The sequence below is a fragment of the Streptomyces sp. NPDC029674 genome, from assembly GCF_044903205.1.
Lineage (GTDB): Bacteria > Actinomycetota > Actinomycetes > Streptomycetales > Streptomycetaceae > Streptomyces.
The window spans coordinates 1-55607 of sequence record NZ_JBJDPY010000016.1 but is presented as its reverse complement, the minus strand read 5'-3'; the positions used below and the strand labels follow the sequence as shown (position 1 = coordinate 55607).

Genomic DNA, 55607 nt, shown 5'->3' with positions numbered 1-55607 from the left:
ACCGTCGAACGCGGCCACATCGCCCCGCACACCCTGCGCTCCACACTGACCGGCGTGTACGTCGGCGCCACCGGGCACGACTACGCGACGCGCCTGGAGACCGCACCCGACGAGCTCCTGCCCTACCTGGGCGGCGGCACCTCCGGCAGCCTCGTCTCCGGCCGCATCGCCTACGCCCTCGGTCTCGAAGGCCCCGCCATCAGCGTGGACACGGCCTGCTCGTCCTCCCTGGTCGCCCTCCACCTGGCCTGCCAGGCGCTGCGCCGCGGGGAGTGCGGGCTCGCCCTCGCCGGCGGCGGCACCGTCATGTCGACGCCGCACACCTTCCACGCCTTCGCCCACCAGAAGTCCCTTGCGCAGGACGGCCGTTGCAAGCCGTTCGCCGCCGCGGCCGACGGCATGGGCCTTGGCGAGGGCGTCGGCCTGGTCCTGCTGGAGCGGCTCAGCGACGCGAGGAAGAACGGCCATCCGGTGCTCGCCGTCATCCGCGGCTCCGCGGTGAACCAGGACGGTGCAGGCTACGGCCTGGCCGCCCCCAACGGCCCCTCCCAGCAGCACGTGATCCGCGCCGCCCTCGCCGACGCGCGGCTCACCCCGGACCGGATCGACGCCGTCGAGGCACACGGGACGGGCACCCCCATCGGCGACGCCATCGAGGTCCAGGCCCTCCTCGCCACGTACGGCGCCGACCGCTCCCCCGACCGCCCCCTGTGGCTCGGCTCCGTCAAGTCCAACACGGGGCACACGCAGGGGGCCGCCGGTACCGCGGCGCTCATCAAGATGGTCCAGGCCCTCCGCCACGGCACCCTGCCGCCGACCCTCCACGTCGACCGCCCGACTCCGCTCGCCGCCTGGAAGAAGGGCGCGGTACGGCTGCTCACCGAGGCGGTCGACTGGCCGCGCCGCGAAGAGCCCCGCCGTGTCGGCATCTCCGCGTTCGCCACGTCCGGCACCAACGCCCACCTCATCCTCGAAGAGGCTCCGGCGCCGCATGCCGCCGCTGACGGGGCGACGGCCGTCGCCGCGTCACCCGAACTCCCGGTGGCCTGGGCCCTGTCGGCCCGTACTCCCGAAGCCCTGCAAGCGCAGGCGAAGGCCCTGGTCGCACACTTGGCGGCCGCCGACCCCGCGCCCTCCCCCGCCGAGGTCGCCTACTCACTCGCCGCCACCCGCAGCCCCCTGGAACACCGTGCCGTCCTCACCGGCACGGACCACACCGAACTGCTCACCGCCGCCCGCGCCCTGGCCGCCGGGGAGGACCACCCGGACCTCGTCCGGAGCGTCCCCGGGGACACTCCCAAGAAGATCGCGTGGCACTTCGACGCCGAGGCCGCCGACCCCCACTCCGCCGACGCCGGTGACACCACTCCCCTGAGCCTCGCGGGTGCCGACTTCCGCGCGGCCTTCCCGCTCTTCGCGACCGCCTTCGACGAAGCGCGCGCACGCCTCGACCTCCACCTCGCGACTTCCCTGCGCTTCGCGGTGCAGACCGCGCTCGCGCGCCTGCTCCTCGAATCCGGGGTCCGCCCGCACACCCTCACCGGACACGGCGTCGGCCACATCGCCGCCGCGCACGCCGCCGGGATCCTCACCCTCGACGACGCGTGCCGACTGGCCGCCGCCCACGCCGCGGCCACCGCCGAGGGTGCGCAACCGCCCCCACCGGACGCCTACGAGCCCGTGCTGAAGCAGCTGACGTTCCAGCGCCCCACGCTCGGGCTCACCAGCACCGCTCCGGCCGACACCCCCATCGCCTCCCCCGAGTACTGGCACCACCACCTCACCTCGCCCGCCGCCGCACCCCCCGCCCCCGACACCCACACGCCTCTCCACCTGGGCACGTTCTCCCCCGGCACACCCGCCGTACGCGCCCTGCTGACCGCCCTCGCGCGGCTGCACACCACGGGCGGCACCGTCGACTGGACCCCGCTCGTCCGGCGCACGCCGCACCCCCGGACCGTCGACCTGCCGACGTACCCCTTCCAGGCCAAGCGCTACTGGCTGCACGACCACACCACGCACGCCACGGTGTGACCCGCCAACACCACGCACCAACATCCCACCCACACAGGAGCATTCATGACCAGCACCGACAACACCCCCGGCCAGGACGCCACCGAGCTGGAGAAGCAGCTCGCCGCGGCCACCCCCGAGGAGCGCGAGAAGCTCCTCACCGACACCATCCGCACGCAGGCCGGCACCCTCCTGAACACGACCCTCGCCGACGACAGCAACTTCCTCGAGAACGGTCTCAACTCCCTCACCGCTCTCGAACTCACCAAGACGCTGATGACGCTGACCGGCATGGAGATCGCCATGGTCGCCATCGTCGAGAACCCCACACCCGCCCAGCTCGCCCACCACCTCAGCCAGGAGCTGGCACACACCACCGCGTAACCCCTGGACCACCCGGGCATGACGCCCAACCCCGCCCCCGGACGCACAGCCCGGGGGCACAAAAACGAAGGCCGCGGTCAGGCCGCGGGGCAAAGCGCCGCGGGGCCGGCCGGGGCCGAGGCGGCGCGGGCCACGGTCGCGCGCACGGGACGGGCGGTACGTACGGTGGCCGCGGCCTGCGAACGGTTCCGCGCGAAGACGACGAGGCGCAGTACCGCGAACCGCGCGACACCGGCGAGTGCGGAGGCCGACAGGTACACGACCTGCTCGAGCACCGCGCCGGGTGCCACCACCAGCTGCTGCAGGACGAGCATCGCCACACAGGTCACCGCGTACGCGGCCGCCGCGGACCCGGCCGACTGCGCGTGCTGCCGCCCGGTCGCGCGCCCGCCCGCGCCGAAGGTGAAGCGGGCGTGGAGCTCGGTGGCGAGGAGCGTGGAGACCACGGTGACCAGGGCGTTGGCCGCCGCCCAGGGCAGCCAGGAGGCGAGGGCCACCACGGCGAAGCTGGAGGCGAGGCCCACCCCGCCACCGCAGAGCACGAAGCGGGCGAAGGCGGCACAGGCGCCGGGTACGGCGGCCTGCTCCTGGCTCTGTGCTGTCCCCATGACGTGACCCCTCCGACGCCGACTCCCCGAATCGCGCGTCTCGTGCCCCGTGGGACGAGGCGACGCGCTCCCTATGACGCCATCATGGCACACATATGGCACCACGCGATGCCATTTTCTCCACTCGCGTGGCCATCAGGGCAGACACAGCAGAGAGGCGCAGCCGTGAAGCCGCGCCTCAAATGGGGATGAACGTCTATATCCAGGCCGACACTCCACTCCGGCACACGCGTGGCACCAATGCGGAGCCAAGCCGCGACGCGGCCTCACGGCACAGACGCCGCAGCCGAGCCGGCGGTCGGCCGGACGGCTTCCGTCCTAACTCTGCGGAGGATCCTGCCGGTCCGAGCCGAGCTGCCCCCTGAGCTTGTCCTGGGCCGTATCGACCTGACTGCTGTACTTGCTCTGCGTCCTGTCGTCGACGAAGTCGCCCGCCTTGTCGATTCCCTGGCCGGCCTTGTTCTCGTGCCCCTTGAGCATCTGCTTGAGCTTGTCCATGACGGTCATGGGCGCACCTGCCTCTCTGCGTGTCTCCCCTCATCCAGGTTCAGGGCACAGCCGGGGATCCGCATCTTTCCGGCGCAAGCGCTTCGCTCGTTCGAGGGCAGGAGACCGTGCCGCGCTTTCGGGCGGTGCGGAGCGGGCCATGATCACGAAAGGCCCGCGGTGGCGGGCCTTTCGCCTGTTCAGGAGGGATTGCCGTGATCCTCGTCATCGTCGTCGCCGTAGTGGCTCTGTGCGCGGGGCTGGCCGCGAACCGGTTCCTGCGGCCGCGGCTCATGAGCGACGACGACGCCGGTATGGCCGTCAAGGACCTCGTCGGCCCGTTGCTGACACTGACCGTCCTCCTGCTGGCCTTCGTGCTTGTCACCGCCTCCGGCTCCTACAGCAAGGCGGAGATCGCCTCGCGCGGCGAGGCCCGCGCGCTCGACCAGCTCACCGAGGTCGCCGAATACGCGCCCCCGGCCGAGCGGGAGCGGGTCCAGGCGGACACCGTCTGCTACGCACGTGCCGTACGCAGCCAGGAGTGGCCCGCCATGGCCGACGGAAAGGGGTCGGCGGCACCCAGCGTGTGGTCGACGGACGTCCGCCGCTCCTTCCGCGGCCTGGAGGGCAAGCCCGTGTTCGGCATGCTGATCGCCGCCGACAACAAGCGGTCCGACGAACGCGAGGAACGCCTCACACAGGCCACCGCCAGCATTCCCAGCGCCATCTTCTGGTTCCTGCTCGCCACCCTCACCATCACGGTCGTGGCGCTCGCCATCTGTCTGCCCCGCAGGAACAAGCGCGGCCAGGTCATCGTACTCACCGTGATCACCGCGCTCCTGACGGCGACGCTGTGCATCATCCGCGACGTCGACCGGCCCTTCGGCGGAATCATCAACGTCGAATCCACCGCGATCACGGAGGTGGAACGGCAGGCGACCCGCGACTTCCTCACCCACCACAAGGCCGCCGACCTGCCGTGCGACAACAAGGGCGACCGGCGCGCCACCTGACGCCGCCCGCCCTGACGCAGGTCCGGCGATGACCGGTGCGGTCGGTCAGAGAGGTTCGTCCCGTGCATCGGTGGCTTTCCGAACGACGCCGGTCGGCGGTGAGCCTGGCTCTCGCGGGATGCGCGGAGGTGATCCTCTCCATCGACGGCGTGGCGCGCATTTCGGCGGCGGACGTCGGCGTATTCGTCTGCTTCGCCTATCTGCTCCCGTACCTTGCCCTCACCTTGACCGCCTTCTTGAGCGCAGGTCCGGAGCACGTCCGCTCCTGGGCTCATCGCGAAGCTCGCGGCACCTTCCTGCAGCGCTACGTCCTCGGGACCGCGCCCGGCCCCGGGGGGTCGCTCTTCATCGCGGCTGCCGCGCTGGTGGTGGCGGTGCTGTGGCTGCCCGGCCACCTCAGCACGGCGTTCGCCGCCCTCCCCCGCACGCTGGTGGCTCTCGCCCTGGTCGTCGTCGCCTGGATCTGCGTGGTCGTGGCCTTCGCCGTCACCTTCCAGGCGGACAACCTCGTGGAGAACGAGCGGGCACTGGACTTCCCCGGCGAGCAGGCCCCGGCCTGGTCCGACCACGTCTATTTCGCCTTGGCCGCGATGACGACGTTCGGCACCACCGACGTCGTCGTGACCTCACGGGACATGCGGAGGACCGTGGCGGCGAACACGGTCATCGCCTTCGTCTTCAACACCGTCACGGTCGCGATCCTGGTGTCGGCACTGGGCGGCCGATCTCCGTGACGGACTGAGGCGCGCACTTCTGCTGGACCCTCAGCGCCTCCTCCTCGCCCAACGGCACCGGCAGCCGCTCGGTGTCCTTCGGGATGAGCGTCTCGGCCTCGGCGGGCAGGATCCTGACCTGTTCCGAGGAGACGGAGACCTCGTGGGCCTGCAACCAGGCGTTCACCGCGGGGGTTTCCGTGCATTCCAGGGCGCCGACGGCAGCGAGGGCCGCTCCCAGTCGGGGGTGTCGGTCAGGGAGGAGGAACAGGTACGCGTCATCGGCCATCGCGGATCATCGCCTTCTCATTCGAACAGCAGGACAGCGGGACAGCGGGACGTCAGGCGTCCGGCCGACCCCGGATCGCAGGGTCCAGACACCACACGTGCCCGCAGTCGGCCGGTTCACTCAGCCTCCGCCCCGGCCTTGTGGGTGCGTCATGCGCTCGACCGCCACCGTCGCCGCGGCCACGAAGGCGGCGATCGCCGGATGGGCGCCGCCGCCCGCCCGGAACGCGACCTTCGAGCGGCGGAACAACGGCAGCTCCGTGAGCACCACGCGCACGGGGCTCGGCACCGCGGCCATCTCCGGCACGAACCCGGCGCCCTGACCGGCGGCGACCAGGGCCAGCACGGTACGGAAGTCGTTGACCTGGTGGCGGATCCTGGGCTGGAACCCGGCGGCCTGGCAGGCGCGTACGGCCATCGCGTGGCCGGTGGTGCCGTCCCGCGCGGTGATCCACGGCATCTCGGCGCAGGGCCCGAGCAGCGCTGCCAGCGTGCTTCCGGAGCCGGAGCCGGAGTCCACAGTCGCGTCCGGGCCCGCGGACCCGCTCCCGGCATGGGTGACGAGGTACATCGGCTCTTCGAGCAGCGGCACCTCGTCCACGGTCGTGTCGGGGGTCGCGGGGACGAAGTCGTAGTCATGGACGAGAGCCACGTCCAGCTCGCCGGCGCGCAGACCGTCGGAGACGCGCGCGGAGTCGATCTCCCGCACCATCGGTTCCAACGCGGGGTGCCGCTCCGCCAGTTCGGCCAGCGCGCCGGGAACGATGGTGTGGCCGCCGGAAGGGAACGTCCCGATGCGCAGCGGTCCGCCGATGCCCTCCCGCGCGCCCGCCAGCTCGGCCACCGCCTGTTCGAGGCGGTTCAGCACCGCGTCGGCGTGGGCGACCAGGGAGCGGCCGGCGGGCGTGAGGACCACGCGTCTGCCGCTGCGTTCCAGCAGCGGCACGCCCGCTTCCCTCTCCAGCACCCCGAGCTGCTGGGAGACGGCGGACGCGGTGAAGGTCAGCGCTTCGGCCACGGCGGCGATGGTGCCCCGCCGGTCCAGTTCGCGGAGCAGATGGAGGCGACGGACATCGAGCATAAGTTCAGCTTAGGTGTGAGGGCGGAAATCTGAAATGGATCTACCGAGTGGTGTGGGCCAGGGTGGGAGCCATGAACCGCGAACCGCTCTTCACCGGCCTGTACGTTCCCCTGATCACTCCGTTCACCGCCGATCTGCGCCTGGCCCCCGACGCGCTGGCCCGACTCGCCGACGAGGCGCTGTCGGCCGGTGCCTCCGGTCTTGTCGCCCTCGGGACGACCGCCGAGACCGCCACGTTGACCGCCGAGGAGAGAGAAACGGTGGTCCGTATCTGCTCGGCCGCCTGCCGGGCACACGGCGCACCGCTCATCGTCGGGGTCGGCACCAACGACACGGCCGCCGCCATCACGTCCCTGCGGGAGCTGGCGGCCAAGGGCGACGTCGCCGCGGCGCTGGTCCCCGCGCCGCCCTACATCCGCCCCGGGGAGGCGGGGACCCTGGCGCACTTCACCGAGCTGTCCGAGCACGGCGGCCTGCCGTTGATCGTGTACGACATCCCGTATCGCACCGGCCAGACGCTCGGCGCCGGCACGATCGCCGCGCTCGGCCGCCTGCCGGAGGTCGTCGGCATCAAGCACGCGACCGGCGCGATCGACGCGACGACCATGGAGTTGCTCGACTCGCCCTTGCCCGGTTTCGCGGTGCTCGGCGGTGACGACATCGTCCTCTCGCCGCTCGTCGCGGCGGGCGCCCACGGCGGAATCGTCGCGTCCGCCAATCTGCGGACAGCCGACTTCGCCGAGATGATCGCGCTGTGGCGAAGAGGCTCCGCCGCACCCGCCCGCAGCCTCGGAGCCGAACTGGCCCGGCTGTCCGCCGCCCTCTTCACCGAACCGAACCCCACGGTGGTCAAGGGAGTGCTGCACGCCCAAAACCGCATTCCCAGCCCGGCCGTCCGCATGCCGCTGCTGGCCGCCTCCGCCGATTCGGTCCGCCGGGCGGCGCCCCTGGCACGGCCGGGTCTCGCATAGTGGTCACTCTCTGGACCCGACGCCCGGTCGCCGTGTTTCCATGCGCGTAACACTTGCGGCTTGAACGTCCTCGCGCACTGAAAGGGCCCCTTTGACCACGCGACCCGATACGAAGACAGCGCAGCCGGTGCTCTCGCAGCTGCTCACGGAGATCGAACACCGCAACCCGGCGCAGCCGGAGTTCCACCAGGCCGCCCGCGAGGTCCTCGAGACCCTGGCACCGGTCATCGCGGCTCGCCCCGAGTACGCCGAAGCCGGCCTGATCGAGCGCCTGTGCGAGCCGGAGCGGCAGATCGTCTTCCGGGTGCCGTGGCAGGACGACCGCGGTCGCGTGCGGGTCAACCGCGGCTTCCGGGTGGAGTTCAACAGCGCACTCGGCCCGTACAAGGGCGGCCTGCGCTTCCACCCCTCGGTGAACCTCGGCGTCATCAAGTTCCTGGGCTTCGAGCAGATCTTCAAGAACGCGCTGACGGGCCTCGGCATCGGCGGCGGCAAGGGCGGCAGCGACTTCGACCCGCGCGGCCGCAGCGACGCGGAAGTCATGCGTTTCTGCCAGTCGTTCATGACGGAGCTGTACCGGCACATCGGCGAGCACACGGACGTCCCCGCGGGTGACATCGGCGTCGGCGGCCGGGAGATCGGCTACCTGTTCGGTCAGTACCGGCGCATCACCAACCGCTGGGAGGGCGGCGTCCTCACCGGCAAGGGCCGGAACTGGGGCGGTTCCCTGATCCGTCCGGAGGCGACCGGATACGGCAACGTCCTCTTCACGGCGGCGATGCTGCGTGAGCGCGGCGAGACCCTGGAAGGCCGGACGGCGGTCGTGTCGGGCTCCGGGAACGTCGCCATCTACACCATTGAGAAGCTGGCGGCCCTGGGCGCCAACGCCGTGACGTGTTCGGACTCCTCCGGCTACGTGGTCGACGAGAAGGGCATCGACCTCGACCTGCTCAAGCAGGTGAAGGAGGTCGAACGCGCCCGGGTGGACACCTACGCCCAACGCCGCGGCGCCTCGGCCCGGTTCGTGCCGGGCCGGCGGGTCTGGGAGGTGCCTGCCGACATCGCACTGCCGTCCGCCACGCAGAACGAGCTGGACGCCGACGACGCCACCGCTCTGATCCGAGGCGGTGTGAAGGCGGTCTCGGAGGGCGCCAACATGCCGACGACCCCCGAGGCCGTCCGCCTGTTCCGGCAGGAGGGTGTCTCCTTCGGTCCCGGCAAGGCGGCCAACGCCGGGGGCGTCGCGGTCAGCGCGCTGGAGATGGCCCAGAACCACGCCCGTACGTCGTGGCCGGCGGAGCGCGTCGAGGAGGAGCTGGCGCGCATCATGAACGACATCCACAGCACGTGCCACGAGACCGCCGAGCGCTACGGCGCCCCCGGCGACTACGTGACGGGCGCGAACATCGCCGGCTTCGAGCGGGTGGCGGACGCGATGTCCGCCCAGGGCGTCATCTGACCCGCGGTGCGACACTGGCGGATGTGACGGACAGCGAACGGCGGACGGACCGGCGCCTGGAGCGGGCCATCCTCGAACTCCTCGAGCGGCGCCGCCCGTCCGCGACGATCTGCCCCTCCGACGCCGCACGGGCGGTGTACGAAGGGGACGACGACGGCTGGCGCGCCCTCATGGAACCGGCGCGCCGGGCCGCCCGCCGGCTGGTCGCGGCCGGCGAGGTGGAGATCACCCAGGGGGGCCGCCCCGTGCGGCCCGCGGACGCGCGCGGCCCGATCCGGATCCGCCGCGTCCGCTGACCCGCGTCCGACGCCGGAGCGTGCTCAGACGGTGGTGCGGAAGGGTCCTGCGACCTCGTAGGTGATGCCGCCGGAGGAGCTGCCGGACGTACCGCGCTGGCTGGAGAAGTACAGCCGCTTGCCGTCGGGGGAGAAGGCCGGGCCGGTGATCTCGGAGCCGGACTGGCCCGTGATGCGCAGGAAGGGGGCCACGACGTCGGCGGGGGTGATGACGCAGATCTCCATGTTGCCGCCGTCCTCGGCGACGAACAGGTCTCCCGAGGAGCTGCCGGTGACGTTGTCGACGCCGGTCAGGGGCGCGGTGCCGCTGGTGACGAGGCTGTCGTCGTAGGCGAGTTCGTAGGTGTTGGCGCGCAGGTCGAGCCGCCAGAGGCGGTTGTCGCCCTTGGTGGTGAACCAGACGGTGTCGGCGGCGTAGTGGCAGCCCTCGCCGCCGTTGAAGATCTTGGCCCCGGAGACCTGGTCGCGGGTGTAGGTGGGCGAGCCGTCCGGGTCGGGCACGTTGGCCCAGGTGAAGGAGCCCGAGGTGCCGGAGCCCGCGACCAGTACCTGGAGGGTGCCGGAGGAGAGGTCGCCCCAGGTGGCCGGGGTGAACCGGTAGAAGCAGCCGTCCGACTCGTCCTCGGTCAGGTAGATCACCTTGCGCACCGGGTCGGCGGCGGCAGCCTCGTGCTTGAACTGGCCCATCGCGCTGCGGCGGACGGCGGCCTTCGCGCCCCACGGGTCGGTCTCGTAGACGTAGCCGCGGCTGACCTCCTCGCAGGACAGCCAGGTGTTCCACGGGGTGGCCCCGCCCGCGCAGTTGTTCCGGGTGTTGGACAGGACCCGGTAGGCGCCCGTGACGGAACCGGACGAGCTGAACTTGACGGCGCTCGCCCCGCCGCCGGTGGCGAGCTCGGAGTTGGAGACGTATATCCAGCCCGTGCCGTCGGCGAAACAGGCGCCGCCGTCCGGGGCGCCGTGCCAGGTGTACGAGGTGCCGGAGACGGTCCGGCCCGAGCGGGCTATGACGCGGCTGGTGAAGCCGGCCGGCAGCATGATGCCGTTGGCGTCGGCGGCCAGCAGCCCGCCGTAGGGGCTGGTGCCGGGCTGGGCCGGGGCCGCGTAGGCGGCGCCGTGCATGAGGGTGCCTCCGAAGACGGCGGCAGAGGTGCCGAACACCGCACCACGCAGGAAGTTGCGACGGTCCACAGATACTCCTACACCGGGAAACGAACGATGAGTTGACGGGCGTCGCCGACTGGTCACAGGGACCGTAGGGGCTGTGACCGGACCGGGGCAGGGACGAGTGAGCCAACTTTGTCCGGCGAAGGGGTGCGCGAACGCGGTGCGGAGGTTACCGGCCCCGCACCGAATGAACTGTGCGGAAACCTTTGTGGTGCGAGTGCCGCGCGACGTCCCCGGGGAAAGGGCCGACAGGCGCGGGCAGGTTCTAACGTCCGTCGGTGAACCCGAGATGCTGATCGCGGCCCGCGCCCTGCTCGGCCTCGGCGGCGCCACGCTGATGCCCTCCACGCTCAGCCTGGTGCGGCGCATCTTCCGGGACGACAGGCAGCGGTCGGCCGCGATCGCGATCTGGTCCGGCGCGATGGCCGGCGGCGTGGCGCTCGGCTCGGTGCTCAGCGGCGTGCTGCTCGAACACTTCTGGTGGGGCTCGGTCTTCCTGGCCAACCTGCCTGCCATGGTCCTGCTGCTGGTGGCGATGCCACTCCTTGTGCCCGAGTTCCGGCAGGCGAGCCCGGGCAAGTTCGACCTGGTCAGCGTTCCGCTGTCGATGGCGGCCGTACTGCCAATCGTCTACGCCCTCAAGGAGTTCGCCGCGGAGGGGTTCGCGATCACCTATCTGGTGAGCATGGTCGTCGGCGTCGGCTTCGCCGCCCTCTTCGTCCACCGCCAACGCACGTACCGCAGCCCGATGGTCGACCCCGCGCTGTTCCGGAACGCCGGCTTCAGCGCGGTCATGATGCTCAACACGCTGATCATGTTCGCCATGATGGGCTCGGCGTACTTCATCGCCCAGTACCTCCAGTCGGTACTCGGCAAGACCGCCCTGGAGGCCGCCCTCTGGAACCTGCTGCCCTCGGTCGCCGTCCTGATCAGCGCTCCCGCCGCGGCCGCCGCGGCCCGGGCCTTCGGACGCAGGCCCGTCATCGTCACCGGCTTCACCGTCGCCACCGGCGGGTTCGCCGTGCTGACGCAGGTCGGCACCGACTCCCTGTGGATGCTGATCGCGGGCGCCGGCGTCCTCGGTGCCGGCGCCGTCAGCGTCCTCTCGCAGGTCGTCGACATCGCACTGGGCATCTCGCCCGGCCACCAGGCCGGGGCGGTCTCGGCGCTCTCCGAGACCTCCACCGAATTCGGCGGCGCGCTGGGCATGGCGGTCCTGGGCAGCATCGGCACCGCGGTATTTCGGGACGGCATGCGGGACAAGCTGCCCGACGGCATCCCGGCCGAGGCCGCCGACGCCGCCGGGCAGACCATGGCCGGCGCCGCCCACGTGGCCGCCACGCTCGAAGGCCGGATGTCCCAGGACCTGCTACGTGCCGCACGCGAGGCCTACACCAACGGCTTCACCCTCGCCGCCGGTGTCGGCGCGACGCTCCTCCTCGGCGCCACGATCCTCGCCGCCCTGGCGCTGCGCGGCGTCCCGGCGGCGGAGAAGGGCGAGGTCCCGGTCGACCGCGTGTCGGACGAGGACGCGGCTCAGTGAGCCTGACCGTCCCCACCGGTACCCTCGCCTTCACCGGCGCCTTCGCCTTTGCCTTCGCCCGCCCCCTCGTCGGCGGTGTCCCCCGCCGACCTTGCGGGGGCCGCCGCCGCACGCGTGTTGACGTATGTGGTCAGCTGCCGCACCTGCCGTTCCAGGTTCTTGATGCGGTCCAGGATGTCCTCGGGAAGATTCGGCATCAGGAGCCCTCCATGCCTTCGACGCCTTCGACGCCTTCGAGGTAGAGTTCCGCCGTTTCGGCGCGGCCCCGCTCGGGGGCGGTGACCTTGACTCCGATGACGCGGTACGTCGCGTCGAGGCCCTCGCTGAACCAGACGTCGTGAATGCGCAGCCGCACGGTCGTCCCGAGGAGCGAGGGCGTGGTGTCCCCGTCGAGGCGGACCCGGACGGCGGGGATGACGACCGGGCCGCCGAGCGCCGCGAGTGCGGTGCGGGCCAGGGAGTCGAGTGCGGCCTTGTTGGTGACGTTGCTGTGGTCGGACGTGGTGTCCAGGCGCGGGAACCCGGCGCCGATCAGCGTGTGCGCCACGTGTTCGTCCGAGATGACGGGGCGGTCCGCGCCCTCGGGGGTGCCCCCGCGGGCGCGGGCGGTGGTGCCGCCGCGGGTGGCGTCGCGGGGGAAGGAGTACGTGAGGATGTCGCCCGGCAGGTCGAGGACCGTGGTGCCCTCGCCGACGTGGATGCGCGGGACGCCGAACAGCAGCCGCTTGGCGCGCTGACCGGTCGCCGGGTCGCGGTACACGCTCACCAGGTACTCGAAACCCGGTTCCATGGTGGCCAGTTGGGAGATCGCCTCCTCCACCGGCGTCTCGTCGCCGTCGAGGTACGTCACCGTGCGCGGCGTGCCCGGTGGCGCGGGCGCGAAGCCGACGCCGATGTCGCCGCCGGGCATGCTCTGGATGTGCTCCCACAGCCGGCGCACGATGGTGAGGTCGTCGGTATTGGTGTACGTGAGGTTCTGCCGGATGTGGCGGTGGGCCGCGTACGAGTCGAAGGTGGCGGCCTGGAGCGCGACGGTGACCATGCCCTGCTCGTCCATGGCCGGGGTGAGCGTCCAGACGATGCCGCCCCAGCACACCTGGTCGCCGCGTTCGAGGTAGACGGCGGTACGGCCCTCCAGGATCTCCCTGACCCGCCGCGCCATCCGCCGGTTGGGCACCGGCAGGGTGGCGCTGAGCGATCCCGGCTTGCCGATGTAGTCGTCGAACTCCAGGCCCTGCAAGGGAAGGACGTCGATGGGGGTGCCTGTACGCAGGTCGGTGAAGTACGCGAGGTAGGGGCTGTCCACGGGTCAGGCGACCGGGTCGACGCGGATGAAGCGGCTGTCGTACCAGGTCTTGGGAGACCCGGCCTTGTGGGCGGCGGTCGCGATGTACTTGACGCCCGGAGTGAGGCGTCCCAGCGGGAAGTTGGTGAACACGGAGGCCGAGCCCGCCCCGGTGTAGACCGCGGCCACGTCGTCGGAGGCGGTGACGAGGAGTGCGCCGCCCGCCAGCGGCCGGACGTTCACCGAGAAGAAGCCGCCGCCTCCGCCCTCGCCCGCGATGCGCGCCCCGACCGATATGTGCACCCAGGTCGACGGCGGTGCGGTGAACTCGACGGTGAGCGGGCCCGCGTCGGTGAGGGCCTCGGTGTACGTGGTGGAAGCGGTGTGCCCCAGGGCCGAGCTGCGTTTGAGCATGGCGTCGGGGATGTACTGCCGCCACTGGCCGCCGTCCCAGCGCTCCAGGCGTCCGCCCGCGTCCCGGTACTGCCCCGCGTACGCGCCCTGGGCGCCGTGTCCGCCGCCTGCGGGCAGGATGCCGCCGAGCGCCGCGGTGTAGCGGCGCCGGTCGGCGACCGCCGTCGCCCAGGTGATGCCCCGCGCGGCCGAGGCACCCGCAGCGACCGACACCTCGTACAACAGCTCGGCGCTCTTCGGCAGCGCGGGCGGCACCGGCGCGCTCGCCGGAGTTCCCTGGACGATCTCCAGAACGGCCTCGTAGCGCCCCGAGGCGTCGTAGTCCGCGTCGTACACCCGCACCACGAGCGCGTCGATGCGCGGCAGTGTGGCGTGGCCGTCGGCGAAGGTGAGCTGTGTGTCGGCGTCCACGGTGACCGGGTAGCCGCCCTGGGCCGCAGCGGAGCCGCCGGGCACCCACAGCCGGCCGGGCGAGAGCCGGGCCTGCATGCTGCTGGCGGCGCTGCCGGTCAGCTGGAGTCCGCCCACGGCACAGCCGCCGCGGGCGGTCAGCGGGCCTGAGGACGCCATCCCGAGGCTCATGGCGAGCCGGGTGTCCTCCCGGGTCTGGCCGGTGGGCAGATGCCATGCGGAACGTGTCGTCATGGAACTCTCCAAAGTCGCCGGGATTGCCGGTCGTTGCGGGTGGGCGCCGTCGCGCGCTCGGACACGGGCCGGACCCCGCGGTGCGGCCTCACCACTCGGCCGACCGCCAGGCGACGGTTGCCGACGCCCGCTCCGCGTCGCCGGACTCGGCCCGGAAGGACAGCCGGGACGCGCCCGGGGCCAGGGTGAACAGTTCCTCGGGGACGCTGCCGACGACCGCGGTGTGGCGGCGCGAGGCCGTCCCGTTGAACAGCACGGAGCCTTCGGCGGTGTCGACCTCCAGCACGTCGCCGAGCAGCAGGGGCAGGTCGTACTCCAGCCAGGTGCCGCTGTCGTGGTTGGCCAGGCGCGGACCGGCACACGGCCCGGTGAAGGTGATCAGCGGGTGGGCGGGGGCGCTGCCCGTGTTCTCCACCGTCGCCCCGCCGACGGACCCCGGGGTGCCCCAGTCCAAGGGCCACGCCAACGGCCAGGTCAGGCCCGGCTCCCGGCGCGGCAGACCGATCTCGACCCGGCGCGCGACGCTCTCGTACCGCCGTGGGTCCATGGCCTTCCACTGGAGCGTCACCTTGGCCAGGCGGCCGGCGAGGAACTGCCGGTCCGTGGGCACGACGCGCTGGGTGACGCGCGCCTTCACGGCCAGCGTCTCGCCGTACAGCCGCACCGCGAGCCACTCCTCCTCGTCCCGTACCCCGGTGGCGGAGCGCAGCGCGCGCAGGGCGTCCAGGGCCGCTTCGGGGCCGCCGTCCGGGTCCGGGGCGAGCCACAGCTGTGCGGTGACGGTGCGGGGCTGGGCCCATTGGGTGCCCGGCCAGCCGCCGTGCCCGGCCGGACGGTTCGCGTCGGACGACTCCAGGCCGGGCAGTTCCTCCCAGCCGGTGAGGCCCTCGGCCGCCACCCAGTAGGGGGTGCCTGGACCGATCAGGAGGCCCGCCCACTGCACCTGCCCGTCCCTGTCGATCAGCGCCCCGGGCCCGGCGTCGGCAACCTCTGCCGCACCGGCCGCACCGGATCCGTACCGTGTCCGCGTCCGCGCGTTCATCCGCTCACCACCACGCCACTCCTGGTCTGCTGCACGGTTTCAGCCCCGGGCCTTCATCAGGAACATCAGATCCTCGGCGGTCTGCCGGGCACTGCCGCCGCGCGCCTCGTAGTAGTTCTCGATCACCACACCGCCGCCGCGCTGCTGCGGCCCCAGCGCACGGACCTGCCCCACACCCGGCCGCGGGCCCCGCGCGAGCAGTGCCTCCAGCCTGTTCAGCGGCAGCACGGCCTCGGACTGCCCCGCCTCGCCGAGCAGGGCGAGCGTGCCGCCGGCGCGCGGCAGCACGATGCCGCCCTGAGCGAGGGCCGGGATCGTCGGGAGACTGACGCCGAAGGTCTTGCCACCGACGCCCGGCACCCAGCCCGGGATGGACACCTTGACCTTGTTGAGCGCCTTGATCGCCGAGTTGACCAGGCCGATCACCGCGTTGATCGGCCCCTTCACGGCGCCGAGCACGCTGTTGAACACGCCCTTGGTGAAGTTCGCCAGGCCGTTCCAGGCCCGGTGCAGACCGTCGCGTACGGCACGGAAAGCGGCCGGGATGCGCTCACGGAGGAAGTTCAGCGCCGGTCTGATCACCGCGAGGACCGCGCGGATCACGGTCGTGATGATGGTCTTGTAGATCGTGAAGTACGTCTTCAGGACGGTCCAGATCACCCTCAGGACGACCTGGAAGGCGACCTTGATGGCGTTCCAGGTCGCCTGCACGACCTGCCGTGCCGCCCGCATCGTCGTGCCGATCACCTGCCCGATGATCCGGAACGCCGTCCGCACGATCCGCTGCACGGTCTTGGACTGCATCGCCATGTCGATGAGCTTGGTGATCAGCGGGAGCAGCAGCGCCATGATGGCGCCGAAGACGTTCGCCTTCATGGCGGTGTTCAGGCCGCGCTGCGCGGTGGTGACCCCCTGGAGGCCCGACTTCATCCGCCCCATGAGCCCGCCGCCGCGCGTGGCCGACTTCCCGGCTCCGTCCATGGCCCGGTCGGCCTGCCGGACGCTGCGGGCGGTGGCGTCCGCCTGCGTCTTGACCCCGCGGAGGGAACTCGCCGTACGGTCGAGCCCACCCTTGATCCGGCCGACGGCCCGGTCCGCCTGCTGCACGCTCGCCCGCAGCTTGCCGACCCCGGTCTCGGCCTGCGTCGCGCCGGTCCGCAGACCACGGAATCCGGTGGCCGAGCGGTTGAGGGCTGCTACGAGTGACATGGGCTGCCTCCTTGCGGTGTTCCGGCCCTTGCGGGTGGTCTCAGCTCAGTGCGCGGGCGAGTCCGTCGACCCGACGCTCCAGTTCCCGTAGAGCACGCGCGGTCTGCTGGATGTTGCCCACGTCCATGCGCCGTGCGGGCTGCGCACCACCCCCGGCGGGGGTGCGCGGCGCGGCACGCTGCCGCCGCAGCGCGGCCTCCGCTTTGCGTACGCCGTCTCGCGCCGTGCGCAGTGCCCGTTCGGCCGTCGACTTGACCTGGACGACCGTCTGCCGGTCCTGGCGGGCTCGCACGGTGCTCTGGGTGAGGGATCTGCGGAGCAGAGTGGTGCGGTTCTTGAGATCGGCGATCTGGCGGCCGACCTGCTGTTCCAGCGCGTTGATGGACTGTCTGAGGTCTTCGGGCCGCATGCGTGCGGCAGCGAGCCGGCTCTGCTCCTGGCGCTGCTCGCGTTCCTCGCGCATCCGCTCCAGGTCGAAGAGGGAACGCTCGGCGTTGAAGAGCTTGAAGCCGGCGGAGGCACCGGTGACCTCGGCCTTGGCCCACGTGGCCGAGGCCTCCAGTCCTTTGACCGACCCGGTCAAGGCCGTGACCTCGGCTTTGAGCCCGTTGACTTCGGCGTTGACGCCGGTGAGGCTCGTCTTGCGCCAGTCGGCCTCGACCTTGCCCAGCCATTCCTTGAGCCACTTCGGTACTTCTGTCTCGGACATGGTCCCTCTCCAGGCGCGGGGTCAGCCGAAGAAGCGGGCCAGCTCGGTTGCGCTGGGTTCCGCGGAAGGAGGCGAATCGTCGGGCTGGGCACCGGGCCGGGGCACCGGCTGCGGCGCCTCCGGCGCCGGCTCGTCCTCGTCCCGGTTGACCGAGGCGAACATCCAGTTGGCGATGGCCAGGTGGTCGACCACGGCGGCGAGCAGGTGGTCGGTCAGTGACCACTGCGCCACCTCACCCTCGTGCGCGAGCCGGAACGCACTGTCCCCCGGCAGATGCCGCACGAGCACGGCGAGCCGCCGCGACGACAGTTCACCGCGGTACCAGCCGAGCAGGTCGACACCGTAGTGGCGCAGCAGATCCGCCTCCAGCGCCTCGGCGTGCTCCTCCACGAGCGCACCGAGGCTCAGTCTTCCCCCACGCTCAGCCCTGTCGCCTCGCCGTAGGCGTTCAGGACGGCGGCCACGTCCTGGACGCTGACGTCGTGCTCGGCGAACCGCTTGTACTGCTCCTCGCCGAGCAACAGCGCGAGCAGCCCGTCCAGGTCGTTGTCGTCCAGGGAGGAGAGGCTCTGGGCCGAGCGGCGCGGGATCTCGGTGGGAAGCGAGAACGTCTCGCCGTCCACCTCGAACTCCCAGTTCAGGCCCAGCGATTCGAGCCGCTGGGCGCGGGCGGCGTTGACATTGAATGGCGCGGACATGGGGCTCCTGGGTCGATGGGTGATGGCTCGGCCGTGCGACCGCCGCAACTACCGCTACTCCTACTTCGCGAACGCGGGGTCGTTCATCAGCCAGGTCGCGAGCGGTGCGGCGTTGTCCACCGACAGCGCGGTGAAGGTGATGCCGAGCTTGACCGAAGCGGTACGGGTGAGCTGGAGCTCCTCGGTCTCGGTGACCTGGCCGCGCGCGATGACGAAGCGGTACTTGATGACATCGCCGTCGGCGAACTCCACGCCGAGCATCCGCTCGTCCTTCTTGGGCTCGGACGCCACCTGGTAGGTGTAGAGCTTGGACCCCTCCGCGGTCTCCTTGACGGCATCACCGCCGAAGAAGAACGGCAGGGTGTCCTCATTGAGCTGCAGCAGCGCGAACTTCACGGTGAGGTCCCGGTCGGAGTACACGAAACGCGCCGGGCTGACCGACTGCCACGTGTCCACCGGGTCGATCTTGTCCTTCTTGTTGAAGCGGATGCCGTCGGTGCTGGTGTAACCCAGGTCACGCCAGGGCGCGGCCCAGTTCGCGGTCACGTCGGCGGGCACCGGCGTACCGAGCGGGGCGGTGAGGATGCGCCCCGTGCCGGCGACGCGGATCTCGTTCGGGTTCATTCCGGGCATGCGGACTCCTTCGAACTGCTCAGGGCGCGCCGGCCTCGTACGCGTACGGGCTACGGGCTCCGTCAGGCCGGGCGGATCGAGAGCCGGGTGGTGGACAGATAGCGACTGGCTGCCTGCCGGTTGTAGTCGGGCAGCCAGCGCGGCCCGTCCGCCTCGGCGACATCGGTGACGCGGGCACCGCCGTACGTGGTGCCGCGCACGGTCAGCAGCGCCGTACGGGCCGCGGTGGCCACCGTGTGCGCGGTCGGCTTGTCGGGCCCGTAGACCTCCAGATCGATCAGGGGCTGGTCGAGGTGCTGGTCGTCGACCCACGCCCCGCCCGCCCGGGACACCAGGACGACTTTCTGCGTGCCGTCGAAGCCAGCGGGCGTGCGGTTGTCGACGATGACTCCGCCCAGCTCGGGGCGGCTCTTGAGATGGTCGACGACGAGGCGTTCCACGTCCGGGAACACGATGGGCGGATCGCTCACGCGCAACTCCTTGCGTGGTCCGGAGCGCTCATTGTGGCCCGCGTGCGGAGTGGGGGCAATGTGCCGGCGAGGCGATGCGGGGACTGTGTACGTGAATGTGATACTCCGTCAACTGTTCTGATATGCAAGCCAGTTGAGGAGCCGAAGCTTCCGCGTTCGCGAGCCGTCCCTGCGGGCGGAAAACAGAAAGAGGCCGTTCGGAGAACGGCCTCTCATCTGCGATGTTCGACTGATCGAACAGTCGGGACGACAGGATTTGAACCTGCGACCCCTTGACCCCCAGTCAAGTGCGCTACCAAGCTGCGCCACGTCCCGGTGCCCGTGTGACCTGGGGTTTCCCCTGGCCGAACGCGCACCGAAACAATACCGCACTTCGACCGGTGATCGCTCACGCGCCGGAGGGGGACGCGGCGTGACCCGGGTCACCGTCCACGGACACGGGATCTTGGGCGGGGCCGCGCCCCCGAGCTCGGCCACGGCGGGCGGACAGGGCCCTCCGTCCGTTCAGCCCGTGGGCGTCACCCCCAACTCCGGATGTTCTTCCAGGAGTCGGGGCGGTGCGGCCTGGCGCCAGGAGTCGGCCAGGATGTCCGTGAGTTCGTCGGTGTCCAGGGCCGCGAGACGCACCCGCACCCAGGCCGAGCCCGCCTCGTGGGCGGCGACCCAGAACTTGTCCGGCTCGGCGAGGACCAGTTCGTCGCGCTCGACCTTCGGGCAGCGCACGGCGAAGGACGTCTCGTCGTCGGGGACCGTCACGAACATCTTTCCGGCCACCCGGAACGTCGGCATGCTCCACGCGACCTTCTCCACCGTCTCCGGCAGGGCGAGGGCGATGCGGCGCACGTCGTCGGAGGTGACGCGGGCACGGGATCTGGACTTCGGCATGGCAGAACCGTAGCCAACGCCACTGACAGTCGCCCTGCGACGGCCCCCGGCCCGCCCTCAGAGCACGCGCTTGTCCAGCCAGGCCGTCAGGTCTTCCTGGACCTCGTCGCGGTTGGTCTCGTTGAGGATCTCGTGGCGTGCGTCGGGGTAGCCCTTCCACGTCAGGTCCTCGACCCCCGCGTACCGGAAGTCCTCCAGGAGTTCGTGGACCAGCGTCATCCGCTGGTTGCAGGGGTCCTGCTCGCCGACCGCGATGTGGATCGGCAGGTCGGCCGGCACGCGCGCGATGTTGCGCGGATCGTTGATCTTCCGTACGGCGCGCACCCAGTCCAGGGAGAGCCCCGCCGAGAAGGCGAATCCGCAGCGCTCGTCGGCGACGTAGGCGTCGACCTCGGCCTCGTCCCGTGAGAGCCACTCGAAGCCGGTGCGGTGGGTGTACGGGTCGTTGAAGGAGGCGAAGAGACCGGGGACGTACGAGGAGAGGTGGGCGCGGCCGTGTTCGGCGATCTCGCGTTCCAGGCGGGCGATCGAGCCGTCGAGCTCGGCGCCGGGCAGCGAGCGGAACGTACCGGAGAGGATCACGCCGGCGAGTCCGTCGGCGTACTCCTGGGCGTAGTCCCGCGCGAGGAGCGAGCCGAGGCTGTGGCCCAGGAGGAAGAAGGGGGCACCGGGGTACAGCGTGCGCACCTGGTCGCCGATGGCCTTGAGGTCGTCGACGATGGCGCGCCAGCTGTCGGCGTCCTCCGTACCCGCGGCTCCAGAGGTCACTCCGTAGCCACCCGTGGCCTGTGCGGTGGCGCCGTGGCCGCGGTGGTCGGAGGCGACCACTCCGTAGCCGTGCGCGGTCAGGTGGCGGGCGAAGCGGTCGTAGCGCAGGGCGTGTTCGGCGGCTCCGTGGGCGATCTGCACGTACGCGCGTGGCCTGCCGTCGGCGGGCAGCCAGGTGTACGTGGCGACGGGTACGCCGTCCGCCGCGTTGAGCAGTCCCGCGGTGTACGCGGCGGGGGCGGTGGCTTCTTCGGCTCGGTCGGGCATTGCGGCGGGCTCCCTGGGAGTGCGGCTGATTCTCTTCACTGGTTCCGGTTCTCTTCGGGGCAGCCTCCCCCGCGCGCGGGACCTCATGCGGGCCGATGTGGCTCCATACCCCGTACAGACCCGCGGTACGTCAGCATCGGCATGTGGCCGTATACGATGCGCGACGCCCTCGCGCGGGACTTCCCCGGCATTCTGGAACAGCCCGCCGGGAACGGTTCGGGGACGCTCGACTTTGCGGCGATGTTCGCCCACGCGCGCGTGGGGAGCGTCCGGCAGTGGCTGGTCGAGCAGGGCCCCCCGCCGTCCCGACCCGTTCGCCGCCTCTCGGAACAGTTACGCGTATCTGGCGGCGCTGCGCTACTGACGCGCCGCGCGGTCCGGCTCGGTGTCGACGCGGTCGGCACCGAGCCGCTTGTAGAAGAGGGTCGTCGGGTGGAGGGTTCCTGTCGGGTCCGCCGCGTAGTCGGGGATGGTCCCGGCCGCGGTCCAGCCGGCCTTCCCGTAGACGGTCTCGGCGGGGCTGCCAGTCTCAGTGTCAAGGACGAGGAGAGTTACGCCCGCCTCCGCCGCCGCCCTCTCCGCGGCGTCCAGGAGGGCGCGGGCGAGGCCCTGGCCGCGCGCGGAGGGGTGCACCATCAACTTGGTGACCTCGGCGCGGTGGCGGCCGTTGGGCTTGTCCGTGAAGGCGACGCCGACCGTGCCCGCGACACACCGGGCACCGTGCCCTTCGGCGCGGACCACCCAGATAGCGAGGGTCCGGTCCGTGACCGCCGGCGCGAGCCCACGCCACCAGGCTGCCGCGGTGGCCCGGTCCAGGTCTGCGAGGAAGCCGACGGAGGAACCGCCCCGTACCGTCTCGACCAGCAGCTCTGCCAGATCGTCGGAGGCGTCGAGGAGCGCGGCGGCGTCGAGACGTACGAGATGCGTTTCCGTGGCCGTGGTCGTCGTCGCAGGGGCTCCGGTCATGGCTTCACCACCACGAGGGCATACCGTACGGCCTCCTCGCCCCGGCAGCGGAACCGCGACGCACCCCACAGCCGGAAGCGCAGACAGTCCCCCACGCGCAGGGTGTGCGCCTCGCCCTGCAAGGTGACTTCCAAGGAGCCTTCCAGCACCCAGATGTGCTGCTCCAGGCCGGGCACGGGCGGCCGGTCGTAGGCGATGTCCGCGCCCGGCTGCAGTCTGCCCTCGACCAGTTCGGCGCGCATTCCGGTGCTGGGCGGCGAGACGGACCAGCGCATGAAGCCCGCCTCATCGTCGGCCCAGACCGCCTGGTCGGCGGCGCGGGCCAGCTGGGCGGGCTCCGCCTCGACCTCGCTGAGGAGCTGCGACATGGTCCGTTCGTAGACGGCACACAGGCGGTTCAGGAGGGCCGCCGTGGGGCTGATCTCCGCGCGCTCGGCGCGGGACAGGGTGGAGCGGCTGATCCCGCTCAGCTCCGCCAACTCGCCCAGGGTCCAGCCGCGTTCCGCACGCAGCTCGGCCAGTCGGGCGGCGAGGCGCGCGTCGACTCCATCGTGTTCCATATCTGGCACGCTAACCCACATGTGGGACGGCGGACAATTGTGGACCGCATCCCCGACACGCGCATCACGTGCCGAGCGCCTCTAGTCGTGCGCGGAGACAGCTACACCGCTTCGGAGATCATGACTGGCTGACCGGAGGGGCAAGTAGGTGGAACCTGAGTTTCCCGGCGCACCGTGGGCCACTTGCGGACACTGGGCATCGTCGGCTCACGGAACGGATGGAAAGGGAACTTGAACTCATGGATCTGCGGCTGAACGGCAAGTCCGCGCTCGTGACCGGGGCGAGTCGGGGCATCGGACTGGCCACGGTGTCCGTGCTGCTCGACGAGGGCATGCACGTCGTGGCGGCGGCCCGCACGCTCACGCCGGAGCTCAGGGCCACCGGCGCCGTCGGCGTCGCCGTGGACCTGTCCACGGTCGAAGGCCCCGCCCACCTCGTGGCCCGCGCCGAGGCCGAGCTCGGCGGGCTCGACCTCCTCGTCAACAACGTCGGCGGCGGCGACGCGGACGCGGCCTGGTCAGGCGGCTTTCTCGCCTGCACCGAGCAGCAGTGGCGCGACGCGTTCGACCTGAACTTCTTCGCCTCGGTGCGCACCACACGGGCCGCGCTGCCCCGCCTCACCGCCGACGGCGGCGGCGCCATCGTCAACGTCTCCTCCACCAGCGCCCGGACACCGCACGCCGGTCCGATCGCGTACAGCACCGCCAAGGCCGCGCTGACCGCGTTCGGCAAGGCGCTGGCCGAGGAGTTCGGGCCGCGAGGCGTACGGGTCAACACCGTCTCGCCCGGCCCCGTGAGGACGGACATGTGGGAGAGCTCCGACGGATACGGTGCCCAGCTCGCCGCGTCCATGGGCGTGCCCCACGAGCAGTTGCTCGACGGCCTCCCGGACCTCGCGGGAATGGTCACCGGCAGGCTCGCGGAGGCGCGCGAAGTCGCCGCGCTCATCGCCTACTTGGGGTCGCCGGTCGCCGCCGGCATCACGGGGGCGGATTACCTCATCGACGGGAACTCCGTCAAGACGGTGTGAGGGCAAGGCGGCGTCACGTCTAGGCCGTGTGACGCGAGCCGTGGCGGTGCTCAGGACGCCGCGTCGCGCAAGGCGTCGAGGAGCGGGCGGATCAGCGGGTGGTCCTCCGCGCCGCACCGCACCGCCGCGAAGACGCGGCGCGTGGGGGCCGCGCCCTCCACCGGGCGCACGACCGCCCCGGACACGTCCATGCCGCGCAGGGCGGAGCGGGGTACGAGGGCGACTCCCGCGCCGGCCGACGCGAGGGCCACCACCGCCCGGAAGTCGTCCGACCAATGCTCCAGCATCGGCTGGAACCCGGCCTGTTCGCAGGCGAGGACGACCACGTCGTGGCAGGGGTTGCCCGCGAAGGGGCCGATCCACGCGTCCTTGGCGAGCTCGGCCAGGGCCACCCGTTCCGCGTCGGCGAGCCGGTGGCCCAGCGGGAGCACGGCGTCGAAGGGTTCGGCGTAGAGGGGTACGCGGGTGAGCCGCGGGTCGTCCGCTCCCGGGGCTCCCCGGTACTCGACGGCGACGGCGACGTCCACCTGCCGGTCCAGGACCATCGGCAGGCTGGCGTCGCCCTCCGCGTCCTGGACGCGGACCCGGATTCCGGGGGCGGAGCCGGCGAGGCGGGCGAGGGCGGGGGCGACGACCAGGCCTATGCCGGTCGCGAACGCCGCGACGGTCACGGTTCCCGCCTCGCCGGAGCTGTACGCGGCGAGCTCCGCCTCGGCGCGCTCCAGCTGGGCCAGGACCGCGTTGGTGTGCGTGAGCAGGATCTCGCCCGCCGCCGTCAGCCGTACGCCGCGCGCGGAGCGCTCGACCAGGCGGTGGCCCGTCTCCTGCTCCAGGGCGGTGAGCTGCTGGGAGACGGCGGAGGGGGTGAGGTAGAGCGCGGCGGCGGCGGCCGTGACCGTGCGGTGGTCGGCCACGGCACGGAGGATGTGCAGGCGCCGTGCTTCGATCATGCGCCGATTCTCCCCTACGGGGGGCTCATCCGTGCGGGTGGGCTCACTTCGCTCCTCCGTCCCCCGCTCGCCGGTGTGGCGGGGCGTGTGGTGGGCCACCCGCCCGGCGCCTCGGCCTCGGGTAGGGGCGCCTCTCGCCGCTGCGGCCGGGGCCCGTGGAGGACCACCGGCCGGTGGGGGCTTGTCGCGCAGTTCCCCGCGCCCCTTACGGGGCGCCCCACCCCTCAGCTCCTCGGGTAGGGGCGCCTCCCTCAGCCCTCCAGCTCAGCCCGCGCAGCGACAAACGCCTCGACTGCGCGGTTGACGTCTGCTGTGGAGTGGGCGGCGGAGAGTTGGACGCGGATGCGGGCCTTGCCCTGGGGGACCACGGGGTAGGAGAAGCCGATGACGTAGACGCCGCGTTCGAGGAGTAGTTCGGCCATGCGGCCGGCCACGGAGGCGTCGCCGATCATGACGGGGGCGATCGCGTGGTCGCCGGGGAGGATGTCGAAGCCCTCCTCGGTCATGCGGGAGCGGAAGAGGGCCGTGTTCGCGGCGAGGCGTTCGCGCAGGTCGTCGGCGGACTCCAGGAGGTCGAGGACCTTGAGGGAGGCCGCGGCGATCACGGGGGCGAGGGTGTTCGAGAAGAGGTAGGGGCGCGAGCGCTGGCGCAGGAGGGCGACGATCTCCGCGCGGGCCGCGACGTAGCCGCCGGAGGCGCCGCCGAGAGCCTTGCCCAGCGTGCCCGTGATGATGTCCACGCGGTCCATGACGCCGTGCAGCTCGGGCGTGCCACGGCCGCCGGGGCCCACGAAGCCGACGGCGTGCGAGTCGTCGACCATGACCATGGCGTCGTACCGGTCGGCGAGGTCGCAGATCTCGCGGAGCGGGGCGACGTAGCCGTCCATGGAGAAGACGCCGTCGGTGACGATGAGGCGTCGCCGGGCGTCGGACGCCTCCTTCAGCTGCTGCTCCAGGTCCGCAAGGTCACGGTTGGCGTAGCGGAAGCGGCGCGCCTTGGACAGGCGGATGCCGTCGATGATCGACGCGTGGTTGAGCGCGTCGGAGATCACCGCGTCCTCCGCGCCGAGCAGCGTCTCGAAGACGCCTCCGTTGGCGTCGAAGCAGGAGGAGTAGAGGATCGTGTCCTCCTGGCCGAGGAAGGCGGAGAGGCGCGCTTCCAGCTCCTTGTGGACCTCCTGCGTGCCGCAGATGAAGCGGACGGAGGCCATGCCGTAGCCCCAGCGGTCCAGCGCCTCGTGCGCGGCGGCGACGACGTCGGGGTGGTCGGCGAGGCCGAGGTAGTTGTTGGCGCAGAAGTTGAGGACCTCGCCGGGACGGCCCCCGGCGGTCACGGCGACCGTGGCGGACTGCGGGGTGCCGATGACGCGCTCGGGCTTGTGCAGGCCCGCCGCGCGGATCTCGTCGAGGGTGGCCTGGAGGTCTTCGCGTACGGAGTCGAACATGCGTGAATCCTTAAGGGGGGTCGAGCCGTGCGGGTCAGGAGGTCCAGTCGAGGATGACCTTGCCGCCGCGGCCGCTCGCCGCGTCGTCGAAGGCCGCCTCGAAGTCGCGGTGGCCGTACCGGCCGGTGATGACGGGGGCCAGGTCGAGGCCGCCTTCGAGCAGCACCGACATCGCATACCAGGTCTCGAACATCTCGCGGCCGTAGATGCCCTTGATGGTGATCATCGAGGTGACGAACCGCGACCAGTCGACGGCGAACTCCTCGGCGGGCAGGCCGAGCATGGCGATCTTGCCGCCGTGGGTCATGTTGGCGACCATGTCGCGCATCGCGCGCGGGTTGCCCGACATCTCCAGGCCGACGTCGAAGCCCTCGCGGAGGCCGAGCTCGCGCTGGCCGTCGGCGATCGTCGACTCCGCCACGTTCAGCGCGAGGCTCGCGCCGGTCTTGCGGGCCAGCTCCAGGCGCTCCTCGCTGACGTCGGTGATCATGACGTTGCGGGCGCCGGCGTGCCGGGCGACGGCCGCCGCCATCAGGCCGATCGGTCCTGCCCCGGTGATCAGCACGTCCTCGCCGACCAGCGGGAACGACAGGGCCGTGTGTACGGCGTTGCCGAACGGGTCGAATATCGCGGCCACGTCGAGGTCCACGGGGACGCGGTGCACCCAGACGTTCGCCGCGGGCAGCGCGACATACTCGGCGAAGGCACCGTCCCTGCCGACCCCGAGGCCGACCGTGGCGCGGCACAGGTGACGCCGCCCGGCCAGGCAGTTGCGGCACTTGCCGCACACCAGGTGGCCCTCGCCGCTGACCAGGTCACCGGCCTTGATGTCGGCGACGTCGCGGCCGGTCTCGACGACCTCGCCGACGAACTCGTGCCCGACCACCAGCGGCGCGGTGATCGTCTGCTGCGCCCAGCCGTCCCAGGACCGGATGTGCAGGTCGGTGCCGCAGATCCCGGTGCGCAGCACCTTGATGAGGACGTCACCGTGGCCGATGACCGGCTCCGGTACGTCCTTCAGGCTGAGACCCGGCTCCGCCTTCTCCTTGACCAGCGCCTTCAACGCCACGGCTCCTGTCGTACGTCGCTTCTTCCCCCGACGACACAGGAATCTTCCCTACGGCGGCGCCCCGGTCCATCGAGGATTTCTTAAGCGCCGCCGCAGCTTTCCTTCAGGCCCTTTGGAAACCCGGTGGCTCAGCGGGTCTGGCCGCGCTCGAAGTAGGCGGTCAGCTCAGGGTCGGGCTCCGGCACGTCCCGCGGCGTCCCGCCGTCCCGCAGGGACTGCGTCGCGCGCACGCCCGCCGCCACCGCCATGCGTGCCGCGACCGGCGACGTGTCGGTGCGCCCTCCCTCGCGTACGAAACGTACGAACTCGTCGATGAGCAGCGGGTCCGCGCCGCCGTGCCCGCCCTCGTCCCGCACGTCCGGCACCCGGTACTCGGCGTCCGCCGCGCCGCGGTGGCCCGACCGGCGCGCGTTCCACACCTTGACCGCTCCCCCGGGGCCGTCGCCGAAGTTCTCCAGCCGGCCCGCGTCACCGATGACGGTGTAGTTGCGCCAGTAGTCGGGGGTGAAGTGGCACTGCTGGTACGCCGCCAACACCCCGTTGTCCAGACGCATGTTGACCATCGAGACGTCCTCGACGTCGATGACGGGGTTGAGGCCGCGCTGGGTGTGCGGCGGCCAGTGGCCGTCCTTGGTGTACCAGTCGTCCGTCTTGGGCTCGCCCGGCGCGCGGCGGTGCGGGTTGTCGCCGTAGACCATGAGGTCGCCCAGGGCATGGACCTGGCGCGTGTAGCCGTTCGCAAGCCAGTGCAGGGCGTCGATGTCGTGGGCGGCCTTCTGGAGCAACAGGCTTGTGGTGTACTGCCGTTCGGCGTGCCAGTCCTTGAAGTACCAGTCCCCGCCGTAGCCGACGAAGTGGCGCAACCACACCGTCTTCACCGTGCCGATCTCGCCGCGTTCGATGATGTCGCGCATCAGCCGGACCACGGGCATGTGGCGCATGTTGTGCCCGACGTACAGGCGCGTGCCCGTCTCGTGGGCGGTGCGCAGGATGTCGTCGCATGCCTCGATGCTCGTGCCGAGCGGCTTTTCGACGAAGACGGGCTTGCCCGCGCGCAGCGCCTCGCAGGCGAGCGCCGCATGTGTGTGGTCGGGGGTGAGGACGACGATCGCGTCGACGTCCGGGTCCTCGACGACCTTGCGGTGGTCGCCGGACAGCAGCGCGCCGGGGAAGGCCACGGCCGCCTGCGCCCGGGCGGCCGGGTCGGGGTCGGCGAGCGCGGTGACGCGTGAGCCCGCGCCGGGCCGGTGAGCGGTACGGGCGAGTGAGCCGCGCAGCCCGTAGCCGAGGACGCCCAGGCGGAGGTCGGTGGTCATGGAACTTCCCTTCCAGGGTCGTTACGTGTCCGGGGGCCGCCGGAGATCACCGTGCCGGGCCCCAGTCCGGGTGTCCGGGCATGGGCGGGTTGTCGAGGTCGAACAGCCAGTGGCGCAGGAAGGTGCCGGCGGATGCCTCGCCCGTCACCTTCACGGTGTTGTCGATGAAGTCCTCGGTGGAGGCGTTGCCGTGCCGGTGCCTGGTCAGCCACGTCTTCATGACCGCGTCGAACTCGTCCGGCCCGATCCGCTGCCGGAGGGCGTAGAGGGTGACGGCGGCGCCGTCGTAGATGTTGAAGCCGCCGAGCCCGGTCGGCCTGCCGGGCGGGCCGTCGGTCTTGCGGACCGCGTCCAGCTTCGCGTACGCGGCCTTCATCTTCTCCTCGATGGGCTGGAAGCCCTTCCGGTCCGCCCAGAGCGCGGCGTAATACACGGCGGGCCCCTCGTTCAGCCAGGCGTCCTGCCAGGTGGTGGGGGTGACGGAGTCGCCGAACCACTGGTGGGTCAGCTCGTGGACCATGGTCGTGGAGTAGGTGGGCCGCTCGAACCAGCCGGGGCCGAAGAGGGAGAGGGTCTGGTTCTCCAGCGCGTCGCCGTAGCCGTCGCGGACGATCTGCACGCCGTACGTGTCGAAGGGGTAGCGCACGCCGAGGGTCTTCTCCAGCCAGGCGAGCTGGCCGCCGGTCTCCTCGACGATGGGGCGGTACTTCGCCTTCTGGTCCTCGGGCACGAGGTGGCGCAGCTTTACGCCGTGCGGGCCGCGCCCGAACACGTAACTCTGCTTATTGACCGAGATGCCCAACAGCTCCGGCGCCATCGGGGACTTGAGGGAGAAGTCCCATGTCTGCTTGGTACCGGGGGCGTCGCGCCGGCCGGTGAGGTTGCCGTTGGCGGCGGGGGTCCAGCCCTTCGGTGCGGTGATGTGGAAGGTCCAGGTCGCCTTGTCCGAGGGGTGGTCGTTGACGGGGGCGAAGGTGTCGGCGCGGGAGGCCTGGGCAGCCGAGGCGAAGCCGCCGTCGGACATGTGGCGCCAGCCGGGCAGGGCGGCCGGCTTGGTCTTGCCGTTGCCGTGGTACGTCACCGCGACATCGAAGGAGCGGCGGTCGCGCAGCGGTCGGGCGGGGGTGACGGTGAGCTCCTGGCCGGTTCTGCCCGGGGTGGTGACCCAGGTGGCGGGCGAGCCGTTCACGGTGATCCGGTCGATGGCGAGCGAGTCGACGTCGAGGTTGAAGGACGACAGGTCCTGGGTGGCTCTCGCCCGGATCCTCATGGTGGCGTCGAAGTCGTACGTCACCGGCGTGAAGTCGAAGGAGAGGTCGTAGTGGCGGACGTCGTAGCCGCCGTTGCCGAGCGTCGGGTAGAGCGGGTCGCCCACGCCGTCCGCGCCGGGGGTGGGCGTGAACGGGTCGGCGTGGGCGGGCGAGGGGGCGGCGAGCGCGAGGGTGGCGGCCGCGGCCGCCGTCGCGATGACGGCACGCGCGCGTGGTGTCCTTTTCTCAGCCATGGGGCGGCAACGTAGTAATCGGTTACTCCCCCCGTCAATGCCATGGGGGCGCCGCACTCTTGGACTTTCGTCCGCGCCCTTGGGGCCACAGGGAAGAAAGAGCACAGAAACGCTCCCGGCCCCTTGCGCGTCATAGCAACCGCTTACATGCTGTCGCGGAATCGGCTCACCCGGAACGCCCCGACACCTCTGGGAGTTCGCATGCCCACGCCCGACTCCGGCTCCTCCTCCGCGCCCCGCCGCCGCACACTCCTGATCGCGGGCGCCGCGTCCGCCCTCGTACCGCCGGTCGCGGGCGGCACGGCATGGGCCGCACCGGCCGAGAAAGCAACCGAGGCCGCACCCGAAGCCGCGGACGCGCCCGAAGAGGCGTACGACACGCTGCTCGCCCGCGCCTCCGCGCAGCTCACCGGCGGCGACTTCGACGCCGCGGACCCGGACTTCACCGCGGCCCTGAAGACCCTGGACACCCAGGCGTCCGCCTTGTGGCGGCAGTTGGACCGGTCGGCGGGCAGGACCGCGCTGTGGCGCGACCTCTCCCCCGCGTCGGAACCGGGCAACTTCGGCCAGAGCTACACCCGCCTGCGCACCCTCGCCATCGCCCGGGCCACCCCCGGCACCTCCCTCAGCGGCAGCGCGGAGGCCCTCGACGCCCTGCTCGGCGCGCTGCGCTTCCTGCACTCCACCGGCTACCGCCCCGACCGCCCCGAGAGCGGCAACTGGTGGTTCTGGGAGATCGGCGCGCCCCGCGCGCTCATGGACACCTGCGTGCTGCTGCGGGCGCACCTTCCCGCCGACGACCTGGCCGCGTACACGGCGACGGTCAAGAAGTTCTGCCCCGACCCGGACCGCCGCACCAACTCCCCCTCGCTCGCCGAGACCGGTGCCAACCGCGCCGACAAGGCCGTCATCGTGGCCCTGCGCGGCCTGCTCACCCGGGACACCGCCACGGTGGCGCTGGCCCGCGACGGCCTCTCCGACGTCCGGGACAGCGGCCGCAACAGCCTTTTCCAGTACGTCACTTCGGGGGACGGCTTCTACGAGGACGGGTCGTTCGTGCAGCACGGATCCGTCGCGTACACGGGAACGTACGGCAGTGTCCTGCTCGGCGCCGCGGGCCAGCTGATCGCGCTCCTCGCGGACTCCCCGTGGGCGGTCACCGATCCGAAGACGTCCGTGCTGTACGAGGCGGTGGACCGGACGTTCGCACCGGTGGTGTTCGACGGGCTGATGATGGACGCGGTGCGCGGCCGGGCGATATCCAGGGAGAAGGCGCGGGACCACAACGACGGGGCGGCGACGCTCTCGCACATCCTGCAACTGGCGTCCGGCGCCCCGGCCCCGTACGCGCGGCGCTGGCGGGCCCTCGCCAAGGGCTGGATCCGCCGCAACAGGACCACGCCCTACCTCGGCCTCGTCGGCATCCCCGCGCTGGCCCGCGCCAAGGCCGTGCTCGACGACCCGTCGGTCCCGGCCGCGGACCGCCTCACCGGGCACTTCGTCTTCGCCGGCATGGACCGGGTGGTGCACCGGCGGCCAGGCTGGGCGCTCACCCTGTCGCTCTCCTCGAAGCGCGTCGCCGCGTACGAGGCGGGCAACGGCGAGAACCTGCACGGCTGGTACACCGGTGACGGCATGACCTATCTGTACGACGGCGACGACCTCGGCCAATTCGGCGACGCCTTCTGGGCGACCGTCGATCCGTACCGCCTGCCGGGCACGACCGTGGACACGCGGACCCGTGCCGACATCGGCTCCGGCGGCGGCACGAGCACGTACCGCCCGAAGAACGCCGTCGCGGGCGGCGCGGCCCTGGACTCCCGGCACGGCGCCGCCGCCATGGAACTGATCGCCGACGGCAGCAGCCTGCGGGCCCGCAAGGCGTGGTTCTTCCTCGACAACACCGTCGTCGCGCTCGGCGCGGATATCGGCGCGAGCGATGGGCGCACCGTCGAGACGATCGTCGAGAACCGCAATCTGCACGCCGGCGGGGCCGCGCGGCGGCTGACCGTCGACGGGCGCGGGCAGCCCGGACACGACGGCTGGTCCGCCCGGCTCGGTGACGCCCGGTGGGTCCACCTGGACGGCACCGGCGGGTACGTCTTCCCCGACTTTCCCGGGCGCTCCGCCGGGCGCGCCGCCGATTCGGGACTGCGTGCGCTGCGCGAGGAGCGCGTCGGCGCGTGGCGCGACATCAATACGGGCGCGGACACGGGTGGCAGTGCCTCACCGGTGCGGCGCCGCTATCTGACCCTCTGGCTCGACCACGGCGTGTCCCCCACCGAGGCCTCGTACGCCTATGTCCTGCTGCCCGGCGCGAGTGCGGCCGCGACGGCGGGGTGGGCCCGAACTCGGCCCGTGCGGATCGTCGCCAACGACGCGACTGTGCAGGCGGTCGAGGCGCGGCGGGACGGGTTGGTCGCGGCGCACTTCTGGGGTCCCGGTTGGGCCGGGGGCCTCACCTCGTCCGGGCCCTGCACGGTCCTCGTGCGGCGGGGGCGCGGGGGCGTCGTCTCGGTGGCCGTCGCCGATCCCGGCCGCGCGGGGGCGACAGTGAGCGTCGGGCTTCCCTTCGGCGTGCGGGAGGTGGTCCGTGCGGATGACACGGTGACGGTCGTGCCGGGGGCTCGGCCCGTCGTCACCGTGCGGGTGGGTGGCTCCCGGGGCCGTACGCATACGGCGGAGCTCGCCTGAGCGTGTGCCGTCGACCGCGGGCGCGTCGTGGCCGGTCGCGCAGTTCCCCGCGCCCCTGGACCGCACCGCTGTTCCGCCACCCGACAACTCTGAGGAGCCACGCGTCCCATGCCCGCACCGCACCTGTCCCTGCCGCCCACCGACCGTGTCCTGTCCCCGCTCACCGGCTGGACCCGGGCGCACTGGGAGGCGCTCGCCGACCGGCAGTTGGAGGCGCTCGTCCCGTACGCGACGCCGGGCTTCGCGCAGTACCGGCTGCCCGGGCGCACCAGCTGGTCGGGGGTCGTGTCGGACGGCCTCGAGGGGTACGCGCGGTCGTTCCTGCTCGCCTCCTTCAGGATCGCCGGAGCGGGCGGCGAGGTGGACCCTCGTCTTATAGAACGCTACGCGCGGGGTCTGACATCGGGCACGGACCGCGACAGCGGCGAGGCGTGGCCCGAACTCACCGACTGCTCGCAGCAGATGGTCGAGGCCGCGTCGATCGCGGTCGGACTGCACGAGACCCGCCCCTGGATCTGGGACAAGCTCGACACCCGGGTCCAGGAGCGCGTCGTCGACTGGTTCTCCGGGTTCGTCGGCGCAAAGACGTGGGACAACAACTGGCGGCTCTTCCAGGTGGTGTCGGAGCAGTTCCTCGCCTCGGTCGGCGCCCCGTACAGCCGGTCCGACATCGACGGCGGCCTGGACCGCATCGAGGACTGGTACCGCGGCGACGGCTGGTACAGCGACGGCGACGGCCGCAACTTCGACTACTACATCGGCTGGGCGCTGCACCTGTACCCGCTGCTGTGGGCGCGGATCGCGGGCCCCGGCGGCGACGGCGGGCGCGGCGAGGTCTACCGCGAGCGCCTCGGCCGGTTCCTCGCCACCTACCCGCACTTCTTCGGCGGCGACGGCGCCCCCGTCCACCAGGGCCGCTCCCTCACGTACCGTTTCGCGGCCGCCGCGCCCGTGTGGATGGGGGCCCTGGCCGACTGCACTCCGCTGGCGCCGGGGCTGACCCGGCGGCTCGCCTCCGGTACGGCGCGGCACTTCGTGGAGCGCGGCGTCCCCGACGAGCGGGGGCTGCTGCCGCTCGGCTGGTACGGGACGTTCCTGCCCGCCACCCAGCCCTACTCGGGGCCCGCGTCGCCGTACTGGGCGAGCAAGGGCTTCCTCGGCCTGCTGCTGCCCGCCGGCCACCCGGTGTGGACGGAGCGCGAAGTGCCGCTCCCCGTCGAGGAGTCCGACCAGTACACGGCGCTCCCGCAGCCCGGCTGGCTGCTGCACGGCACCCGGCACGACGGCATCGTCCGCCTGGTCAACCACGGCAGCGACCACAATCCCCCGGAGGGCCCGGCGCACGACGACCCGCACTACGCGAAGTTCGGCTACTCCACGGCGACCGCCCCGGAGACCGCCCCGCGCGCGTGGGAACGCGCCGTCGACGGCCACCTGGCACTCCTCGCCCCCGACGGCACGCCCACGCGCCGCCGCCGCATCCACCCGCTGCGCTGCGAGGGCCGCGTCGCCTCCTCCCGCCACGACGCCCAATGGCCGGACGGGAGCGGCGAGTTTCCCATCGAGACGACGAGCGCCCTGCACGGCCCGTGGGAGATCCGCGCGCACCGGGTGCGGGCGCCCGCCGGAGTCACCGTCCGCGAGGGCGGCCACGCGGTGGCGGACGGGACACGGCCGCACGCCGAGTGCGGCCCGGGCTGGGCGCTCATCCGTACGTCGACGGGTCTGACCAGCGCGGTCGTCGCCCTGTACGGCTGGGACGAGGAGGCGGGCATCGCCCGTGAGGTGGCGGCCAACGCGTACGGGCCGCACTCGGCGACACCCTTCCTCACCTCCGCGGCCCACTCGGGTGGCGACAGCGTCCACGTCACCCTGGTCGCCCTCTCGCGGGACACGGTCCATCCGCGGGCACTGCGGGAGTCCATCAGCTGCCACCTGGCCGGCGACCGTGTCCGTGTGCGGTTCCCGGACGGAACCGAGCTCGATCTCTGACCGGGTCCGCCCCGGTCAGATCCCGCTCTCCTCCCGCCGGTGGATCTGCCCAACCAGCTCCGCGGCCATGCTCTTGATCGTGTCGAGCCCCGCCCTGCCCCAGCGGCGCGGCTCGACGTCCACCACGCAGACGGTGCCGAGTGCCATCCCCGTACGGTCGATCAGCGGTGCGCCCAGGTAGGAGTGGATCCCTATCTCCTCCACGACGGGGTTCCCCGCGAACCGCGGGAAGTCGCGGACGTCCTCCAGGACGAGGGCCTTGCGGCGCACCACGACGTGCGGGCAGTACCCGCGATCGCGCGCCATGTAGCGGCACGCCGCGCGGCCCGGGCGCTCCGGAGCGTGCAGGCCCGCGAAGAACTGCTGCTCCTCGTCGATGAAGTTGACCATCGAGTAGGGCGCTCCGGTCAGCTCGGCGAGCCGGTCCGCGAAGACGTCGAAGGCCGGTTCGGGGCGCTGCCCGATGCCGAGCCCGCGCAGCCGCCGAGCCCGCGCCGGAGCCTGCGTGTCCACCGGGGTGAGCAGCAGCCGCCCTGTCGGGTCGTGCGTCACGTGTGGGCTCCGTGGCTGGCCGCCGGGGCGTGGTTGAGGAGGTGTTTGACGAGGATGAGGAGGGTCTGGATGCCGGAGCTCGAGATGCGTGCGTCACAGCGCACGACCGGCACTTGGGGGTCGAGGTCGATCGCGGACCGCACCTCCTCGGGCTCGTAGCGATGGGCGCCGTCGAACTCGTTGATCGCCACGATGAACCCCATGCCGCGCTGCTCGAAGAAGTCCACCGCGGCGAAGCAGTCCTCCAGGCGCCGGGTGTCGGCGAGGACGACCGCGCCGAGGGCTCCCTCGGAGAGTTCGTCCCACATGAACCAGAACCGCTCCTGGCCGGGCGTGCCGAACAGGTACAGCACGTGCTTCGGATCGAGGGTGATCCGTCCGAAGTCCATGGCGACGGTCGTCGTGGTCTTGTTCTCCACGCCGGACAGGTCGTCGGTGGCCTCGCTGACCGTCGTGAGCAGTTCCTCCGTGCTCAGCGGCGCGATCTCGCTGACCGCGCCCACGAAGGTCGTCTTGCCGACCCCGAAGCCACCCGCGACCAAGATCTTCAGTGCGGTGGGGAAGGGGTCAGAGCTGTCGTCGTAATCCATCGAGCACTGCCTCCAACAGGGACCGGTCGGTGGGGTTGTGGTACATGTCCGGGGCCTTCTGGGTGAGGGCCCCGCAGCCGAGGAGATCCGAGAGGATCACTTTGGCCACGACCGCGGGCAGTCTCAGCTGCGCCGCGATCTCGGCGACGGAGGTGGGCGCCCGGCACAGGCCGAGTGCCGTGGAGTGCTCGGGGCCGAGGTAGCCGAGCGGGGTGGCGCCGGTCGCCATCACCTGGGAGAGCAGGTCGAGTTGGCTGGTCGGTCTGGTCCGTCCGTTGCTGACGGTATAGGGACGGACGAGCCGTCCCGCGGCGTCGTCGAGCCAGGGCCCGTCGTGCGGGGCCGCCATCCTCAGTGCCTCATCGGCGCGGGTTCGCCGGCGGGCTGCCGGGGGGCGGTGATGAGGTACGGCCGCACGCTCTTGACGAGCATCGCCATCTCGTAACCGAGGACGGCCGCGTCCGCGTCGCGCCCGGCGAGCACCGCCAGACAGGTGCCCGAACCCGCGGTGGAGACGAAGAGCAGCGTGGAGTCCAGTTCCACGACGACCTGGCGGACGTCCCCGCCGTCGCCGAAGCGGATGCCCGCGCTGCGGCCGAGCGAGTAGAGCCCCGAGGCGAGGGCCGCCATGTGGTCGGCGCTGTCCGGGTCGAGGCCGTGCACCGACTTCACGAGTCCGTCGGAGGAGAGCAGGACGGCGCTGTGGGTGTGCGGCACGCGCTGCACGAGGCCGCTCATCAGCCAGTCGAGATCGGATACATGGCCGGTCGGCGCATCGCTCGCCATGGTGGATCGACTCCTTGAGGTACGACGTACGTAGGTCTGCGGGGGCAGAGGTGGTGGGCCGTGACCGGCCCGGGTGCTGGTCAGGCGCCGTGTCCCGGCCCGTGACCCGGCCCGTCGTGCGGGATGTCGGCCGGGCGCTCCCGCGAGGTGGGGTCACGCGCGTCCTGTGCCTGGGCGAGGCCGATGCCGCGCTGGAACGCGGCCATGAGGCCGGGGTCGTGGCCGACGACCTGGTCGGTGTCGGGCCGTGGCGCCGGTGCGTCCCGCAGCTGGGGAGCGATGTGTTCCTGGGCGCGCCGCTTGGGGAGCCGGGGCCTCTCGACGCGGCCGCGCACGGCGCCGTTGCGGGGCGTCGGCGGCGCGGCGGCGTGCTCGGTGATGGCCTGCCGGTCCTCGGGCCGGATGCCGGGCGTGGCGTCGGCGGGCGTCGGCCGGTCCTGGCGTGCGCCCCGCACGGGGAGGGGGGCGGGGCGGGTGCCGTTCGCGGCGCGCGGCCGGAGCGGGGTGGGGACGGGTTCCGGGGCGGGCGTGGGGCGGGGGCCCGCCTGCGGAGCGGTGCTCGGCCACGGCGAGGTGTCGTCGCACGCGTCACCTGGTCCTCGTCCGTCACCCGCCGCTTCACCTTGCACATCAGCACGTACGTCAGCACGTGCGTCGACACGTGCGCCGTCGCGTACGTCATCTCGTACATCGTCGGGTGCGCCGTTTACCGCGCCGTCAGGCACGCCGCCCCGTACGCCGTCCCGTACGTCCCCTGCGGCGCCCCGTGCCGCCGCCTCGGCGGCCGGGCGGCGCCGGGTGACGGGCTCCGTCTGCTGCTCGGCACCCAGCAGCTCCTGCGGCAGGATCAGTACGGCCTGGACACCGCCGTAGATGTTGGTCTGCAGCCGCACCGCGACGCCGTGCCTGCGGGCGAGCGCGGAGACCACGAAGAGCCCGATGCGGCCGTCCTGCAGCAGGCTCGCGACGTTGACCTGGTCGGGGTCGGCGAGCAGCCGGTTCATCCTGCTCTGTTCGGCGACGGGCATGCCGAGGCCCCGGTCCTCGACCTCCACGGCGAGCCCGGCGGTCACGAGGTTGGCCCGCAGCAGGACCTGGGTGTGCGGGGCGGAGAACACCGTGGCGTTCTCGACGAGTTCGGCGAGCAGGTGGATGACGTCGGCGACGGCGTGCCCGCGCAGGGTGCCGTCGATCGGCGGCACCAGTTTGACGCGTGAGTACTGCTCGACCTCGGCGATGGCCGAGCGCATCACCTCGGTCATGGAGACCGGGTTGCTCCACTGGCGGCGCGAGACGGCGCCGCCGAGCACGGCGAGGTTCTCCGCGTGCCTGCGGATGCGGGTCGCGAGGTGGTCGACGTGGAAGAGGCCCTTGAGCAGTTCGGGGTCCTCGACCTCGTTCTCCAGCTCGTCGAGCAGCGAGATCTCGCGGTGCACGAGGGACTGCAGGCGCCGGGCGAGATTGACGAAGACCTCGACCTTCTGTTCGCTGCCCGCGTGGCTGGAGAGCTGGGCGGCCTGCACGACGGCGCCGACGGCGACCTCGTGGGCGCGGTTCAGCTCGTCGGCGAGCTGGTCGAACTCGTCGCCGCCGGGGCGGGCCTTCGCCGGTGCTCCGGGGGCGGGCGGCTGGTCTCCGCGGCGCAACTGCTCGACGACGCCGCGCAGTTCGGTCTGGCCGCGCGCGGTGGCGCGGCGCAGCGCGCCGACGCGGTCCCGCACGGACTTGGCGGCGCGCTCGGCGGCGACGGCCGCGATGGCGATGCCCGCGAGACCGACCAGCGCGGCGGTGGTGAGGACGGCGAGCAGGGCCGGTCCGGGACGGGCGCCGGTCGAGCGGAGCGTGAAGAGCACGGCGGCGCAGGCGCTCAGACCCACGGCGACGGCCGGCAGCACGGCGATCCGCAGGAGCTGCGGGCGTATGTGCGTCTCGGGCAGTGCTGCGGCGGTCCGGCTGCCGGGTCTGCCGTGCCGGCCGCCCTCACGGCGGTCTGCGCGGGCGGCCGGTGCGCGTAGGTGAGACATCTTTCGTCCTCGGTACGTTGCGACGAGGGTCCGGCGGTCGGCCCGACTCCTCTTTGCGGCGTGGTTGCGGCATCGCCGTGCCGGCCGGCAGGTCGCGACGTCAGCCCTGCGTCGTGATCCCTGCGTCGCCCGACGGCCACTCACGGTAGTCGGCAACGCATCAAGTGCGGTGGGCAGTTGACAAAGTCAGCGGTGCAGCGTCCCGCTCTGGTATGACGCCTCGTACGAGGGTCCGATTTTCGTCGCACACGGGCGCGATGTGACGGGCCGCCCTGCTGTAATGACCCGTATGCACCTCAACCCTTACGGCGAGGACGCCGTGAACCTGGCCGCCGACCTCGCCAACTCCCGCCCGGCCGGGGCCGGAGAGCTCGCGGACCGTTGCCGCGCCGCCGGTCTGACACTGGAACGCCCGGTCGACGCGGCCGACTTGGCGCGTACACGGGAGGCCCTGGACGCCTGGGAGAGGGTCGTCGACGCGGCCGACGAGAGCGAACGCGCCGAACTGGTCAACGCCATGCTGGCGCGGGCCGCCGCCCATCCGCGGCTGACCGACCACGCGGGCAGCAGCTGGCACCTGCACTACCGGGAGGCCGGGCAGCCGCTCGGCGCCCTGCTGTTCTCACTGATCTCCGTCGGTACCGCGCTGCATCTGGCGGGCCGGGGCATGCACCGGCTGCGGCGGTGCGCCGTGACCGAGTGCACCACGATCCTCGCCGACACCTCGCGCACCGGGCGGCAGCGCTACTGCGGCCGGCGCTGCGCCAACCGTGACGCGGTCCGCAGGCATCGCGCGCGGGCCGCGTGATCCCCGCTATCCGACGGACGTCGTCTCGTGCTGCCCGCTGTCCGGCTCGGGGCCTGCGATCGCGCGGACGACCATGGTCGACGCGCCCGGCCAGCCGCCGTCCGGCTCGACCGCGACGCCTCGCCACCACAGCGTGCCGGGCAGCGAGGACCCGCCGGGCTCGAAGGGCTCGCCGGGGCAGGGCAGCGCGACCGCGGCGTCCGCGCGGCGCGCCGCGGCGACCGTGCCCTCGCCCGGTTCCGACCAGGGGTGCGGGGCGAGGTTGAACGTCCCCCAGTGGATCGGCAGCAGCACGCCGCGCGGCTCACCGCCCTGGAGGTCGAGGTGCGCCCGCACGCCTTCCTCGGGCGTCATGTGGATGTCGGGCCAGAATTCGCTGTAGGCGCCGATCTGGATCATCGTGACGTCGAAGGGGCCGTGCGCGGCCCCGATGTCCCGGAAGCCCTGGAAGTAGCCGGTGTCGCCGCTGTGGTAGACGCGGTGCTCCGGTCCCGCCACCGCCCACGACGCCCACAGCGTGTGCTGCGGGTTGCGCAGGCCCCGGCCGCAGAAGTGCCGTGCGGGGGTGGCCGTGAGGGTCAGCCCGGCCACCTTCGCCGTCTCGTGCCAATCCAGCTCGCGGAGCCGGTCCGCCGGCACGCCCCACCGCTCCAGGTGGGCGCCGACGCCGAGCGGCACCGCGAACACCGTGTCCGTACCGGCCAGCGCCTTGATCGTGGGCATGTCCAGGTGGTCGTAGTGGTCGTGCGAGATCACCACGACGTCGACCGGGCCGAGCGCCTCCAGCGGCACGGGCACCGGGTGCAGCCGCTTGGGCCCCGCGAAGGAGTACGGCGAACACCGCTCGCCCCACACCGGGTCGAAGAGCACCCGCCGCCCGTCGATCTCGACGAGGACGCTGGAATGCCCCATCCAGGTGACCCGCAGGCCGGTGACCGGTGGCTTGGCGAGGTCGGCGAGGGTCGTGGCGTGCACCGGGACCGTGCCGGACGGGCCGCGCCGGACGCGCTGCTCCTTGTGGAAGTAGACCTTGGCGAACTCCAGGGTCGAACCGGACGGCCGGGTCCGCGCCCCCACGGGGTTCTGGAAGGACCCCTCGGCCACGGAGAAGTTCGGCGATCTGCGGATCCGGGCCAGCCGGGCACCCGCGGGATCCGCTCCGAAGGCAGCGGACCGCAGCGAGCGCAGCCCGGGGATCAGGGACCGGGACACGGGACCTCCTGAGGGGGGTGGATAGGCCTCCCCATTATGTCCACCGGCTCCGGGAGATTCCTGCGCGGGCGGGCGCGCGAGGGCGACGGACGGGCCAGCGACCGCGAGGGGCGGGCCCGCCCCGGTCACCTGAGCTCGTACACCGCCGTCGCCGACACCTCGTCCCGGATCCGCCCGGGCGCGACCGGCACGTCCTCCTTCGCGAACGCGGCCACCGGCACCGGCAGCGGGCCGGGCCGCCCGCCGGCGCTCTCGTCCACCGAGACCGGCCGGCCCAGCCGGTGGCCGGTCAGCTCGGCGGACCGCGCGGCCTTCTTCCCCGTCTCCCGGTACGCCGCCTCGCGGGCCCGTGCCCGCAGCGCATCGGGGTCGGCGATGCCGAAGGCCACCGCGTGGACGCGGCTCGCGTCACCGGGGGCGTCCACGACCGCCCGCACCACGGCACCCGTCTTCTCGATGTCCCGGATCGTGAGGGAGAACATCTGCGAGACCCGATGGCCGATCAGCCCGGTCTCCTCACCCCTGGTCTCGTACCGGTACGGCTCGCCCCCCCCTGATTCCGCGCGCGCGGCGGACAGCAGGGCCTCGGCCGCGGCGCTGCGGGCGGCGAACACCACGGCGACAGCACCGGCGCGCGCGTCCGCGCCCGCGTCACTCCCGCACGTTCACTTCACCGGTCCAGCTCCGGTTCCGACAGCCGCGTCCGGTCAGGTCAGGGCCGGGGCCGCAGCCTGCCTTCCTCGGGCGGCCGGCCGCCGAGACTGGTGATGAGTTCCCTGCACAGGTCGCGGAGTTTGATGTTGCGGTTCTGCGAGGCGCCGCGCAGGATGCCGAACGCCCTCTCGGCGTCACAGCGCTGCTGGCCCATGATGACGCCGATCGCCTGGTCGATGACGCTGCGCGAACGCATCGCCGTCTCGAGTTCGTCGGCGAACTTCTGGGCGTCCGCGATGCGCTGCGCCAGGGCGATCGCCCCGGTGGCCTGGCCGGCCACCACGCGCAGCCCGCCGAGGTCCTCGTCGGTGAAGCCGTCCGGTTTGGGCGCGTAGAGGTTGAGCGCGCCGGTGGTGTGGGTGTGGGCGGCGATGGGCAGCGAGACCGAGGAGCGGGTGCCGCACGCGACGGCGTGGGCGGGGTAGGGGCCCCACCGCCGCTCGCCCAGCATGTCCGCCACCATGACCTCTTCGCCGGTGCGCAGGGCTTGGAGGCAGGGCCCGTCGTCGATTCCGTACTGCTTCTCGTCCAGGTCATTGGCCGCACGGCCCGCGCTGGCCACCGTCAGGTGCCGGCCCGCACGGCTGATGGTGATGCCGCAGCTGTCCGCCGCGACGGTGCGGCCCAGCGCGTGGGCGGCCAGCGAGGCGAGGAACTCCTCCAGGGAGTCGGTCTCCAGGAGGAGGTCGGTCACATGCAGGTCGGCGCGGTCCTCGCGGTCGGCGCGGTCGGCGTCGTACGTCATCGGGAGCCCCCTCGGGCAGGCGCCGGGCCCGCCATCGGCGTGGGTGGGAGAGCGGCGCCGGGGGCCACGGGGCCCATGCCGAAGGGGAAGTCTCCCGGCGTCAGCAGCCGCCTCGTCTCTCCACCGAGGCGGAAGGACGACTGCGTCTCCACCATCGCACGGCAGCCCGCGGCGACCGGCCGCTTCGACGAACGCGCCGGTCCCGCACGGCCGCACGGCCGAAAACAGCGAAGGCGCCCCGTGAAGGGCGCCTTCGGCATGCGCAGAGTCGCTCGCCGAGCGACTCACCGGCTCAGGACGCGGCCTCGATCTGCAACTTGAGGGTGTCGAGGTTGCGGAAACCCTTCGCCTCCACGTGGTCCCCGGAGCTCTCGCCCCGGATGCGCCGCCCGATCCACGGCACCAGGTACTCGCGCGCCCAGTGGATGTCGTCGCGCCGCACTTCGAGCGTGCCGCGCGGCGGCATCGGGGGCCACGCCTGGTCGGGGTCCGCGGGCACGTCGAGGCCCAGGACCTGACCGGCGCGCAGCGCCACGCGCGTGTGGCCCTCGGCGGAGAGGTGCAGCCGGTCGCCGTCCCAGGCCCGGCGGTCCTGCACGGTCTTGAGGGACCACAGGTCGAGCACGGGGCAGCCGTACCGGTCGGCGATGGCACGGACGTGCATGTTGTACGTGGCGATCTTGCCCCGCAGGTGCTTGAGCAACGCGACGCCACGGGTGTCGAAGCCGGTGGTGACCATGACCGTGCCGACCGCCGACGTGAGGTCGGCAACGGCCCGCTCGAACCGTTCGGCGACCTCGTCGGGGTCGGTGCCCGGCCGGATGATGTCGTTGCCCCCGGCGCAGAACGTCACCAGGTCGGGAGCGAGCTCCTTGGCCCGCGGCACCTGGTCCTCGACGATCTGGTCGAGGAGCTTGCCGCGGACGGCGAGGTTGGCATACCGGAAGGTGTGCTCGGGTACCCGGTCGTCCAGCAGGACCGCGAGGCGGTCGGCCCAGCCGACGAAGGTGCCGTCGGGGCCCGGGTCGCCCACGCCTTCGGTGAAGCTGTCGCCGACCGCTGCGTAGGAGTTGAATACGCGCTTGTTGTTGGGGTGGTGGATGAAGGTTGTCGACTCTGCGCTCACGACGTCACATCCTTCACCTCTCTAAGTGACCTACGCCACCGTAGGGAGGGGTTGACGGGGCGTGAGATAAGCCACCGGTCAAGATTCGTCCAAGTCGGAATAAGTGCAGGTTCCATCTTTTGTTGCACGTCACCCGTCTTTCGTCGCGCGTCACACCCGGCGCAGCCGGAACACCGCCGCGTCGAGGTCGCCCTTGAGCCCGGTCCTCAGCCCGCGGTTCAGCAGCACGGCACCCCGGTACCTCTCCCCCGTGTCCGGACAGAAATAGGCCGCCCCGGAGTCGAGCCCGCGCAGTCGCAGCGGCGCCGGCTCCTCCCCGTACGCCTGCGCCCGCAGCCAGGCCAGGACGACGGACTCGTCTCCGCGTACGTACTGCACGGCGCTCAGCCCGTCCCCCGGCGGACGCAGTCGGTAGAGGTCGCCGAGCTGCACCACGGGCCTGATCTCCTTGTAGAGCTCCACCCAGTCGCGCGCCTCGGCGAGCTCGCCCTCGGTCCACCGGGTGAGGTCGCCGCCGACGCCGAGCACGCCCGCCATGGCGCTCACGAAGCGGAAGCAGAGCGAGCTGGTCCGCCCGTTCAGCTGTGTGTTGGGGCTGTCGGTGACCCAGGCGGCCATCACGCGGGCGGGGTGCAGCTGGCTGAAGCCGTGCTGGATGGCCAGCCGGTCCAGCGGGTCGGTGTTGTCGGAGGTCCACACCTGGTCGGTGCGGGAGAGGATGCCGAGGTCGATCCGTCCGCCGCCGCCCGAGCAGGACTCGAAGGCCACGGTGGGATGCGCCGCGCGGAGCCGGTCAAGGAGGTCGTACAGGGCGTGCGTGTGACCCGCCCAGAGACTCTGGGGATAGGGCGCGCCGGGTCGGCCGACGTCGGTGAAGGAGCGGTTGAAGTCCCATTTCACGTAGTCGATGGGGGCGCTGGAGAGGAGTTCGTCGAGCCGTCGCCACAGGTACGCGCGTACGTCGTCCCGCGTGAGGTCGAGGACGAGCTGGTTGCGGAACTCCGTGCGCGTACGGCCGCGTTGGTGCTGCACCCAGTCGGGGTGCGCGCGGTAGAGGTCGCTGTCGGGGTTGACCATCTCCGGTTCCACCCAGATGCCGAACCGCATCCCGAGTCCGTGCACCTCGCGGGCGAGGGGGGCGAGGCCGCCGGGGAAGCGGTCCGGGTTGGGAGTCCAGTCGCCGAGACCCGCCCGGTCGCTGACCCGCTCGCCGAACCACGCGTCGTCGACGACGAAGAGCTCCACACCGAGCGCCGCGGCCCGCCGGGCGAGCGTCCGCTGCTGCCCCTCCGAGATGTCGAAACCGGTGGCTTCCCAGGAGTTGTAGAGGACGGGGCGGGGTGCGCCGGCGTCCGGGATCACGTGTGCGCGCTGGTAGGCGTGCCAGGCACGGCTGGCGCCGCCGAAGCCGCGGTCGGTCCACAGGCCCGCGAAGACGGGCGTCACGACGGCCGTGCCCGGCGCGAGGAGCTGCTGTCCGGAGTCGTCGTGGCCGCTGCCGCCGGTGATCTGCACGGTGCCGTCCGGCAGTTGGTGCACGGAGATGCGCCACGACCCGGACCAGGCGAGCGCGCAGCTGTAGACCTCGCCGCTCTCCTCGGTGGCGTCACCCGCGTCGAGCGCGACCCAGGGCAGGTGGTGGTGGCCGGTGTGGCCGCGCCGGCTGCCGATGACCTTTTCGCCGTACGTCAGGTCGGCGCGCGTCAGCCGCGACTCGGCCGCCCACCGGCCGTGCAGCTGCGAGAGGCGCCAGCGGTCCCGCCGGGGCAGCGTCCAGGTCGCCGCGTCCTCACGCAGCAGCTCGAGGTCGGGCGTACCGAACCGCCCTTGATGCACGAGGACGGCCTGCCGCTCGACGACGTCCCCGCGCAGCCGGTACATGAGCGTGATCCGCAACTGGTGCACGGAGTCGAGGAAGTGCAGCTGGAGCTCGTCGTCATGGGCCGCCGAGTTCTCGTACCGCCACTCGGTGCCGCGCACTCCGGCGCCGCGTACCGAGAGGGCGGGCGGCACGAAGCGCGGTCCGCCCTCCACCGGGTACTCCTCGCGCCCGTCGAGCCGCGACTCGAAGGGCCGCTCGGCCGGCAGCGGCTCGGCGGCCAGCGCCTCCGCGTCGGCCGGCGCGATCCGCGGGCCCCAGTACAGATGCAGCAGTTCGTCGTGTTCGGTCAGCCGCAGGGCGTAGCTGCTCCTGGGTCCGGAGAGCAGCCACGTACGGCCATCGGCGCCGGTCTCGATCATCAGGCCCCCGCCCGATCCATGGATTCCCACTGGGCACGCGCTCGTCCGCACATCCTGCCACCCCGCTCCCGCCTCTCCGGTTGACATGCAGCCAATGGGCTGCCAATCATGAAGATGCAGCCGTTCGGCTGCATGATTGGGGGTGACGGAGGGTGGACTCGGCGTTCAGGGCGCTGGCCGACCCAGTGCGGCGGCAGCTGCTCGACCGGCTGCGGGACCGCAACGGCCAGACCTTGCGCGAGCTGTGCGCGGGCCTGGACATGGCCCGCCAGTCGGTCAGCAAGCATCTGGCCGTACTGGAGGACGCGCAGCTGGTGACCACGGTGCGGCAGGGGCGGGAGAAGCTGCACTACCTCAACGCCGCACCGATCAACGCCATCGCCGAGCGATGGATCAGCCGGTTCGACCGCGGCCGGGTCAACGCCCTCGCGGACCTGAAGAGAGCATTGGAGCAGCCACCCATGAACAACACGGAGAACACAGACAGCACGGACAGCACGGACAGCACGGACAGCACGGACAGCACGGACAGCAAGACGTTCGTCTACACGACGTACATCCGCACCACCCCGGAGCGGCTCTGGCAGGCGCTGACCGACCCCGCCTTCACCCACCGGTACTGGGGTGTCAGCTTCGGCACCGACTGGGCGCCGGGCTCCCCGATGACGTGGACCGAGACGGGGGCCACGACCGAGGACCCCGAGCAGGTCGTCCTGGTCCACGAACCGCACCGCCGGCTGGCGTACACCTGGCACACCTTCAGCCCGCAGTGGGCGCAGGCGAACGGCATCGACGAGGAGCTGCGCGCGCGGCTGGCGAGCGAGCGCCGTTCGCGGGTCACCTTCGACCTCGAACCCCACGGCGACCAGGTCAAGCTCACCGTCACGCACGAGTTCGACGCCGCCGGCACCCTGCACTCCATGTGCAGCCAGGGCTGGCCGGCCATCCTCTCCAGCCTCAAGACCCTCCTGGAGACCGGCGAACCCCTCGACTGAAGGGGTGATTGCCCCAGGAACGCATGTCGTATCGTCGAAGGGCCCCTACCGGCGAGCCGCGCCGGCCGATGAGCCCGAGGAGAGCCCGTGACGCAGCAGGTCCCGCCGACAGATCTGTCAGAGGTGGCAGAGCTGTCAGAGCCCCAGCTTGCCGGAGTGCGCAACTTCCGTGACGTGGGCGGGCTGCCGACGGTGGACGGCCGCCGCGTCCGCCCGGGCCGCCTCTTCCGCAGCGGTCACCTCGCACACGCCACCCCGGCGGACGCCGAGTTCCTCGCCTCGCTGGGCCTGCACACGGTCTTCGACTTCCGCAACGCCGCCGACCAGCGCCTCGAAGGCCCGGACATCGAGCTGCCCGGCGTGCGCAACGTGAACCTGCCGCTGACCGACCCGGCCGACGGCGCGGAGTTCTGGAAGATGGTGCGCGACGGCGACCTCGACCAGCTGCGCTCGATCCTCTCCGGCGGCAGGGCCGCGGAACGGATGGCGACGGCGTACCGCACGATCATCAAGGAGCGCACCGCCGAGCACAGCAAGGTGCTGCACGCGCTCGCCGAGGACAGCGTGCCCGCGCTGATGCACTGCGCGGCGGGCAAGGACCGCGCGGGCCTGTCCATAGCCGTCACGCTTCTCGCCGTCGGCGTCGAGCGCGACGCCATCGAGGCGGACTACCTCGAGTCGAACGTGAAGCACCGCCGCTACAAGGTGCACCGCTCCGACAGCTCCGCCGACGCCATGTCCCCCGAGGTCATGGAGCTCCTCGACCCGCTCTTCGACGCCCGCGCCGAGTACCTGGCGGCGGCCTACGAGACGATCGAGCAGACCTGGGGAGACGTGGACACCTACCTCTCCGTGGGCCTCGAGCTGAGCGCCGAGACCCGCGAGCGCCTCCGCGAGCGCCTGCTCGACTGAGCTAGGGCGTGTCTTTCGGATCAGCCCGGGCCCGCGACGCCTGGCACGGCGCCTCGCGGCGTTGTCGCATCACCCACGGACACCCAGTCCGCGGGCGATGCTCCGCCTTGCGATCCACCGCACCAGACGCCGCGGGCTGACCGGACCGGTCCAAAAGACACGCCCTAGCTCTTCGCGCCCAGCTCGAACAGCAGATACAGGAAGGCCGCGAAGACGTGGCCCACCGCCACATAGATGATCAGGCGGATCCAGAGCGCCCGGGGGAACTTCTCCTCCATGCGCATCACCTTGCGGGCGGGCTGCTCCTGGGCGGCAGGCCCCTGCTGTTCCGGTTCCGTCATGTCGGTTCTCCCTGAGTGGGGCCGCCGAGGCACAGCGCGGTGGCGGGGCTCTGCAGCAACGTGTGGACGAAGAGGAGATCGGCGCCGCCCTGGTCGGCGGCGGCGATCCGGTGCGGGGTCAGCGAGTCGAAGTGCGCGCTGTCCCCCGGAGCGAGGGTGTGCGCGGTGTCGCCGAGGCGCAGCCGCAGCCGCCCCTTCAGGACGTACAGCCACTCCTCGCCGGGGTGCACGCGCACGATGTCGCCCTGCGTGCCGTGCGGTACGTGCACGCGCAGGGCCTGCATGCCGCGGCCCGAGGCGCCCGCCTGCCAGTAGGTCCAGCCGCCGGCCCGGGTCGGTTCCATGTCGGCTGCGCGGACGACCGCGTCCCGGTCGGCGGCCGTCTCGCCGAGGAGCTCCGAGACGGTCGTACCGTAGACACGTGCGAGCGTGAGCAGCATCGGCAGTGACGGCTGGCGCTGCCCGGTCTCCAGGCGCGACAGATGGGCCGGTGAGAGCCCGGCGGTGCGGGCGGCCGCCTCCAGCGTGAGGGAGGCGCGGCGGCGCAGTTCGCGCAGCTGGGGCGCGACGGCGGGCAGCGCTTCGGCGGGCGCCACGGGCTCGGGCCGGGGCTCGGGCTCGCGGGTGGGCTCGGCAGGGCTCATGTCACCGATTGAGCCAGACCCTTGCCTCTCGGGCAACTTTCTTGCCCCAGAGGCAAAACCCGGAGCCCGCGTAGGCGGCGGGGCTCAGCGGTTCGCGACCGCCTGCTTCACCAGTGTCCTCCCGAAGTCCCACATCAGCCCGCCACCACTGTGCGCCTCGTCCATCACGGCGGTGAAGGCCGTCACGAACCGGTCCACCTCCCGCTCCCCCACGGTCAGCGGCGGAATCAGCTTGATGACCTCCATGTGGTCCCCGGAGACCTGGGTGAGGATGCGGTGCTTCTGCAGCAGCGGTACGACGACCATCTGCGCGAACAGCCCCTTGCGGGCGGCCTGCAGCATCGTCCAACGCCCGCGCAGCTTCAGCGACTTGGGCCGCCCGAACTCGATGCCGACCATCAGTCCGCGGCCGCGCACCTCGCTCAGCAGCTCGTAGCGGTCGACGAGGGCGGCGAGCCGGGACCTGAACAGCTCCCCGGTCACCCGGGCGTTCTCGACGACCTTCTCGTCCTCCATCACCGACAGGACGGCGAGGCCGGCCGCCATGGCCTGCGCGTTCGACCCGAAGCTCGCCGAGTGCACGAGGACCCGGTCCATCGACGAGTAGACCTTCTTGAAGATCCAGTCCTTGCCGAGCGTCGCGCCGACCGGCACATAGCCGCCCGACAGCGCCTTGGCGACACAGACCAGGTCGGGTTCGACGCCGTCCTCGTGCTGGTACGCGTAGAACTCACCGGTCCTGCCGAGTCCCGTCTGCACCTCGTCGGCGATCAGCAGCGCCTTGTGGCGGTGCAGCAACTCCTGGGCGGCGCGCAGATATCCGGGCGGGCTCTCGTGCACGCCCTTGCCCTGGACGGGCTCGACGATCAGTCCGGCGACGTCGCCCTTCGCCAGTTCCCGGCGCAGCGCGTCCAGGTCGCCGAGCGGCACCGCCGTGTCGGGCAGCAGCGGCGCGAAGCCGTCCCGGAACCCGTCCTCGCCGTTGACGGAGAGGGAGCCGGTGGTCAGACCGTGGAAGGCGTGCGTGCAGTAGAGCACCCGCGGCTTCCCGGTCGCGTACCGGGCGAACTTCAGCGCCGTCTCGACGGCCTCCGTGCCGCTGTTGCCGAAGAACACCCGGTCCAGGTGCGGGCTGTGGGAGAGCAGCCGCTCGGCGAGCAGGCCGGGCAGCGGCTGGCAGTCGAAGCGGGTGAGGTCGGCGAGGGAGGCGTCGAGGACGTCGTGCAGCGCCTTGCGTACGACGGGGTGGTGCCGGCCGAGGCCCATCACACCGAAGCCGGCGAGCATGTCGAGGTAGTCGTTGCCCTCGGCGTCCCAGAAGTAGGCGCCCTCGGCCCGCTCGTAGACCTTGTCGAAGCCGATGGTGTGCAGCATGCGGGGCAGTTGGTGGTTGAGGTGCCGGGCGTGCAGTTCGTACCGCTCCGCGCCCCGCTCGGCGAGGAGTCTGCCGAGGTCGAACTCCTTGGTCATACGCTGTGCTCCTTGCCGGGACCGTACTTGTGCGCGCTCTCCTTGGCCGCCAGCGTGGCGCTGATCCGGCCCGCGATCTCGACCGGGGTGAGGCCGAGATCGGCGAGGACCTCGCCCCGCTTGGCGTGCGCGAGGAACTGCTCGGGAATGCCGAACCGCCTTACGGGGACGTCCACTTCGGCGTCGCCGAGGGCGAGCGCGACCGCGGCGCCGACCCCGGCGGAGCGGCTGTTGTCCTCGACGACGGCGACGAGGCGGTGCCCCGCCGCGAGCCCGGGCAGCTCCGGGTCGACCGGCTTGACCCAGCGCGGGTCGACGACGGTGCAGCGCAGCCCGCGCGCCCGGAGGAGTCCGGCGGCCTGCAGACAGACCGGCGCCATCACCCCGACCGCGACCAGCAGCACGTCCGGCTCTGGCTCCTGGAGCAGGACGTCCATGCCGCCGACCCGGTCGACGGCGGGGATCGCCGGCCCCACCGACTCCTTGGGGAAGCGGATCAGGGTCGGCGCGTCGTCCACGACGACCGCTTCCCGCAGCTGGGCTCTGAGCTGGTCGGCGTCGCGCGGCGCGGCGATCCGCAGCCCCGGCACGACCTGGAGGATCGACATGTCCCACATGCCGTTGTGGGAGGCGCCGTCGACGCCCGTGACGCCCGCGCGGTCCAGTACGAAGGTGACGCCGCACCGGTGCAGCGCCACGTCCATCAGGAGCTGGTCGAAGGCGCGGTTGAGGAAGGTGGCGTACACCGCGACGACCGGGTGCAGGCCGCCCGTGGCGAGTCCGGCGGCCGACACCGCGGCGTGCTGCTCGGCGATGCCGACGTCCCACACCCGGTCGGGGTAGGCCTCCGCGAACCCGGTCAGGCCGACCGGCCCCAGCATCGCCGCGGTGATGGCGACGACGTCGTCGCGCTCGGCACCGATGCGGACGATCTCGTCCCCGAACACGGAGGTCCAGGAAGGGCCGTTGGAGGGCGCGAGCGGCTCGCAGGTGAGGGGGTCCATGACGCCGACGGTGTGGAAGCGGTCCGCCTCGTCGGCGAGCGCGGGCTCGTAGCCGCGGCCCTTCTCGGTCAGGCAGTGGACGATCACGGGGCCGTGGAAGCGTTTCGCACGTCGCAGCGCCGACTCGACGGCGCCGACGTCGTGCCCGTCGATCGGCCCGACGTACTTGAGCCCCAGGTCCTCGAACATCCCCTGGGGCGCGAAGGCGTCCTTGAAGCCCTTCTTGGCGCCGTGCAGCGACTCGTACAGCGGCTGTCCGACGACGGGGGTGCGCTGGAGTATGTCCTTCCCCCAGGCGAGGACTCTCTCGTAGCTGTCCGTGGTGCGGAGCGTGGCGAGGTGGTTGGCGAGGCCGCCGATGGTGGGGGCGTACGAGCGTTCGTTGTCGTTCACGACGATGATCAGCGGCCGGTTCTTCGCGGCCGCGATGTTGTTCAGCGCCTCCCAGGCCATGCCCCCGGTGAGCGCCCCGTCCCCGATGACGGCGACGACGTGTCCGCGCTCGCCGAGGACCTGCCGCGCCTTGGCGAGACCGTCCGCCCAGCCGAGCGCGGTCGAGGCGTGACTGTTCTCCACGATGTCGTGCTCGGACTCCTCGCGCGAGGGGTAGCCGGAGAGGCCGCCCTTGCCGCGCAGCTTGGAGAAGTCCTGCCGCCCGGTGAGCAGCTTGTGTACGTAGCTCTGGTGGCCGGTGTCCCACACGAGCCGGTCGACCGGCGACTCGAAGACCCGGTGGAGGGCGATGGAGAGCTCCACCACCCCCAGGTTGGGCCCGAGGTGGCCCCCTGTCCTGGCGACCGCGTGCACCAGGAACTCCCGGATCTCCCCCGCCAGTTCGTCGAGCTCGGCCCCGGAGAGCTTCTTCAGGTCCCGCGGCCCCCGAATGGTGTCGAGAATGGTCATGCTCGAGCCCCCTCTCTGGTCTGTCTCAGCTCACGGCGACGGAGGGCACCCCTGCCGGAGTGCCCTCGTCGGCCCGTTCATGACGTCACCCGCGGTTCCCCGAGACCGTCTCGCGGGCGGCGCGGATGGATTCCTTGAGGGAGCCCATGGTGGCGAGGACGGCGGTCGGTTCGTAGCCGCAGTGCGCCATGCAGTTGGCGCAGCGCGGGTCCTTGCCGCGGCCGTACTTCTCCCAGTCGGTCTCCTCGATGAGCTCGCGGTACGTGGGGACGTAGCCGTCGCTCATCAGGTAGCAGGGGCGCTGCCAGCCGAAGAGCGAGTAGTTCGGGATCGCCCACGCGGTGCACGGGAAGTCGGCCTTGCCCTCCAGGAAGTCCAGGAAGAGCGGCGTGTGGTTGAGCCGCCAGCGAAGCCGGTTGCCGCCCGCGAACGCCTTCTTGAAGAGCTCGCGGGTCTGCTCGACGCCCAGGAAGTGCTCCTGGTCGGGTGCCTTCTCGTAGGCGTAGGCGGGCGACAGCATCATCTCGTCGACCTTCAGGTCGTCGTTGAGGAAGTTCAGGACCTCGATGATGGTCTGCGGCGTGTCCGTGTTGAAGAAGGTCGAATTGGTGGTGACCCGGAAACCGCGCTTCTTGGCTTCCTTGATGGCCGCCACCGCCTCGTCGAAGACACCTTCCTTCGCGACGGACTCGTCGTGCCGCTCCCGCATGCCGTCGATGTGCACGGCGAACGCGAAGTACGGTGACGGGGTGAACTTCTCGATCTTCTTGCGCAACAGCATGGCGTTGGTGCAGAGGAAGACATACTTCTTCTTCGCCACCAACTGCCGGACGATCTCGTCCATCTGAGGGTGCATCAGCGGTTCGCCGCCGGCGATGGAGACCATCGGCGCGCCGGACTCCAGAACGGCACCGACGGCCTGCGCCACCGGCATGCGCTGCTTGAGGACCCCGGCCGGGTGCTGGATCTTGCCGCATCCCTCGCACTTCAGGTTGCAGGCGAAGAGCGGTTCCAATTCGACGATCAGCGGAAACTTGTCGCGCTTGCGCAGCTTCTGTTCAAAGAGATACGTAGCTACCTTGATGGACTGACGAAGCGGCATGGCCATCTGGCTCACCTCCGGGGGAGCAGCGAAGAACGGTGCCATTCAAAGAATGCGGGGAGCACGGCACGAAGAACGCGGAAAGCTGATATTCCACCGCGCACCGTGCCGATGCGGACGAGTTCGTGCTGTGGGGCATCCACGACCACCCGGACGGCCGCAACGGGCCGCTGTCCGGCGCGTACGGCGCTGTGCAGCGTGGCGGCGGACTCCATGTCCACGGCGATCGCGCCGGTGGCCAGGAGGGCGCCGCGCTCGGGTCCGCGGACGATGCGGTCGGAGCCGGTGAGCGGTCCGGTGTGCACGGTGCGGCCGGGCACGGCCCGCACCAGCTCCTCGACCAGCAGCCCGGTTCCCGTACAAGAAGTGCTGCCGCGCGCGTCCCTGGTCTCCGCGGCGACGACGAGGTCGCCGGGGTGCATGCCGGGGGCGAGTCCGGCGCAGAAGCCGGTGGCCAGAACGGCCGCGTCGCGCAGGGTTTCCTTTCCGAGCGCTCCGGTGACGGCGCGCTCGGCGTTCTTGGGGCCCATGCCGGTGCGCAGCACGGACATGGTTCCGGGCGCGCCGCTGCGGTCGCCGGTGCGCAGGGCGAGACGTTCGATGCCGAGCGCGCAGGCGATCAGCAGCGGCGCGGGTCCCGGCCGCGGGGCCGGGGTCCCGTCCATCAGCTGCCCTTGCCGGCGTGGGCGCCGGAGCCGCCGGCGAAGGGCTCTCCGTTGATGTACCTGCCGAGGGCGGTGAGCGGGAACACCTGCCGGTACAGGTGGTAGTTGATGGAGAAGTCCCAGGGGAAGCCGGTGCCCGTGAAGTACGGCTCGTCCCAGGAGCCGTCCTCGCGCTGCGTCGCGGCGAGCCAGGCGATGCCCCGCTCCACGGACTTGGCCTCGCCATCGCCGGCCGAGAGCAGCGCGAGGAGCGCCCACGCGGTCTGCGACGCGGTCGACGTGCCGCGCCCGGCCCAGCCGCGGTCGCGGTAGGAGCGCAGGTCCTCGCCCCAGCCGCCGTCGTCGTTCTGCACCGACTCCAGCCACCGGACGGCCCGGCGGATCGCGGGGTGCGAGGCGGGCAGTCCCGCGGTGATCAGCGCGGGCACCACCGACCCCGTGCCGTAGAGGTAGTTGACGCCCCAGCGCCCGAACCAGCCGCCCTCGGGCTCCTGTTCGGCGAGGAGCCACTCGATGCCGCGCCGGGTGCGCGGGTCGTGCGTCCTGCCCTCGACGGCGAGCATCTCCACCACGTGCGCGGTGACGTCGGCGGACGGCGGGTCGATGACCTCGCCGAAGTCGCAGAACGGCAGCCGGTTGGGGAAGGGGCTGGTGTTGTCGACGTCGAAGGCGCCCCAGGCGCCGTTCTTCGACTGCATGCCGAGGTTCCAGCGCACCCCGCGCTCGATGGCGTTCTCCAGGCGCGCCCGGTCCGGGTGCGCGACCCGGCGCAGCGCGAGGGCGACCTCCGCGGTGTCGTCCATGTCGGGGTAGTTGTCGTTGTGGAACTCGAACGCCCAGCCGCCCGGGGCCAGTTCGGGCCTGCGCACCGACCAGTCCCCCGGCCGCACGATCTGCTCGCTGATCATCCAGTCGGCGGCCTTCACCAACTGCGGGTGGTCCGCGGGCAGTCCGGCGTCCGCGAGCGCGATGGTCGCCAGACAGGTGTCCCACACGGGCGACTGGCAGGCCTCGATCATCCGCGCGCCGTCCTCGCGCCACACGGCGAACCGGTCCAGCGAGGCGAGCCCGGCCTTCAGGACGGGGTGCTCCAGGTCGTAGCCGACCAGGTGCAGCGCGATGACGGAGTAGACGGCGGGCGGCTGGATCCCGCCCCAGCAGCCGTCGTTCTCCTGGCGTTCGATGATCCAGCGGGCCGCGCTGTTCATCGCGGCCTTGCGCAGCTTGCGCGGCGCCACCTTGTGGTAGACGTGCAGCGCCTTGTCGAGCCGCTGGAAGACGCCCTCCCAGCTGGCCGCGGGCGCGAGCGGCCTGGCGGGGTTGGGGTCGCGCGCGTCGGTGTGCAGCTCGTCCAGGGCGAAGGGCGCGGGCCGCACGGGCCGCTTGGCGGACACGATGGTGAGCGGCACTATGGTCTGCCGGGCCCAGCAGCCGAAGTCGTAGATGTTGAGCGGGACCCACTTGGGGAAGTAGATGAGCTCCGGCGGGAGTTCGGGCAGGTCGTCCCAGCTCCACCAGCCGAACAGGGCGAGCCAGATCCGGGTGAAGACCCGGGCCCGGGCGATGCCGCCCTGCTCGCGGATCCAGCCGGCGGCCTTCGCCATGTGCGGCTCGTCGGGCCGGTCGCCGGCCAGGCGGAGCGCGACGTACGCCTCGATGGTGGTGGAAAGTTCGCCGGGCCCGCCGAAGAAGGTGGCCCAGGTGCCGTCGTCGCGCTGCTCGCCGCGGATGAAGAGCGCGGCGGCGCGCGTGGTGTCCTCGTCGCGGATGCCCAGGAACTGCCGCAGGAGGAGGTCCTCGGCGTCCATGGTCACATTGGTCTCGAGGTTGCCCTTCCACCAGCCCTCGGCGTCCTGGCGGGAGAGCAGGAAGTCGGTGGAGCGCTGTATGGCGCGGGCGGCGGCCTCACGGGTGCTTGGCGGCGCGGCGACCGTGTCGATCTGATCGACGGAAGTGCTGGTATGGGCGGGTTCGGTGGGCTGGCTGGCCGAGGCTGCGCGGGGCGTGGCCGCTCCGGTGCTTCCGTCGGTCGTCGCTGTCATGGCTTCCCCTTCGTGCAGTGCGGTGGCTACGTCTGCTGTGGGTCCGCCGTCGGGGGGGGCGGGGGGGGGGGGCGCCGCGCGGGGGGGGGGGCCCCGGGCCCCCCCCCCCCCCCCCCCCAAACCCCCCGACCCGGAGAACAGAAAACAACTCACCCAC

General features: G+C 71.8%; 55 protein-coding genes and 1 tRNA gene (1 of these 56 running past the window's edge). 14 read left to right on the top strand and 42 right to left on the bottom strand.

Annotation, left to right across the window (positions count from 1 at the left end):
* Both ACI2L3_RS31565 and ACI2L3_RS31560 read left to right on the top strand, forming a co-directional pair.
* Positions 1–2034: the 3' portion of a type I polyketide synthase gene (locus ACI2L3_RS31565; RefSeq protein ID WP_404755815.1), read on the top strand. It extends 372 nt beyond the left edge of the window; only the last 2034 of its 2406 coding nucleotides appear in the window; its start codon lies beyond the left edge, outside the window; its stop codon occupies positions 2032–2034.
* A 45-nt stretch (positions 2035–2079) separates the two neighbouring features.
* On the top strand, positions 2080–2397 hold the full coding sequence (locus ACI2L3_RS31560; protein ID WP_404755814.1) for an acyl carrier protein: 318 nt from the start codon (positions 2080–2082) through the stop codon (positions 2395–2397).
* Positions 2398–2474: 77 nt separating this feature from the next.
* On the opposite strand, the gene ACI2L3_RS31555 is transcribed toward ACI2L3_RS31560, so the two are convergent.
* On the bottom strand, positions 2475–3005 hold the full coding sequence (locus ACI2L3_RS31555; protein ID WP_404755813.1) for a hypothetical protein: 531 nt from the start codon (positions 3003–3005) through the stop codon (positions 2475–2477).
* 318 nt (positions 3006–3323) lie between these two features.
* The gene (locus tag ACI2L3_RS31550) at positions 3324–3512 is read right to left on the bottom strand and encodes an antitoxin (protein WP_404755812.1); all 189 of its coding nucleotides are present in this window, start codon (positions 3510–3512) and stop codon (positions 3324–3326) included.
* Between the two features lie 194 nt (positions 3513–3706).
* Here ACI2L3_RS31550 and ACI2L3_RS31545 point away from each other — a divergent pair, with 194 nt between their 5' ends.
* Positions 3707–4504 carry a hypothetical protein gene (locus tag ACI2L3_RS31545; RefSeq protein WP_404755811.1) on the top strand — a complete coding sequence of 266 codons (798 nt, stop codon included), beginning with the start codon at positions 3707–3709 and terminating at the stop codon, positions 4502–4504.
* Between the two features lie 98 nt (positions 4505–4602).
* Complete coding sequence (locus ACI2L3_RS31540) at positions 4603–5238, top strand: DUF1345 domain-containing protein (RefSeq protein WP_404755810.1); 636 nt, start codon at positions 4603–4605, stop codon at positions 5236–5238.
* Here ACI2L3_RS31540 and ACI2L3_RS31535 read toward each other — a convergent pair.
* Positions 5192–5506, bottom strand: coding sequence for a DUF6003 family protein (locus ACI2L3_RS31535; protein ID WP_404755809.1), 315 nt, complete (start codon positions 5504–5506; stop codon positions 5192–5194). The two genes, ACI2L3_RS31540 and ACI2L3_RS31535, sit on opposite strands and share 47 nt — an antisense overlap.
* A 120-nt stretch (positions 5507–5626) precedes the next feature.
* On the bottom strand, positions 5627–6586 hold the full coding sequence (locus tag ACI2L3_RS31530; protein WP_404755808.1) for a LysR family transcriptional regulator: 960 nt from the start codon (positions 6584–6586) through the stop codon (positions 5627–5629).
* Between the two features lie 71 nt (positions 6587–6657).
* Between ACI2L3_RS31530 and ACI2L3_RS31525 the strand changes: the two genes are divergently transcribed.
* The 3 genes from ACI2L3_RS31525 to ACI2L3_RS31515 all read left to right on the top strand — a co-directional run bounded on the left by ACI2L3_RS31525 (position 6658) and on the right by ACI2L3_RS31515 (position 9312).
* The gene (locus ACI2L3_RS31525) at positions 6658–7557 is read left to right on the top strand and encodes a dihydrodipicolinate synthase family protein (protein WP_404755807.1); all 900 of its coding nucleotides are present in this window, start codon (positions 6658–6660) and stop codon (positions 7555–7557) included.
* Between the two features lie 91 nt (positions 7558–7648).
* Positions 7649–9016 carry an NADP-specific glutamate dehydrogenase gene (gene gdhA, locus ACI2L3_RS31520; RefSeq protein WP_404755806.1) on the top strand — a complete coding sequence of 456 codons (1368 nt, stop codon included), beginning with the start codon at positions 7649–7651 and terminating at the stop codon, positions 9014–9016.
* 23 nt (positions 9017–9039) lie between these two features.
* Positions 9040–9312, top strand: coding sequence for a DUF3253 domain-containing protein (locus tag ACI2L3_RS31515; RefSeq protein ID WP_404755805.1), 273 nt, complete (start codon positions 9040–9042; stop codon positions 9310–9312).
* 24 nt (positions 9313–9336) lie between these two features.
* Here the strand turns inward: ACI2L3_RS31515 and ACI2L3_RS31510 are convergent, their stop codons facing one another.
* On the bottom strand, positions 9337–10503 hold the full coding sequence (locus ACI2L3_RS31510; protein WP_404755804.1) for an alkaline phosphatase PhoX: 1167 nt from the start codon (positions 10501–10503) through the stop codon (positions 9337–9339).
* A 265-nt stretch (positions 10504–10768) separates the two neighbouring features.
* Between ACI2L3_RS31510 and ACI2L3_RS31505 the strand changes: the two genes are divergently transcribed.
* Complete coding sequence (locus ACI2L3_RS31505) at positions 10769–12022, top strand: MFS transporter (RefSeq protein ID WP_404755803.1); 1254 nt, start codon at positions 10769–10771, stop codon at positions 12020–12022.
* On the opposite strand, the gene ACI2L3_RS31500 is transcribed toward ACI2L3_RS31505, so the two are convergent.
* The 15 genes from ACI2L3_RS31500 to ACI2L3_RS31430 form a co-directional block, all read right to left on the bottom strand.
* A complete protein-coding gene (locus ACI2L3_RS31500; protein ID WP_404755802.1) occupies positions 12016–12219 on the bottom strand; it encodes a hypothetical protein in 204 nt (67 codons plus the stop codon). The two genes, ACI2L3_RS31505 and ACI2L3_RS31500, sit on opposite strands and share 7 nt — an antisense overlap.
* A complete protein-coding gene (locus ACI2L3_RS31495; RefSeq protein WP_404755801.1) occupies positions 12219–13328 on the bottom strand; it encodes a hypothetical protein in 1110 nt (369 codons plus the stop codon). Before ACI2L3_RS31495 ends, ACI2L3_RS31500 begins: the two co-directional genes overlap by 1 nt.
* Positions 13329–13331: 3 nt before the next feature.
* Positions 13332–14366, bottom strand: a complete 1035-nt coding sequence (locus tag ACI2L3_RS31490) for a hypothetical protein (protein WP_404755800.1) — start codon at positions 14364–14366, stop codon at positions 13332–13334.
* A gap of 88 nt (positions 14367–14454) precedes the next feature.
* Complete coding sequence (locus tag ACI2L3_RS31485; protein WP_404755799.1) at positions 14455–15408, bottom strand: phage distal tail protein; 954 nt, start codon at positions 15406–15408, stop codon at positions 14455–14457.
* 39 nt (positions 15409–15447) lie between these two features.
* On the bottom strand, positions 15448–16617 hold the full coding sequence (locus ACI2L3_RS31480; RefSeq protein ID WP_404755798.1) for a hypothetical protein: 1170 nt from the start codon (positions 16615–16617) through the stop codon (positions 15448–15450).
* A gap of 40 nt (positions 16618–16657) precedes the next feature.
* Entirely contained in the window at positions 16658–17326 is a 669-nt protein-coding gene (locus ACI2L3_RS31475) for a hypothetical protein (RefSeq protein WP_404755797.1), read from the bottom strand.
* Positions 17327–17347: 21 nt separating this feature from the next.
* Complete coding sequence (locus ACI2L3_RS31470) at positions 17348–17716, bottom strand: hypothetical protein (protein WP_404755796.1); 369 nt, start codon at positions 17714–17716, stop codon at positions 17348–17350.
* Between the two features lie 14 nt (positions 17717–17730).
* Complete coding sequence (locus ACI2L3_RS31465; RefSeq protein ID WP_404755795.1) at positions 17731–18024, bottom strand: hypothetical protein; 294 nt, start codon at positions 18022–18024, stop codon at positions 17731–17733.
* A gap of 60 nt (positions 18025–18084) precedes the next feature.
* Positions 18085–18657, bottom strand: a complete 573-nt coding sequence (locus tag ACI2L3_RS31460) for a phage tail protein (protein ID WP_404755794.1) — start codon at positions 18655–18657, stop codon at positions 18085–18087.
* 62 nt (positions 18658–18719) lie between these two features.
* Entirely contained in the window at positions 18720–19127 is a 408-nt protein-coding gene (locus ACI2L3_RS31455; RefSeq protein ID WP_404755793.1) for a hypothetical protein, read from the bottom strand.
* A 241-nt stretch (positions 19128–19368) separates the two neighbouring features.
* Positions 19369–19442 (bottom strand) — tRNA-Pro (locus ACI2L3_RS31450).
* A gap of 189 nt (positions 19443–19631) precedes the next feature.
* Positions 19632–20012, bottom strand: a complete 381-nt coding sequence (locus ACI2L3_RS31445; protein ID WP_404755792.1) for an MmcQ/YjbR family DNA-binding protein — start codon at positions 20010–20012, stop codon at positions 19632–19634.
* 57 nt (positions 20013–20069) lie between these two features.
* Complete coding sequence (locus tag ACI2L3_RS31440) at positions 20070–21047, bottom strand: alpha/beta fold hydrolase (protein WP_404755791.1); 978 nt, start codon at positions 21045–21047, stop codon at positions 20070–20072.
* 357 nt (positions 21048–21404) lie between these two features.
* Positions 21405–22013, bottom strand: a complete 609-nt coding sequence (locus ACI2L3_RS31435) for a GNAT family N-acetyltransferase (protein WP_404755790.1) — start codon at positions 22011–22013, stop codon at positions 21405–21407.
* A complete protein-coding gene (locus ACI2L3_RS31430) occupies positions 22010–22573 on the bottom strand; it encodes a helix-turn-helix domain-containing protein (RefSeq protein ID WP_404755789.1) in 564 nt (187 codons plus the stop codon). The genes ACI2L3_RS31435 and ACI2L3_RS31430 overlap by 4 nt, the downstream gene beginning before the upstream one ends.
* Before the next feature lie 239 nt (positions 22574–22812).
* On the opposite strand from ACI2L3_RS31430, the gene ACI2L3_RS31425 reads away from it, so the two are divergent.
* Positions 22813–23604: an oxidoreductase gene (locus tag ACI2L3_RS31425; RefSeq protein ID WP_404755788.1), complete on the top strand. Its 792-nt coding sequence runs from the start codon at positions 22813–22815 to the stop codon at positions 23602–23604.
* Positions 23605–23654: 50 nt separating this feature from the next.
* Here ACI2L3_RS31425 and ACI2L3_RS31420 read toward each other — a convergent pair whose 3' ends face one another.
* The 5 genes from ACI2L3_RS31420 to ACI2L3_RS31400 form a co-directional block, all read right to left on the bottom strand.
* Entirely contained in the window at positions 23655–24554 is a 900-nt protein-coding gene (locus ACI2L3_RS31420; protein ID WP_404755787.1) for a LysR family transcriptional regulator, read from the bottom strand.
* Between the two features lie 251 nt (positions 24555–24805).
* Positions 24806–25999 (bottom strand): glycine C-acetyltransferase, encoded by a 1194-nt coding sequence (locus ACI2L3_RS31415; protein ID WP_404755786.1) that lies wholly within the window; start codon positions 25997–25999, stop codon positions 24806–24808.
* A 34-nt stretch (positions 26000–26033) separates the two neighbouring features.
* Positions 26034–27062 carry an L-threonine 3-dehydrogenase gene (gene tdh, locus ACI2L3_RS31410; RefSeq protein WP_404755868.1) on the bottom strand — a complete coding sequence of 343 codons (1029 nt, stop codon included), beginning with the start codon at positions 27060–27062 and terminating at the stop codon, positions 26034–26036.
* 134 nt (positions 27063–27196) lie between these two features.
* Complete coding sequence (locus tag ACI2L3_RS31405) at positions 27197–28384, bottom strand: Gfo/Idh/MocA family protein (protein WP_404755785.1); 1188 nt, start codon at positions 28382–28384, stop codon at positions 27197–27199.
* Between the two features lie 46 nt (positions 28385–28430).
* Positions 28431–29888, bottom strand: coding sequence for a M1 family metallopeptidase (locus tag ACI2L3_RS31400; RefSeq protein ID WP_404755784.1), 1458 nt, complete (start codon positions 29886–29888; stop codon positions 28431–28433).
* 201 nt (positions 29889–30089) lie between these two features.
* On the opposite strand from ACI2L3_RS31400, the gene ACI2L3_RS31395 reads away from it, so the two are divergent.
* On the top strand, positions 30090–32582 hold the full coding sequence (locus tag ACI2L3_RS31395) for a polysaccharide lyase 8 family protein (RefSeq protein WP_404755783.1): 2493 nt from the start codon (positions 30090–30092) through the stop codon (positions 32580–32582).
* A gap of 108 nt (positions 32583–32690) precedes the next feature.
* Positions 32691–34574 carry a DUF2264 domain-containing protein gene (locus ACI2L3_RS31390; RefSeq protein WP_404755782.1) on the top strand — a complete coding sequence of 628 codons (1884 nt, stop codon included), beginning with the start codon at positions 32691–32693 and terminating at the stop codon, positions 34572–34574.
* Positions 34575–34589: 15 nt separating this feature from the next.
* On the opposite strand, the gene ACI2L3_RS31385 is transcribed toward ACI2L3_RS31390, so the two are convergent.
* From ACI2L3_RS31385 to ACI2L3_RS31365, 5 genes are all read right to left on the bottom strand, one after another.
* Positions 34590–35126, bottom strand: coding sequence for a GAF domain-containing protein (locus ACI2L3_RS31385; RefSeq protein ID WP_404755781.1), 537 nt, complete (start codon positions 35124–35126; stop codon positions 34590–34592).
* A complete protein-coding gene (locus tag ACI2L3_RS31380) occupies positions 35123–35716 on the bottom strand; it encodes a GTP-binding protein (protein ID WP_404755780.1) in 594 nt (197 codons plus the stop codon). The genes ACI2L3_RS31385 and ACI2L3_RS31380 overlap by 4 nt, the downstream gene beginning before the upstream one ends.
* The gene (locus ACI2L3_RS31375; RefSeq protein ID WP_404755779.1) at positions 35694–36065 is read right to left on the bottom strand and encodes a DUF742 domain-containing protein; all 372 of its coding nucleotides are present in this window, start codon (positions 36063–36065) and stop codon (positions 35694–35696) included. The genes ACI2L3_RS31380 and ACI2L3_RS31375 overlap by 23 nt, the downstream gene beginning before the upstream one ends.
* A gap of 2 nt (positions 36066–36067) precedes the next feature.
* Positions 36068–36502: a roadblock/LC7 domain-containing protein gene (locus tag ACI2L3_RS31370; protein WP_150174647.1), complete on the bottom strand. Its 435-nt coding sequence runs from the start codon at positions 36500–36502 to the stop codon at positions 36068–36070.
* Between the two features lie 80 nt (positions 36503–36582).
* Positions 36583–38526, bottom strand: a complete 1944-nt coding sequence (locus tag ACI2L3_RS31365; protein WP_404755778.1) for an ATP-binding protein — start codon at positions 38524–38526, stop codon at positions 36583–36585.
* Positions 38527–38815: 289 nt separating this feature from the next.
* On the opposite strand from ACI2L3_RS31365, the gene ACI2L3_RS31360 reads away from it, so the two are divergent.
* On the top strand, positions 38816–39334 hold the full coding sequence (locus ACI2L3_RS31360) for a CGNR zinc finger domain-containing protein (RefSeq protein WP_404755777.1): 519 nt from the start codon (positions 38816–38818) through the stop codon (positions 39332–39334).
* 6 nt (positions 39335–39340) lie between these two features.
* Here the strand turns inward: ACI2L3_RS31360 and ACI2L3_RS31355 are convergent, their stop codons facing one another.
* From ACI2L3_RS31355 to ACI2L3_RS31335, 5 genes are all read right to left on the bottom strand, one after another.
* On the bottom strand, positions 39341–40546 hold the full coding sequence (locus tag ACI2L3_RS31355) for an MBL fold metallo-hydrolase (RefSeq protein ID WP_404755776.1): 1206 nt from the start codon (positions 40544–40546) through the stop codon (positions 39341–39343).
* A gap of 125 nt (positions 40547–40671) precedes the next feature.
* Positions 40672–41163 carry an SIMPL domain-containing protein gene (locus tag ACI2L3_RS31350; RefSeq protein WP_404755775.1) on the bottom strand — a complete coding sequence of 164 codons (492 nt, stop codon included), beginning with the start codon at positions 41161–41163 and terminating at the stop codon, positions 40672–40674.
* Positions 41164–41258: 95 nt separating this feature from the next.
* Positions 41259–42005 (bottom strand): GAF and ANTAR domain-containing protein, encoded by a 747-nt coding sequence (locus ACI2L3_RS31345; RefSeq protein ID WP_404755774.1) that lies wholly within the window; start codon positions 42003–42005, stop codon positions 41259–41261.
* A 292-nt stretch (positions 42006–42297) separates the two neighbouring features.
* Complete coding sequence (locus ACI2L3_RS31340; RefSeq protein WP_404755773.1) at positions 42298–43131, bottom strand: SGNH/GDSL hydrolase family protein; 834 nt, start codon at positions 43129–43131, stop codon at positions 42298–42300.
* A 150-nt stretch (positions 43132–43281) separates the two neighbouring features.
* Positions 43282–45372, bottom strand: a complete 2091-nt coding sequence (locus tag ACI2L3_RS31335) for an alpha-galactosidase (protein ID WP_404755772.1) — start codon at positions 45370–45372, stop codon at positions 43282–43284.
* A gap of 152 nt (positions 45373–45524) precedes the next feature.
* On the opposite strand from ACI2L3_RS31335, the gene ACI2L3_RS31330 reads away from it, so the two are divergent.
* Both ACI2L3_RS31330 and ACI2L3_RS31325 read left to right on the top strand, forming a co-directional pair.
* Positions 45525–46367: an ArsR/SmtB family transcription factor gene (locus ACI2L3_RS31330; protein WP_404755771.1), complete on the top strand. Its 843-nt coding sequence runs from the start codon at positions 45525–45527 to the stop codon at positions 46365–46367.
* An 87-nt stretch (positions 46368–46454) separates the two neighbouring features.
* Positions 46455–47279 carry a tyrosine-protein phosphatase gene (locus ACI2L3_RS31325; RefSeq protein ID WP_404755770.1) on the top strand — a complete coding sequence of 275 codons (825 nt, stop codon included), beginning with the start codon at positions 46455–46457 and terminating at the stop codon, positions 47277–47279.
* A gap of 164 nt (positions 47280–47443) precedes the next feature.
* Here ACI2L3_RS31325 and ACI2L3_RS31320 read toward each other — a convergent pair whose 3' ends face one another.
* The 7 genes from ACI2L3_RS31320 to shc form a co-directional block, all read right to left on the bottom strand.
* Positions 47444–47557: a DUF6126 family protein gene (locus ACI2L3_RS31320; protein ID WP_404755867.1), complete on the bottom strand. Its 114-nt coding sequence runs from the start codon at positions 47555–47557 to the stop codon at positions 47444–47446.
* Between the two features lie 59 nt (positions 47558–47616).
* Positions 47617–48264: a helix-turn-helix domain-containing protein gene (locus tag ACI2L3_RS31315; protein ID WP_404755769.1), complete on the bottom strand. Its 648-nt coding sequence runs from the start codon at positions 48262–48264 to the stop codon at positions 47617–47619.
* 84 nt (positions 48265–48348) lie between these two features.
* Positions 48349–49734, bottom strand: a complete 1386-nt coding sequence (locus ACI2L3_RS31310; RefSeq protein WP_404755768.1) for an aspartate aminotransferase family protein — start codon at positions 49732–49734, stop codon at positions 48349–48351.
* Entirely contained in the window at positions 49731–51641 is a 1911-nt protein-coding gene (dxs, locus tag ACI2L3_RS31305; protein WP_404755767.1) for a 1-deoxy-D-xylulose-5-phosphate synthase, read from the bottom strand. The genes ACI2L3_RS31310 and dxs overlap by 4 nt, the downstream gene beginning before the upstream one ends.
* An 85-nt stretch (positions 51642–51726) precedes the next feature.
* Positions 51727–52749 (bottom strand): adenosyl-hopene transferase HpnH, encoded by a 1023-nt coding sequence (gene hpnH / locus ACI2L3_RS31300; RefSeq protein WP_404755766.1) that lies wholly within the window; start codon positions 52747–52749, stop codon positions 51727–51729.
* A gap of 5 nt (positions 52750–52754) precedes the next feature.
* Positions 52755–53408: a 1-hydroxy-2-methyl-2-butenyl 4-diphosphate reductase gene (locus tag ACI2L3_RS31295; protein ID WP_404755765.1), complete on the bottom strand. Its 654-nt coding sequence runs from the start codon at positions 53406–53408 to the stop codon at positions 52755–52757.
* The gene (shc, locus tag ACI2L3_RS31290) at positions 53408–55450 is read right to left on the bottom strand and encodes a squalene--hopene cyclase (protein ID WP_404755764.1); all 2043 of its coding nucleotides are present in this window, start codon (positions 55448–55450) and stop codon (positions 53408–53410) included. The genes ACI2L3_RS31295 and shc overlap by 1 nt, the downstream gene beginning before the upstream one ends.
* Positions 55451–55607: the final 157 nt, after the last annotated feature.

Excerpts from the sequence above, each read along its gene's own strand:
- ACI2L3_RS31560 (WP_404755814.1), top strand. The coding sequence starts at position 2,080 with ATGACCAGCACCGACAACACCCCCGGCCAGGACGCCACCGAGCTGGAG.
- ACI2L3_RS31555 (WP_404755813.1), bottom strand. The coding sequence starts at position 3,005 with ATGGGGACAGCACAGAGCCAGGAGCAGGCCGCCGTACCCGGCGCCTGT.
- ACI2L3_RS31550 (WP_404755812.1), bottom strand. The coding sequence starts at position 3,512 with ATGACCGTCATGGACAAGCTCAAGCAGATGCTCAAGGGGCACGAGAAC.
- ACI2L3_RS31535 (WP_404755809.1), bottom strand. The coding sequence starts at position 5,506 with ATGGCCGATGACGCGTACCTGTTCCTCCTCCCTGACCGACACCCCCGA.
- ACI2L3_RS31530 (WP_404755808.1), bottom strand. The coding sequence starts at position 6,586 with ATGCTCGATGTCCGTCGCCTCCATCTGCTCCGCGAACTGGACCGGCGG.
- ACI2L3_RS31525 (WP_404755807.1), top strand. The coding sequence starts at position 6,658 with ATGAACCGCGAACCGCTCTTCACCGGCCTGTACGTTCCCCTGATCACT.
- ACI2L3_RS31505 (WP_404755803.1), top strand. The coding sequence starts at position 10,769 with ATGCTGATCGCGGCCCGCGCCCTGCTCGGCCTCGGCGGCGCCACGCTG.
- ACI2L3_RS31500 (WP_404755802.1), bottom strand. The coding sequence starts at position 12,219 with ATGCCGAATCTTCCCGAGGACATCCTGGACCGCATCAAGAACCTGGAA.
- ACI2L3_RS31490 (WP_404755800.1), bottom strand. The coding sequence starts at position 14,366 with ATGACGACACGTTCCGCATGGCATCTGCCCACCGGCCAGACCCGGGAG.
- ACI2L3_RS31485 (WP_404755799.1), bottom strand. The coding sequence starts at position 15,408 with ATGAACGCGCGGACGCGGACACGGTACGGATCCGGTGCGGCCGGTGCG.
- ACI2L3_RS31480 (WP_404755798.1), bottom strand. The coding sequence starts at position 16,617 with ATGTCACTCGTAGCAGCCCTCAACCGCTCGGCCACCGGATTCCGTGGT.
- ACI2L3_RS31475 (WP_404755797.1), bottom strand. The coding sequence starts at position 17,326 with ATGTCCGAGACAGAAGTACCGAAGTGGCTCAAGGAATGGCTGGGCAAG.
- ACI2L3_RS31465 (WP_404755795.1), bottom strand. The coding sequence starts at position 18,024 with ATGTCCGCGCCATTCAATGTCAACGCCGCCCGCGCCCAGCGGCTCGAA.
- ACI2L3_RS31460 (WP_404755794.1), bottom strand. The coding sequence starts at position 18,657 with ATGCCCGGAATGAACCCGAACGAGATCCGCGTCGCCGGCACGGGGCGC.
- ACI2L3_RS31445 (WP_404755792.1), bottom strand. The coding sequence starts at position 20,012 with ATGCCGAAGTCCAGATCCCGTGCCCGCGTCACCTCCGACGACGTGCGC.
- ACI2L3_RS31440 (WP_404755791.1), bottom strand. The coding sequence starts at position 21,047 with ATGCCCGACCGAGCCGAAGAAGCCACCGCCCCCGCCGCGTACACCGCG.
- ACI2L3_RS31435 (WP_404755790.1), bottom strand. The coding sequence starts at position 22,013 with ATGACCGGAGCCCCTGCGACGACGACCACGGCCACGGAAACGCATCTC.
- ACI2L3_RS31430 (WP_404755789.1), bottom strand. The coding sequence starts at position 22,573 with ATGGAACACGATGGAGTCGACGCGCGCCTCGCCGCCCGACTGGCCGAG.
- ACI2L3_RS31425 (WP_404755788.1), top strand. The coding sequence starts at position 22,813 with ATGGATCTGCGGCTGAACGGCAAGTCCGCGCTCGTGACCGGGGCGAGT.
- ACI2L3_RS31420 (WP_404755787.1), bottom strand. The coding sequence starts at position 24,554 with ATGATCGAAGCACGGCGCCTGCACATCCTCCGTGCCGTGGCCGACCAC.
- ACI2L3_RS31415 (WP_404755786.1), bottom strand. The coding sequence starts at position 25,999 with ATGTTCGACTCCGTACGCGAAGACCTCCAGGCCACCCTCGACGAGATC.
- ACI2L3_RS31405 (WP_404755785.1), bottom strand. The coding sequence starts at position 28,384 with ATGACCACCGACCTCCGCCTGGGCGTCCTCGGCTACGGGCTGCGCGGC.
- ACI2L3_RS31400 (WP_404755784.1), bottom strand. The coding sequence starts at position 29,888 with ATGGCTGAGAAAAGGACACCACGCGCGCGTGCCGTCATCGCGACGGCG.
- ACI2L3_RS31395 (WP_404755783.1), top strand. The coding sequence starts at position 30,090 with ATGCCCACGCCCGACTCCGGCTCCTCCTCCGCGCCCCGCCGCCGCACA.
- ACI2L3_RS31390 (WP_404755782.1), top strand. The coding sequence starts at position 32,691 with ATGCCCGCACCGCACCTGTCCCTGCCGCCCACCGACCGTGTCCTGTCC.
- ACI2L3_RS31380 (WP_404755780.1), bottom strand. The coding sequence starts at position 35,716 with ATGGATTACGACGACAGCTCTGACCCCTTCCCCACCGCACTGAAGATC.
- ACI2L3_RS31375 (WP_404755779.1), bottom strand. The coding sequence starts at position 36,065 with ATGGCGGCCCCGCACGACGGGCCCTGGCTCGACGACGCCGCGGGACGG.
- ACI2L3_RS31370 (WP_150174647.1), bottom strand. The coding sequence starts at position 36,502 with ATGGCGAGCGATGCGCCGACCGGCCATGTATCCGATCTCGACTGGCTG.
- ACI2L3_RS31365 (WP_404755778.1), bottom strand. The coding sequence starts at position 38,526 with ATGTCTCACCTACGCGCACCGGCCGCCCGCGCAGACCGCCGTGAGGGC.
- ACI2L3_RS31360 (WP_404755777.1), top strand. The coding sequence starts at position 38,816 with ATGCACCTCAACCCTTACGGCGAGGACGCCGTGAACCTGGCCGCCGAC.
- ACI2L3_RS31345 (WP_404755774.1), bottom strand. The coding sequence starts at position 42,005 with ATGACGTACGACGCCGACCGCGCCGACCGCGAGGACCGCGCCGACCTG.
- ACI2L3_RS31335 (WP_404755772.1), bottom strand. The coding sequence starts at position 45,372 with ATGATCGAGACCGGCGCCGATGGCCGTACGTGGCTGCTCTCCGGACCC.
- ACI2L3_RS31320 (WP_404755867.1), bottom strand. The coding sequence starts at position 47,557 with ATGGAGGAGAAGTTCCCCCGGGCGCTCTGGATCCGCCTGATCATCTAT.
- ACI2L3_RS31315 (WP_404755769.1), bottom strand. The coding sequence starts at position 48,264 with ATGAGCCCTGCCGAGCCCACCCGCGAGCCCGAGCCCCGGCCCGAGCCC.
- ACI2L3_RS31310 (WP_404755768.1), bottom strand. The coding sequence starts at position 49,734 with ATGACCAAGGAGTTCGACCTCGGCAGACTCCTCGCCGAGCGGGGCGCG.
- dxs (WP_404755767.1), bottom strand. The coding sequence starts at position 51,641 with ATGACCATTCTCGACACCATTCGGGGGCCGCGGGACCTGAAGAAGCTC.
- hpnH (WP_404755766.1), bottom strand. The coding sequence starts at position 52,749 with ATGGCCATGCCGCTTCGTCAGTCCATCAAGGTAGCTACGTATCTCTTT.
- ACI2L3_RS31295 (WP_404755765.1), bottom strand. The coding sequence starts at position 53,408 with ATGGACGGGACCCCGGCCCCGCGGCCGGGACCCGCGCCGCTGCTGATC.
- shc (WP_404755764.1), bottom strand. The coding sequence starts at position 55,450 with ATGACAGCGACGACCGACGGAAGCACCGGAGCGGCCACGCCCCGCGCA.